The sequence below is a fragment of the Sphingomonas hankookensis genome, from assembly GCF_001619955.1.
GTDB classification, from domain to species: domain Bacteria; phylum Pseudomonadota; class Alphaproteobacteria; order Sphingomonadales; family Sphingomonadaceae; genus Sphingomonas; species Sphingomonas hankookensis_A.
Map to the genome: position 1 here is coordinate 1 of NZ_LQQO01000011.1, position 54723 is coordinate 54723.

At 66.1% G+C, this 54723-nt stretch carries 64 protein-coding genes (1 of these 64 only partly in view); 15 read left to right on the top strand and 49 right to left on the bottom strand.

Translation table 11 applies throughout. The features are described from left to right. Both AVT10_RS07050 and AVT10_RS07055 read right to left on the bottom strand, forming a co-directional pair. The coding region (locus tag AVT10_RS07050) for a CheR family methyltransferase (protein ID WP_443018141.1) at positions 1-2160 on the bottom strand (2160 nt) is incomplete at its 3' end. Between the two features lie 46 nt (positions 2161-2206). Beyond that, positions 2207-2782 carry a PAS domain-containing protein gene (locus AVT10_RS07055; protein WP_232307918.1) on the bottom strand — a complete coding sequence of 192 codons (576 nt, stop codon included), beginning with the start codon at positions 2780-2782 and terminating at the stop codon, positions 2207-2209. Between the two features lie 283 nt (positions 2783-3065). Between AVT10_RS07055 and AVT10_RS07060 the strand changes: the two genes are divergently transcribed. Next, positions 3066-5648 (top strand): PAS domain S-box protein, encoded by a 2583-nt coding sequence (locus AVT10_RS07060; RefSeq protein ID WP_066689745.1) that lies wholly within the window; start codon positions 3066-3068, stop codon positions 5646-5648. On the opposite strand, the gene AVT10_RS07065 is transcribed toward AVT10_RS07060, so the two are convergent. Next, positions 5615-6016, bottom strand: coding sequence for a YbaN family protein (locus AVT10_RS07065; protein WP_066689595.1), 402 nt, complete (start codon positions 6014-6016; stop codon positions 5615-5617). The two genes, AVT10_RS07060 and AVT10_RS07065, sit on opposite strands and share 34 nt — an antisense overlap. A 110-nt stretch (positions 6017-6126) precedes the next feature. Between AVT10_RS07065 and AVT10_RS07070 the strand changes: the two genes are divergently transcribed. After that, positions 6127-6627, top strand: coding sequence for a GNAT family N-acetyltransferase (locus tag AVT10_RS07070; protein WP_066689596.1), 501 nt, complete (start codon positions 6127-6129; stop codon positions 6625-6627). 182 nt (positions 6628-6809) lie between these two features. Here the strand turns inward: AVT10_RS07070 and bla are convergent, their stop codons facing one another. Beyond that, complete coding sequence (bla, locus tag AVT10_RS07075; RefSeq protein WP_066689746.1) at positions 6810-7706, bottom strand: subclass B3 metallo-beta-lactamase; 897 nt, start codon at positions 7704-7706, stop codon at positions 6810-6812. A 105-nt stretch (positions 7707-7811) separates the two neighbouring features. Here bla and gcvA point away from each other — a divergent pair, with 105 nt between their 5' ends. Beyond that, entirely contained in the window at positions 7812-8702 is an 891-nt protein-coding gene (gcvA, locus tag AVT10_RS07080) for a transcriptional regulator GcvA (RefSeq protein WP_066689597.1), read from the top strand. Between the two features lie 298 nt (positions 8703-9000). Continuing rightward, positions 9001-9627, top strand: a complete 627-nt coding sequence (locus AVT10_RS07085) for a cell wall hydrolase (protein WP_232307919.1) — start codon at positions 9001-9003, stop codon at positions 9625-9627. A 236-nt stretch (positions 9628-9863) separates the two neighbouring features. Here the strand turns inward: AVT10_RS07085 and AVT10_RS07090 are convergent, their stop codons facing one another. Genes AVT10_RS07090 through AVT10_RS07105 form a run of 4 tightly spaced genes read right to left on the bottom strand, consistent with a single transcriptional unit; the run spans position 9864 to position 13835 of the window. Next, positions 9864-10211: a hypothetical protein gene (locus AVT10_RS07090; protein WP_066689599.1), complete on the bottom strand. Its 348-nt coding sequence runs from the start codon at positions 10209-10211 to the stop codon at positions 9864-9866. Positions 10212-10224: 13 nt separating this feature from the next. After that, positions 10225-11631 (bottom strand): MBOAT family O-acyltransferase, encoded by a 1407-nt coding sequence (locus tag AVT10_RS07095; RefSeq protein WP_066689600.1) that lies wholly within the window; start codon positions 11629-11631, stop codon positions 10225-10227. Next, positions 11632-12903: a GDSL-type esterase/lipase family protein gene (locus AVT10_RS07100; RefSeq protein ID WP_066689601.1), complete on the bottom strand. Its 1272-nt coding sequence runs from the start codon at positions 12901-12903 to the stop codon at positions 11632-11634. Further along, positions 12903-13835 carry an SGNH/GDSL hydrolase family protein gene (locus tag AVT10_RS07105; protein WP_066689602.1) on the bottom strand — a complete coding sequence of 311 codons (933 nt, stop codon included), beginning with the start codon at positions 13833-13835 and terminating at the stop codon, positions 12903-12905. Before AVT10_RS07105 ends, AVT10_RS07100 begins: the two co-directional genes overlap by 1 nt. 446 nt (positions 13836-14281) lie before the next feature. Here AVT10_RS07105 and AVT10_RS07110 point away from each other — a divergent pair, with 446 nt between their 5' ends. Continuing rightward, on the top strand, positions 14282-14695 hold the full coding sequence (locus AVT10_RS07110; RefSeq protein ID WP_066689603.1) for a TadE/TadG family type IV pilus assembly protein: 414 nt from the start codon (positions 14282-14284) through the stop codon (positions 14693-14695). Positions 14696-14712: 17 nt separating this feature from the next. Next, positions 14713-16338 (top strand): pilus assembly protein TadG-related protein, encoded by a 1626-nt coding sequence (locus tag AVT10_RS07115; RefSeq protein WP_198158516.1) that lies wholly within the window; start codon positions 14713-14715, stop codon positions 16336-16338. 32 nt (positions 16339-16370) lie between these two features. Here the strand turns inward: AVT10_RS07115 and AVT10_RS07120 are convergent, their stop codons facing one another. Further along, a complete protein-coding gene (locus AVT10_RS07120) occupies positions 16371-17225 on the bottom strand; it encodes a PAS domain-containing protein (protein WP_232307929.1) in 855 nt (284 codons plus the stop codon). A gap of 233 nt (positions 17226-17458) precedes the next feature. On the opposite strand from AVT10_RS07120, the gene AVT10_RS07125 reads away from it, so the two are divergent. The 5 genes from AVT10_RS07125 to AVT10_RS07145 all read left to right on the top strand — a co-directional run bounded on the left by AVT10_RS07125 (position 17459) and on the right by AVT10_RS07145 (position 22167). Further along, positions 17459-18691 (top strand): SGNH/GDSL hydrolase family protein, encoded by a 1233-nt coding sequence (locus AVT10_RS07125; RefSeq protein ID WP_066689605.1) that lies wholly within the window; start codon positions 17459-17461, stop codon positions 18689-18691. Positions 18692-18753: 62 nt separating this feature from the next. Next, positions 18754-19446 carry a glutathione binding-like protein gene (locus AVT10_RS07130; protein ID WP_066689606.1) on the top strand — a complete coding sequence of 231 codons (693 nt, stop codon included), beginning with the start codon at positions 18754-18756 and terminating at the stop codon, positions 19444-19446. 117 nt (positions 19447-19563) lie between these two features. Continuing rightward, positions 19564-20013: an EF-hand domain-containing protein gene (locus AVT10_RS07135; RefSeq protein WP_066689607.1), complete on the top strand. Its 450-nt coding sequence runs from the start codon at positions 19564-19566 to the stop codon at positions 20011-20013. A 79-nt stretch (positions 20014-20092) separates the two neighbouring features. After that, positions 20093-20812, top strand: a complete 720-nt coding sequence (locus tag AVT10_RS07140; RefSeq protein WP_066689608.1) for a response regulator — start codon at positions 20093-20095, stop codon at positions 20810-20812. After that, positions 20809-22167 (top strand): sensor histidine kinase, encoded by a 1359-nt coding sequence (locus tag AVT10_RS07145; RefSeq protein ID WP_232307920.1) that lies wholly within the window; start codon positions 20809-20811, stop codon positions 22165-22167. Before AVT10_RS07140 ends, AVT10_RS07145 begins: the two co-directional genes overlap by 4 nt. Positions 22168-22372: 205 nt before the next feature. Here the strand turns inward: AVT10_RS07145 and guaA are convergent, their stop codons facing one another. The 35 genes from guaA to AVT10_RS07320 form a co-directional block, all read right to left on the bottom strand. Continuing rightward, positions 22373-23929, bottom strand: a complete 1557-nt coding sequence (gene guaA / locus AVT10_RS07150) for a glutamine-hydrolyzing GMP synthase (RefSeq protein WP_066689610.1) — start codon at positions 23927-23929, stop codon at positions 22373-22375. Between the two features lie 53 nt (positions 23930-23982). After that, entirely contained in the window at positions 23983-26070 is a 2088-nt protein-coding gene (locus tag AVT10_RS07155; RefSeq protein WP_232307921.1) for a prolyl oligopeptidase family serine peptidase, read from the bottom strand. A 201-nt stretch (positions 26071-26271) separates the two neighbouring features. Further along, complete coding sequence (gene rplQ, locus AVT10_RS07160) at positions 26272-26694, bottom strand: 50S ribosomal protein L17 (protein ID WP_066689612.1); 423 nt, start codon at positions 26692-26694, stop codon at positions 26272-26274. Between the two features lie 230 nt (positions 26695-26924). Continuing rightward, positions 26925-27989, bottom strand: coding sequence for a DNA-directed RNA polymerase subunit alpha (locus tag AVT10_RS07165; RefSeq protein ID WP_066689613.1), 1065 nt, complete (start codon positions 27987-27989; stop codon positions 26925-26927). A 93-nt stretch (positions 27990-28082) separates the two neighbouring features. Next, entirely contained in the window at positions 28083-28472 is a 390-nt protein-coding gene (gene rpsK / locus AVT10_RS07170) for a 30S ribosomal protein S11 (protein ID WP_055763349.1), read from the bottom strand. A gap of 111 nt (positions 28473-28583) precedes the next feature. Beyond that, entirely contained in the window at positions 28584-28952 is a 369-nt protein-coding gene (rpsM, locus tag AVT10_RS07175) for a 30S ribosomal protein S13 (protein WP_066689614.1), read from the bottom strand. A 355-nt stretch (positions 28953-29307) separates the two neighbouring features. After that, entirely contained in the window at positions 29308-29952 is a 645-nt protein-coding gene (locus AVT10_RS07180; protein ID WP_066689615.1) for an adenylate kinase, read from the bottom strand. Between the two features lie 25 nt (positions 29953-29977). Then, positions 29978-31345, bottom strand: coding sequence for a preprotein translocase subunit SecY (secY, locus tag AVT10_RS07185; RefSeq protein ID WP_066689616.1), 1368 nt, complete (start codon positions 31343-31345; stop codon positions 29978-29980). Between the two features lie 236 nt (positions 31346-31581). After that, positions 31582-32112 (bottom strand): 50S ribosomal protein L15, encoded by a 531-nt coding sequence (gene rplO, locus AVT10_RS07190; RefSeq protein WP_066689617.1) that lies wholly within the window; start codon positions 32110-32112, stop codon positions 31582-31584. Positions 32113-32211: 99 nt separating this feature from the next. Then, a complete protein-coding gene (gene rpmD, locus AVT10_RS07195) occupies positions 32212-32388 on the bottom strand; it encodes a 50S ribosomal protein L30 (RefSeq protein WP_055763335.1) in 177 nt (58 codons plus the stop codon). Positions 32389-32394: 6 nt separating this feature from the next. Continuing rightward, complete coding sequence (gene rpsE, locus AVT10_RS07200) at positions 32395-33108, bottom strand: 30S ribosomal protein S5 (RefSeq protein ID WP_066689618.1); 714 nt, start codon at positions 33106-33108, stop codon at positions 32395-32397. A 3-nt stretch (positions 33109-33111) separates the two neighbouring features. Continuing rightward, positions 33112-33468, bottom strand: coding sequence for a 50S ribosomal protein L18 (rplR, locus tag AVT10_RS07205; RefSeq protein ID WP_066689619.1), 357 nt, complete (start codon positions 33466-33468; stop codon positions 33112-33114). After that, complete coding sequence (gene rplF, locus AVT10_RS07210) at positions 33468-34001, bottom strand: 50S ribosomal protein L6 (protein ID WP_066689620.1); 534 nt, start codon at positions 33999-34001, stop codon at positions 33468-33470. Before rplF ends, rplR begins: the two co-directional genes overlap by 1 nt. Continuing rightward, positions 34001-34396, bottom strand: a complete 396-nt coding sequence (gene rpsH / locus AVT10_RS07215; protein WP_033921102.1) for a 30S ribosomal protein S8 — start codon at positions 34394-34396, stop codon at positions 34001-34003. Before rpsH ends, rplF begins: the two co-directional genes overlap by 1 nt. An 11-nt stretch (positions 34397-34407) precedes the next feature. Next, on the bottom strand, positions 34408-34713 hold the full coding sequence (gene rpsN / locus AVT10_RS07220; protein ID WP_055756896.1) for a 30S ribosomal protein S14: 306 nt from the start codon (positions 34711-34713) through the stop codon (positions 34408-34410). A gap of 59 nt (positions 34714-34772) precedes the next feature. After that, the gene (rplE, locus tag AVT10_RS07225) at positions 34773-35357 is read right to left on the bottom strand and encodes a 50S ribosomal protein L5 (RefSeq protein WP_066689621.1); all 585 of its coding nucleotides are present in this window, start codon (positions 35355-35357) and stop codon (positions 34773-34775) included. Then, entirely contained in the window at positions 35350-35664 is a 315-nt protein-coding gene (gene rplX / locus AVT10_RS07230; protein ID WP_066689622.1) for a 50S ribosomal protein L24, read from the bottom strand. Before rplX ends, rplE begins: the two co-directional genes overlap by 8 nt. Continuing rightward, a complete protein-coding gene (gene rplN / locus AVT10_RS07235) occupies positions 35664-36032 on the bottom strand; it encodes a 50S ribosomal protein L14 (RefSeq protein ID WP_055996097.1) in 369 nt (122 codons plus the stop codon). Before rplN ends, rplX begins: the two co-directional genes overlap by 1 nt. A gap of 211 nt (positions 36033-36243) precedes the next feature. Then, positions 36244-36516: a 30S ribosomal protein S17 gene (rpsQ, locus tag AVT10_RS07240; protein WP_055763313.1), complete on the bottom strand. Its 273-nt coding sequence runs from the start codon at positions 36514-36516 to the stop codon at positions 36244-36246. Positions 36517-36527: 11 nt separating this feature from the next. Then, on the bottom strand, positions 36528-36731 hold the full coding sequence (gene rpmC, locus AVT10_RS07245; RefSeq protein WP_066689623.1) for a 50S ribosomal protein L29: 204 nt from the start codon (positions 36729-36731) through the stop codon (positions 36528-36530). A gap of 2 nt (positions 36732-36733) precedes the next feature. After that, complete coding sequence (gene rplP / locus AVT10_RS07250) at positions 36734-37165, bottom strand: 50S ribosomal protein L16 (RefSeq protein WP_055790394.1); 432 nt, start codon at positions 37163-37165, stop codon at positions 36734-36736. Between the two features lie 12 nt (positions 37166-37177). After that, positions 37178-37888 (bottom strand): 30S ribosomal protein S3, encoded by a 711-nt coding sequence (gene rpsC, locus AVT10_RS07255; RefSeq protein ID WP_066689624.1) that lies wholly within the window; start codon positions 37886-37888, stop codon positions 37178-37180. After that, entirely contained in the window at positions 37888-38265 is a 378-nt protein-coding gene (gene rplV / locus AVT10_RS07260; RefSeq protein WP_066689625.1) for a 50S ribosomal protein L22, read from the bottom strand. Before rplV ends, rpsC begins: the two co-directional genes overlap by 1 nt. Next, on the bottom strand, positions 38265-38543 hold the full coding sequence (gene rpsS, locus AVT10_RS07265; protein ID WP_055763302.1) for a 30S ribosomal protein S19: 279 nt from the start codon (positions 38541-38543) through the stop codon (positions 38265-38267). Before rpsS ends, rplV begins: the two co-directional genes overlap by 1 nt. Positions 38544-38546: 3 nt before the next feature. After that, positions 38547-39398, bottom strand: coding sequence for a 50S ribosomal protein L2 (gene rplB / locus AVT10_RS07270; RefSeq protein ID WP_066689626.1), 852 nt, complete (start codon positions 39396-39398; stop codon positions 38547-38549). A gap of 1 nt (position 39399) precedes the next feature. Beyond that, a complete protein-coding gene (locus AVT10_RS07275) occupies positions 39400-39714 on the bottom strand; it encodes a 50S ribosomal protein L23 (RefSeq protein WP_066689627.1) in 315 nt (104 codons plus the stop codon). After that, complete coding sequence (rplD, locus tag AVT10_RS07280; RefSeq protein WP_066689628.1) at positions 39707-40333, bottom strand: 50S ribosomal protein L4; 627 nt, start codon at positions 40331-40333, stop codon at positions 39707-39709. Before rplD ends, AVT10_RS07275 begins: the two co-directional genes overlap by 8 nt. A 2-nt stretch (positions 40334-40335) precedes the next feature. Next, positions 40336-41061, bottom strand: coding sequence for a 50S ribosomal protein L3 (gene rplC / locus AVT10_RS07285; protein WP_066689747.1), 726 nt, complete (start codon positions 41059-41061; stop codon positions 40336-40338). 324 nt (positions 41062-41385) lie between these two features. Then, complete coding sequence (rpsJ, locus tag AVT10_RS07290) at positions 41386-41694, bottom strand: 30S ribosomal protein S10 (RefSeq protein ID WP_033921125.1); 309 nt, start codon at positions 41692-41694, stop codon at positions 41386-41388. A gap of 153 nt (positions 41695-41847) precedes the next feature. Continuing rightward, positions 41848-43041, bottom strand: coding sequence for an elongation factor Tu (gene tuf, locus AVT10_RS07295; protein ID WP_066689629.1), 1194 nt, complete (start codon positions 43039-43041; stop codon positions 41848-41850). A 204-nt stretch (positions 43042-43245) separates the two neighbouring features. Continuing rightward, a complete protein-coding gene (fusA, locus tag AVT10_RS07300) occupies positions 43246-45339 on the bottom strand; it encodes an elongation factor G (RefSeq protein ID WP_066689630.1) in 2094 nt (697 codons plus the stop codon). Positions 45340-45434: 95 nt separating this feature from the next. Beyond that, positions 45435-45905: a 30S ribosomal protein S7 gene (gene rpsG / locus AVT10_RS07305; RefSeq protein ID WP_066689748.1), complete on the bottom strand. Its 471-nt coding sequence runs from the start codon at positions 45903-45905 to the stop codon at positions 45435-45437. 97 nt (positions 45906-46002) lie between these two features. Beyond that, complete coding sequence (gene rpsL, locus AVT10_RS07310; protein ID WP_066689749.1) at positions 46003-46374, bottom strand: 30S ribosomal protein S12; 372 nt, start codon at positions 46372-46374, stop codon at positions 46003-46005. A 287-nt stretch (positions 46375-46661) separates the two neighbouring features. Beyond that, positions 46662-46934: a hypothetical protein gene (locus AVT10_RS07315; protein ID WP_066689631.1), complete on the bottom strand. Its 273-nt coding sequence runs from the start codon at positions 46932-46934 to the stop codon at positions 46662-46664. A gap of 60 nt (positions 46935-46994) precedes the next feature. Next, positions 46995-47429, bottom strand: a complete 435-nt coding sequence (locus tag AVT10_RS07320) for an MAPEG family protein (RefSeq protein ID WP_164523813.1) — start codon at positions 47427-47429, stop codon at positions 46995-46997. A gap of 69 nt (positions 47430-47498) precedes the next feature. Here AVT10_RS07320 and AVT10_RS07325 point away from each other — a divergent pair, with 69 nt between their 5' ends. Together AVT10_RS07325 and AVT10_RS07330 are read left to right on the top strand one after the other, a co-directional pair. After that, positions 47499-47954 carry a GFA family protein gene (locus AVT10_RS07325; RefSeq protein WP_066689633.1) on the top strand — a complete coding sequence of 152 codons (456 nt, stop codon included), beginning with the start codon at positions 47499-47501 and terminating at the stop codon, positions 47952-47954. A gap of 44 nt (positions 47955-47998) precedes the next feature. Next, complete coding sequence (locus AVT10_RS07330; protein ID WP_066689634.1) at positions 47999-48646, top strand: peptidylprolyl isomerase; 648 nt, start codon at positions 47999-48001, stop codon at positions 48644-48646. Between the two features lie 119 nt (positions 48647-48765). On the opposite strand, the gene AVT10_RS07335 is transcribed toward AVT10_RS07330, so the two are convergent. From AVT10_RS07335 to AVT10_RS07355, 5 genes are all read right to left on the bottom strand, one after another. Continuing rightward, complete coding sequence (locus AVT10_RS07335; protein WP_066689635.1) at positions 48766-49392, bottom strand: glutathione S-transferase family protein; 627 nt, start codon at positions 49390-49392, stop codon at positions 48766-48768. A gap of 44 nt (positions 49393-49436) precedes the next feature. Beyond that, a complete protein-coding gene (locus AVT10_RS07340; protein WP_066689636.1) occupies positions 49437-50309 on the bottom strand; it encodes a dienelactone hydrolase family protein in 873 nt (290 codons plus the stop codon). A 111-nt stretch (positions 50310-50420) separates the two neighbouring features. After that, positions 50421-51080 (bottom strand): DUF1013 domain-containing protein, encoded by a 660-nt coding sequence (locus AVT10_RS07345; protein WP_198158527.1) that lies wholly within the window; start codon positions 51078-51080, stop codon positions 50421-50423. A 107-nt stretch (positions 51081-51187) separates the two neighbouring features. Beyond that, the gene (locus AVT10_RS07350; RefSeq protein ID WP_066689638.1) at positions 51188-51454 is read right to left on the bottom strand and encodes a hypothetical protein; all 267 of its coding nucleotides are present in this window, start codon (positions 51452-51454) and stop codon (positions 51188-51190) included. Positions 51455-51529: 75 nt separating this feature from the next. Beyond that, entirely contained in the window at positions 51530-52528 is a 999-nt protein-coding gene (locus AVT10_RS07355; protein ID WP_232307922.1) for an NAD(P)H-quinone oxidoreductase, read from the bottom strand. A gap of 65 nt (positions 52529-52593) precedes the next feature. Between AVT10_RS07355 and AVT10_RS07360 the strand changes: the two genes are divergently transcribed. Then, positions 52594-52791, top strand: coding sequence for a DUF1192 domain-containing protein (locus AVT10_RS07360; protein ID WP_066689639.1), 198 nt, complete (start codon positions 52594-52596; stop codon positions 52789-52791). A 110-nt stretch (positions 52792-52901) separates the two neighbouring features. Continuing rightward, on the top strand, positions 52902-54723 hold the 5' portion of the coding sequence (gene clpA / locus AVT10_RS07365) for an ATP-dependent Clp protease ATP-binding subunit ClpA (protein ID WP_066689640.1). 497 nt of this gene lie beyond the right edge of the window; the window shows 1822 of its 2319 coding nt (coding positions 1-1822); its start codon is at positions 52902-52904; its stop codon lies off the right edge, out of view.

Genomic DNA, 54723 nt, shown 5'->3' on the forward strand with positions numbered 1-54723 from the left:
GTCGATGGACCACTCAGAAGGGGGCAGCTCAAGCACCACGACCGCCAGTTCGGTCGATTCATAGAAATTGCGCAAGTCGGAATTGGCGACGGTCAGCTGGTCGACCTTGCTCTTCAGCTCGTCATTGACCGTCGACAATTCCTCGTTCGTCGATTGAAGCTCCTCGTTCATCGACATCATTTCTTCGTTGGAGCTTTTCAGCTCCTCGTTCGCCGTCTCCAGCTCCTCGATTGCCGAGCGCAGCCGGTGGCGGGTCAGCCGCAGCTCGTCCTCCAGCGATTCCAGATGATCGTCGCTCGGCTCCAGGTCCTGCAACTCGCCCGGATCGGACGGCACGAACGGCCCGGTGTCGCGGAACACGAACAGCAAGGTGCCATCGCCCAGCGGATCGCAGATCACCTCGACCGGCTGCGTGCCGTAATCGGCCTCCACCGACACGTCGCGCGCGATCACCCGGCGGCGTTCGTCGCGCGCCTGGCGCAGCAACGGGCCGATGACGTTGCGCAGGCCGGCGCGCGCCAGGTTGACCGCGCTGCTGCCCCCGGTCCGCGTCACCGGAAATTCGAAATAGCGGCTGAGCTTGCCATAGGCCGAGATGATGCCGCCGTCCTGATCGACGATCAGGCTGGGCGGGGCATAGCGTTCCACCATCCGCCGGGTGGCGAGCGATTCGCTGCCGAGCGACGCCGTGTCGCCGCGGCTGTCGCGTTCGCGCCGCGGCACGGGCTGGCGCTGGCTGCCGGGCAGGTCGATCGGATAATTGGGCGCACCGGGTCCACGTTCGAACAGCCGCGCCTGCTGGTCGACCGGCTCGAACAGATGCTCGAACCGCCCGACGCTTTCCGACGGCCCCAGGAACAGGAAGCCGCCGGGCCGCAGCGCATAATGGAGCAGCGGCACGACCGCCTGTTGCAACCGGTCGTCGAAATAGATCAGCAGGTTGCGACACGACACCAGGTCGATCCGCGAAAAGGGCGGGTCCTTGACCAGGCTGTGGCTGGAAAAGCGGATCATGTCGCGGATCGATGCCGCGATGGTGAAGCGCTCCGCATGCGGCACGGTATAGCGTTCGCGTAAGGCCGGCGGGATGTCGGCCATCGCAGCGGCGGGATAGCTGCCCTCGCGCGCGATCGACAGCATCTGTTCGTCGATATCGGTGGCGAAAATCTGCACCGCCAGCGGCGATCCCGATTTGCGCGCGGCCTCCGCGAACAGCATCGCGATGGTATAGGCTTCCTCGCCGCTCGAACAGCCGGGCACCCACACGCGGATATCCTCGTCCGGCGCGCGGTCCGCCATCAGCGGGTCGATCACCCGCATGCGCAGCGTTTCGAACGCATCGGGGTCGCGGAAGAAACGGGTGACGTTGATCAGCAGGTCGCGGAACAGCGCCTCGCATTCGGCGGCATCGCTGCGGATGCGCGCCAGATAGGCCCGGCCGGTATCGATGCCCAGCACATGCATCCGCCGCTCAACCCGGCGCACCAGCGTCGAGCGCTTGTAGCCCGAAAAATCATGGCCGATGGCGGTGCGCAGTACCCGGCACATCTCGTCGACATGATCGGCGACGACATTCGCTTCCGGTTGCAGCGGTTCGGACCCCCGCCGGCGAAAGAACGCCTGAAGGCAATGGAGGATTTCGCCGGCCGGCTTGACGAAATCGATCAGGCCGGTGCCGACCGCCGACAAGGGCATCCCGTCATAGCGCGCGCTCTCGGGCTGCTGCACGACGCAGACGCCGCCATTTTCCTTGATCGCGCGCAGGCCCGTGGTGCCGTCGGCGCCGGTGCCCGACAGGATGACGCAGGCGGCGTTGGACTGCTGGTCGCCAGCCAGCGACAGGAAGAAATCGTCGATCGGCCGGCGCATGCCGCGGGGTTGCTGGAAATCGGTCAGTTCCAGCACGCCGTCGCGAATGGCAAGGCCACGGCCGGGCGGGATGATATAGACGGTATCGGCCTCGATCCGCTCTCCGCCCGAACTTTGCAGCACGTTCAGCGCGGTGTTGCGGTCGAGCAGCTGCGCCAGCATGCTTTCATGGTTGGGGTCGAGATGCTGGACGATGACGAAGGCGAGGCCGGTCGGCAGGCTGGCCGGGGCGAGCATTTCGCGCAGCGCCTCCAGCCCGCCGGCCGATGCGCCGATCCCGACCACCGGCACCCCGGCCGGGCGGTGCGAACGCGCGTCGACCTTGGCACTCACGACGTCATGCATCGGGGGGGGACTCCAGGCCGGCCAGCATCATCTTCGCCTGTGCCACGATCGCCGCACTGTTGGCGATGGTCAGCAACGTACCCTCCACCACGATCCCAGCATCGCTGGCGATCGGCACCAGCCGGCCGAGCGTGGCGGTCAGCTGCTCGTCATATTCCGCCAGCATTTCGGGCTGCGACCGGCTCACGTCGAACTGCGACGCGAAGATATAGCTGGCCTTGCCGTCGATCGAGCGCAGCCGCGACATGTAGAGCAGGTTGACGAACGGCGTCCCGTCCTTGCGGAAATTGACGATCGGCGTCCGCACATTGGGCTGGGACGGCCGCGTCAGGAATTCGCGCAGCCGGGCGCGCGGTTCGACATTCGCCGCATCGCGCTGCAACAGCCGGCAATTGCGCCCGACCACGTCCTCGGGCTCGTAGCCGGTCAGGCGGCTGAACGCCGGGCTGACCAGCACCAGATGATTGTCACCCTCGGCCGAGGCCAGCGCGAGCGCGACCCGCGACTGTTCAAAATATTCGCGAAGCGCTTTGGGCAGTTCCGACGACACGCACATTCCGATCGACAAGGGAAAAGCTCGATTAGCCGCAAAACTCGTCCGGTAACAGCCCGCCCTCACCTATTGATTGGCGGTGGCATCGAGACGTTTCGCGCGGGCGTATCACAATAGTACATCGTCCATCCGCCACTTGCGCCGAACCGATGGCGCCGAATGGCGCATCGGCGCGTTACATGGGACGGGCAGTTTATTCCCGACGTCGATTGAGCTATCAGGAAAGCCGCGCGTGCGCGAAATTCCGGTGCTCACCGGCATTTCGCGGCCATCGCCATTGCAGGATATGTCGTTTCCAATGTCCGACCTACACTCCGTCGAACCCCGGCCGCTTGACCGCGATCTCGCGTTTCTTGCCGGGGGCGGCGACTGTGCGGGGCTGATCGCTGCGCTCGACTGGAACGCGACGCCGCTGGGGCCGATCGCCCACTGGCCGCAGTCGCTGAAGACCGCGACCGCGATGCTGCTGCGGTCGCCGGTGCCGATCGTGATGCTGTGGGGCGAAGACGGCGTCATGTTGTACAACGACGCCTATTCGGTCTTTGCCGGCGGGCGCCATCCGCAACTGCTGGGATCGAACGTGCGCGAGGGGTGGCCCGAGGTCGCCGACTTCAACGATCATGTGATGCGCGTCGGACTGGCGGGCGGCACGCTCCGCTATCAGGATCAGGAGCTGACGCTCCACCGCCATGGCCGGCCCGAACAGGTCTGGATGGACCTCGACTATTCGCCGGTGCTCGACGAACGCGGCGAGCCGGCCGGCGTCATCTGCATCCTTGCCGAGACGACCGACCGGGTCACCAACACGCGGCGGACGCAGTTCCTGCTGTCGCTGGCCGATGCGCTGCGTCCGCTGACGACGCGCAACGACATCATGGCACTGGCGGCCGAGCGGCTGGGGAAATGGCTGAACGCCAACCGCGCCTTCTATGCCGAAATCAGCAGCGACATGGTGATGCGGATCGATTGCGATTATTGCGACGGGGTGCAGTCGCTCGCCGGTGCGCATTCGCTCGCCTCGTTCGGCTCCGGCCTGCTCGACGCCTATCGCACCGGCGCGCCGGTGGTGGTGCCCGACATCCCCGGCAACATGCAGCTGTGCGAGGCGACGCGTGCCGCGCTCGCCGAGCGGCGGGTCGCGGCGTTCATCGACGTGCTGCTGTTCGACGAGACCGAATGGGTCGGCGTGCTTGCCGTGCAGTCGGCCACCCCGCGCGCCTGGACCCCGGCCGAGGAGAGCCTGGTCCAGGAGGTCGGCGAACGGGTCAAGAACGCGGTCGAGCGCGCGCGGGCCGAAGAAGATCTGCGCCGGCTGAACGAAACGCTCGAGGAACAGGTCGCAACCCGGTCCGCCGAGCGCGACCGGCTGTGGAACCTGTCGCAGGACATGCTGGCGCGCGCCGGCTATGACGGGATGATGTCGGCGGTCAGCCCGGCCTGGTCGCGGGTCCTGGGCTGGAGCGAGGCCGAACTGCTCTCGCGCGGCTATGCGCGCTTCATGCATCCGGAGGACGAGCCGCACACGCTGGCCGCGATCGCGCAGATGGCGGCGACGCATCGCCCCAACCGTTTCGAGAACCGCATCGCGACCAGTACGGGCGAATGGAAGCATGTCGAATGGACCGTCGCGCCGGAAGCGGATGGCCAGAATTTCGTCGCGGTCGGCCGCGACCTGACCGAAGCGAAGGAGCGCGAGGCCGATCTGGAAATTGCGCGCGAGGCGCTGCGTCAGAGCCAGAAGATGGAGGCGATGGGCAGCCTGACCGGCGGCGTCGCACATGACTTCAACAATCTGCTGACCCCGATCATCGGTTCGCTCGACATGCTGGTGCGCAAGAATGTCGGCACCGAACGCGAACGCCGCCTGATCGAGGGCGCGCTGCAATCGGCCGAACGCGCCAAGATGCTGGTCCAGCGACTGCTGGCCTTCGCCCGGCGCCAGCCGCTGCAACCGACCGGCGTCGACGTGGCTCGGGTGATCGACAGCATGACCGGACTGATCGCCTCGACCCTCGGGCCGACCATCGTGGTCGAGGTCAGGCTGGACGAACTGCCCCCGGCCCATGCCGATCTCAACCAGCTGGAAATGGCGCTGCTGAACCTCGCGGTGAACGCGCGCGATGCGATGCCCGAAGGCGGCACGCTGACCATCGCCGCGTCCCGGCGCACGATCCGGCCGGGCGACGTCCCCGGCCTCGCCCGCGGGCACTATGTCCGCCTGAGCGTCGGTGACACCGGTTGCGGCATGGACGAGGCGACCGCCCGCCGCGCGATCGAGCCGTTCTTCTCGACCAAGGGCATCGGCAAGGGCACCGGCCTCGGCCTGTCGATGGTCCACGGCCTGACCGCGCAGCTGGGCGGCGGGCTGACCATCGACAGCGCACCGGGCAAGGGCACCACGCTCAGCCTGTGGCTGCCGGTCAGCTCGGTCGTGCCGAGCGACGAGGAACGCCCCGCCGACCCGCAGCCCGCCCCGACCCGGCTCGGCACCGCGTTGCTGATCGACGACGAGGATCTGGTGCGGATGAGCACCGCGCACATGCTCGCCGACCTTAGCTACAATGTCGTCGAAGCCGCCTCGGCCGAAGAGGCGCTGACCATGCTCGACGCCGGCCTCACCCCGGACGTGCTGATCACCGACCATCTGATGCCGGGCATGAGCGGCGCCGATCTCGCCCGCCGGCTGAAGCGGACCCATCCGACGCTGCCAGTGCTGATCGTGTCGGGCTATGCCGACGAAGACGGGATCGATGCCGATGTTCCCCGGCTGACCAAGCCGTTCCGCAATGCCGAGCTCGAACTGAGCCTCGTCGCGCTGACGACGCCGGCGATCATCGTCGAACCGGCTCAGTCGCTCGGTGCGGGGCGGGTGACGATATAGGCGGCACAACCGCCCATTACCGCCGCGACGAGCACCGCCAGACCGACCCCGGGGCGCGCGCCGAACAGGAACAGCGCATAGCCGATCGCGATGCCGCTACAGGCCATCCCCTTGGCCCGGCGCCCGATCGCCCCGTCGCGCCGCCACGCCACCAGCGTCGGTCCGAAGCGCGGATGGCCGAGCAGCCACGCCTCCAGCCGCGGCGACCCGCGCGCGAAGCATCCCGCCGCCACGATCAGGAAGATCGTCGTCGGCATGACCGGCAGCAGCGCGCCGATGAACCCCAGCGCGACGAACAGCCAGCCGAGCGCGATCCAGCCCCACCGCGACAGGCGGCTGCGAACGGACACGGGCGGGTGCGGCGGCATGACCGCCACCCTATCGCGCTCCGCCCGCCGCCGATACCGGTTTTGCGAGCGCGACGCAGCATCGTCAGCGAAACATTGCGTCTCGCGTCCTCCGCGACGAAGATGCCGGCATGACCGACCTGCTCGTCCGCCTGTACGACCTGCCCGATGTGCAGCACCGTCCACAACTTGCCGAACACGGCGTCAATATCCGCCGGGCAATGTCCGCCGAACGCCATGTCGTACTGGCATGGGTCGCGGAAACGTTCGGTCCGGCTTGGCGGAGCGAGGCGGCGCGCGCCTTCATCCGGCCGGTCACGACGCTGTGGATCGCGGTTCGGGGCGATGCCGTGATCGGTTTCGCGGCCTATGACTGTTCGATGCGCGGCTTTTTCGGTCCGACCGGTGTCGATCCGGCGGCACGCGGATGGGGTGTCGGCGAAGCGTTGCTGTTCGCCACCCTGCACGACATGCGCGCGATGGAATATGGCTATGCGATCATCGGCGGTATCGGGCCGGAAGCCTTTTATCGACGGTGGCTGGACGTGAGCGTCATTCCGGGATCGCAGCATGGCATCTATCGCGGGATGCTCCACTCTCCCGGCGATGCGCCGCCGGACGAGGACGACTGATCCGGGCTGATCCAAACTCGGCGTTGTCCGACCTTGGTGACCTGCGTTCAGCGTCTGCGGCCGCGATTGGCACAGGCGGGTGGAACCGTTCGTGCCGAGTAGGGACTGAGCGTGTCGAAGGCCCATATCGAAGCACTTGGGCCGGCCCTTCGATACGCCGCTTCGACAAGCGCAGCGGCTGTTCACGACGATCGGTTCCGCCGGACAGCATCCCGCTTCACCTTGCGCCGTGCCGCGGCCAGTTCCGCCTCGAACGCCGCACGCTGTTCTGCCACCATGCGCGGCAGCAGGCCGGGATCGACAAAGGCATCCACCCGCCCCGCCCTGCGCCGTGCACCGCGCGCGATCACATCGGCGAACTCGGGATGGCCCGGCAGGACGATGTCCGCACGCATCGTCGCCAGCTTGGCAAAGGTGCGGCGGAAGTCGCCGACGATCCCCGGATAGCCGCGATTGCCGATCAGCTTGTTGCCCGCCACGGTGATGCTGCACGGAAATAGCACCCGGCGCAGCTTGCCTCCGTCGCGCGCGACCATCGACCAGCTGGTGCAGCCCGGCGTATGCCCCGGTGTCAGATGCGCGGTCAGCGCGACCTCGCCCAGCCGCACGACCTCGCCGTCGCCGATCACCCGGTCGACCTGGATCGCAGGATAGCGGGTTGGACGATAGGTCACGTCGCTCTGTCCGGTGCCGTGTTCCAGTGCCCAGCGATCCCCGGCACTCGCCAGAAACCGCGCGCCGGTATCGCGCTTGATCCGGGCGATCGCGCCGACATGATCGTTATGGGCATGGTTGCTGACGATCAGCTTCACCCGGTTCAACGGCACACCGACCCGCCGGATACTACGTTCGATCAGCGCCGCATTCTGTTCCAGCGTCCCGTCCAGCAGGATCGCCCCGTCGCGCGACACGATCAGATAGGCCGACAGCCCCTTGGTCCCGACATAATAGAGATTGTCGGCGATGCGGAACGGTTCGGTCGGCGTCGACCATTCGGGCGGGTCGGCGGCCAGAACGGGACCGGCCGCCACCATCGCCGCCAACGCCAGCCATCCCCGAACGAGCTTATGGTATCGCATTGTGTCCATCCCCTTGCCCATGCTTCGCTACGGGGAATTGACCGCAAATACACGCACCGACAAAGGATCATATCTCGGTTCGATCCTTAGGAAATCTCGGCATCCATGGCGCGTGCACCGGTTCCGCTCAATGCCCTGCGCGCGTTCGAAGCGTCCGCGCGGCATCTGTCGTTCACCCGCGCCGCGGACGAATTGTGCGTGACGCAGGCGGCGGTCAGCCATCAGATCAAGGCGCTGGAGGCGCGGCTGGGCGTCACGCTGTTCCGTCGCTCTAATCGCGGGCTGCTGCTGACCGACGAAGGGATGGCGCTGGCCCCCACGCTGATCGACTCGTTCGGCGCGATCGATCGGCTGTTCGACCGGTTCGATACCGGCGGCGTGGCCGAGGTGCTGACGGTCAGCGCGGTCGGCACCTTCGCGGTCGGCGCGCTGCTCGAACGGTTGCCGGCCTTTCGTGCCGCCTGTCCGGGGATCGACCTGCGGCTGTTGACCAACAACAACCAGGTCGATCTGGTGGCCGAGGGTCTCGACTATGCGATCCGCTTCGGTGACGGCGCATGGCATGGCGTGGCGGCGGACGTGATCTGCCCTGCGCCGCTCACCCCGCTCTGCGCGCCGGTCGTCGCGCGGACGCTGCGCGAACCCGGCGACCTGCTGCGCACGACGCTGCTGCGCTCCTATCGGTCGCAGGACTGGCCGGCATGGTTCGCGGCGGCGGGGCTGGAGGTCGGCGCGCTGCACGGGCCGCTGTTCGATTCCTCGCTGGTGATGGTGCAGGCGGCGATGCTTGGCAACGGCGTCGCGCTGGCCCCCGCGGCCATGTTCCGGCGAGAGTTGGACAGCGGACGCATTGTCCAGCCTTTTGCGATCGAGGCGGCGGTCGACAGCTATTGGCTGACCCGGCTGAAATCACGACCGACCGGGCGTGCGATGCAGCAATTCCGGCGCTGGCTGCTCGATGAATTTGCGCGGGAACGCGGCGACGAATCGAAATAGTCGGACGGCGGGACAACGCTCGGTTCTACGGACGATTCGCGACAATCCGGCGACAGGAACATGGTTTCCGCGCGTTTACGTTCGATTATTTTATCGTTTCGGCCGTGGATTGATCGGACGCCACGAACGGTTCGTCGCCGATGAACGGTGCAAACGTTGACAGTTTGCCGCGCCGGCCCGAAGGACGTCCCGGTTTTCAGCCGGTCCGGCCATCCGCCCTTTCCAAAGAAGCGGAAGTCGCACGGCGAGACGTGGGGGATCCCGACGGCCGCTTCTTTTGTCCGCGTTTCTGCGGCCGATGGCGGGCACCCTCGCGCACAAAAGATGCGTTGGAATGAATAAGCGTTGGTCCGTATTGGTGTTGTGGAGCCTGACGGCGGCAAGCGGCGTAGCGAGCGCCCATGTCGCGATGAACACGGATCCCGAACTCCCGGTCGTACAGCAACCGGCACCGATCGCCCCCGCTTCCACTCCCGTTACCTTTGCCGCCGCGACCCCGGTCGTGCAGCCCCTCCCCACCGAAGCAGCCGACGTCGCCACCGACGACGCTGACGTCGATACCGCCGATCTCGACAAGTCCGAGATCGAATGTGTCGCCAAGGTCGTCGTGCACGAAGCCGGCAACCAGCCGCACAAGGGCCAGCTGGCCGTCGCCCAAGTCATTCGCGCCCGCATGAAGAGCGGCCGCTTCGCCCCCAGCGCGTGCGGCGTCGTCAAGCAGCGCGGCCAGTTCTTCAACGTCGATGCATACAATCCGCCGCGCAACAACGGCCGCTGGAACACCGCCGTCGACATCGCCAAGCGCACGCTGGCCGGCAAGGGCGAAGACGTCGCCCCGGGCGCGCTGTTCTTCCACTCGGCCGGTGCTTCCTTCCCGAAGCGCACCCGCGTCGCGCAGATCGCCGACCACACCTTCTACCGCTGACACGCTCCTGGCATCCGCCAGGACCTCCGCAACGCCCGCGCCGAGCCATGCTCCCGCGGGCGTTGCCGTTGGTGGGTCGACACTCTTCCGCCACCTCCGCAAACCCGTTCGGTTCGAGCAGCTTCGAGCCTGTCGAGAAGCGTCCGTCGAGAACCCTGAGTTTGGGGCAGCCCTTCTCGACTACGGTTCTCGACAGGCTCGAACCTGCGCTCGAAGCAAACGGAAGCGGACGGTAACTACCGCGCGCTCCCATCCTCACCCGGCTGCTCACCCCCGAACCGCGCTGCCTGCGCCGCTTCCCACCGGCTCCGCACCGCAGCCCGCGGCGCATCGAACCCCAGCCGCTCGGTCAACCCCGCCCATGCCGCGATCGGCGCCCGCAACGGCTCGGTATAGGGCGACGGCGGCAGCTCGTCGAACCACGCCGCGATCGCATGCGCGTTGAACAGCGCCAAGAACAGCGTCGCGGTCACGATGATCGTCGACATCCATGCGAAGGGCCGTACGACATCGACCGGATCGGGCGCGACCAGCACCGGCGACCCGACCTCTACGATCTCCCCCTGTTCGGCACCCGTGGTCATCGGCGGCTCCCGCTCAGAACTGGTAATAGATGAACGGCGCGACCCCTTCGGGCCGCATCGCGTCGACGATCAGGATCAGCACGCCCAGCGCCAGCCCGATGATCGGCGCGGCATGGTGGCGGACCCGCACCGCCAGCCCCTGCAGGATGCCGGCCGGCACGGCATGGATGGCAAGGCCCAGCACGACCAGCGCCAGCGACAGCGGCGTGACCAGCGTGTTGCGCCAATCGCCGGCGAACAGCTGCCCCAGATAGGCGAACGCCTCCCCCTCGCCCTGCGCACGGAAGAAGATCCAGCCGAGCACGACGATGTGGAACGTCAGCAGGATACCGGCCCAGCGCGGCGCCGTGGGCAGGCCGGCGGGGCGATGCCGCGCCCAAAACCGCTCGATCGCCAGCCAGCCGCCATGCAGCGCGCCCCAGATCACGAACGCCCAGCTGGCGCCATGCCACAACCCGCCCAGCAGCATCGTCAGGAACAGGTTGATATAGGTCCGCACCGGCCCCTTCCGGCTGCCGCCCAGCGGGATGTAGAGATAGTCGCGCAACCAGCTCGATAGGCTGATATGCCACCGCCGCCAGAAACCCTGCAGCGAGGCGGCGCGGTACGGCTGGTCGAAATTGCGCGGGAAAGTGTAGCCCAGCAGCGCCGCCAGCCCGATCGCCATGTCGGAATAGGCGGAAAAGTCGCAATAGATCTGCACCGCATAGCCATAGGCGCCGATCAGCAGGTCGAAGCTCGACCGGCTGGCCGGATCGAAGAACGCCGGATCGACCAGCGCGCCGGCCAGCTGCGACGCGATCACCGCCTTCTTGAACAGCCCCCACAGGATCAGCAGCAGCGCGGCGGCAACGACCCCACGATCGATCGTCGGCACGCGACGGAACTGCGGCAGCAGGTCCGCGCCGCGCACGATCGGCCCCGCCACCAGATGCGGGAAGAACGACATCAGCAGCGTCAGGTCGAGCAGGTTCGCCGCCGGGATGCGCCGCCGATGGACATCGACCAGATAGGAGATCGCCTGAAAGGTGAAGAACGACACCCCGACCGGCAACACCACCTGCAACAGCGGCAGGTCGCGCGCAAAGCCGAGCGGAGTCAGCAGCGCGCTCAACTGTTCGAGGAAGAAGCCGGCATATTTGAAATAGCCGAGCACCCCCAGATTGGCGACGACCCCGACCGTCACCAGCGCGCGGCCGGTTCGGTCGTCGTCGCTGCGCACGATCGCCTGCGCCAGCGCCCAGTTGACGAAGGCCGATACGAACAGCAGCGCGACGAACCGCGCATCCCATGCGCCGTAGAAGAACCAGCTGGCCAGCAGCAGCGCGATCTTGCGCCATTCGTTCGACCGCCCCAGCGACCACGTCACGCAATAGACGACGAGGAAGAACAGCCCGAAGCTGAGCGTGGGAAACAGCATTTAGCGAACCGGTGCAGAAGGAGCGGTGGTCGACCAGCCCGAGGATGGCGCGGCGCCGACGATCCGGGTCATCGCCGCGTCGAGATCGGCCTGCAACAGTCGCGCAATCTCCGCCCCGCCGCGGCTGGTGAAATGGACGTGGTCGCCCCGCATCAACGGGGTCGCCCCCTGCGTCCAGCCATCGGCGACACAGCGCCCGCCCATGCGCTGCGCCCAGTCCCAATAGGCGATGCCGAACGCCCGGGCCTGTCGCCGCTGGACCGCCTGCACCGATGCGAGCGCCGCGGTCGGCCGCCATCCGCCACCGTCCGCGCATGGCGCACTGGTGCCGCTCTCGCCGCTTTGCAGCCCCGGCTGCTTGGTCGCCGAATCGGGCGCGCCGATCAGCAGCATCGGCACATCGGGCGCCAGCCGCCGCAACCGCGTCAGGTCGGCACGCAGCGTCGCTTCGTAGGCGCTGGCCGAAAAACCGGGGCGGAACGCCTCGTTGGTGCCATAGGCGACAACGATCAGGTCGGGGCGATAGGCGGCCAGCTCGGTCGCGACCACCCGGTCGTCGGTCCGCCCGAAATGCAGGAACTGCGCGCCGACCGTGCCGAGGTTCGACAGGATCACCCCGCCGCCCATGCGCCGTTCGGTGCTCCATGACGTAATCGTCACCGGCCCGCCGATGACCGTCGCCGACGCGATCGTCGCCTCGCCATTGCCGTCGAGCGTGCGACAGCGACTGCCCGCCTGCGCCCCGTCGAGCGACCATGCCACCACCGCCGCGCCCAGGCTCAGTTGCAGCGACCCCTGTCCCGGCCCGCTCAGCGCGCAGACGGTCAGCCGGTCGAAATTGCGGCCGTTATCGGCGCTCAGCGTCACCGTCGCGCCGGGTTGCTCGCTGGTCAGGCTGTAACCGCTCAGCCCCAGCCGGATATTGCTGTTCGCGGAATAGGCCGCGCCGAAGATGCCGTTGACGCTCCATCCGATCGACTGGCCGGCGGTGATGTCGCGGGTCAGATAGCCGGCATAGGGGCGACCGGGCGGCAACACGCCGCGCCCCGCCCGGCCGAAACGCGTCTGCAATGCCGTCCGCCAGCTGCCGGTGATCTGGTCGCCGGCGGTATGGCTGTCGCCGATCTGGAGGATGCGGACCGGCTCGGGCGCTTCCTTCGCGCTGGCCAGCTTTTCAAGGAACGGGCGAAGCCGTTCCGCGTCGCACAGCCCGCCGATACAGGCCTGGGCGCTTGCGGCCTGCGCCAGCGCTAGGGCGAACAGCGCCGACATCAGCGCGCATTCCCGGTCGGCGTCGGCGTCGGCGTCGGCAGCGGCCGCCCCGCCTCACGCCGGGCACGCTCGGCATAGCGCCGCAGGTCGTCCGCCACCTTGGCGGTCAGCCGCTGATAACCGACCCCGATCATGTGCAGCCCGTCGCCGGTCCGCATCAGCACCGGCTTGCCAGTCTTCAGGTCGGGTAGATAGGCATTGTACTTGCCCTCCGCGTCCAGCGTCAGCGGACGGGAGTCGAGGAACGGCACGCCCAGCCGGCGCATATGCTCCTCGTAAAATGCGTCCATCGCCTGCATGTCGGCATCCAGCTGCGGATCGCGCATCACCGGCAGCCCGACCCAATAGACGACCGCCCCGGTCGAGCGCAGCGCCTTTACGTAGCTGTCGATGCGGTCGCCGATCACCTGTTTCCAACCATCGCTCATCAACGGGTGGAGATGGCCGTCGGCGAACACCGCCTGATTGTCGTTGGCGCCGAAGCTGATCACGACGGCATCGACGGGTTGGGCAGCGAGTTGTTCGCGGGCGCGCTTTTCGAGGTCGATCACGCGGTAGCGGGTAAAGCCGGTCGCCTCCTTGGCGAATTTCAGCACCTCGAAGCCGTCGTCCTTGGGCAGCTGCCGATAGAGCGCGTCCCAGATGCCGTTGCCGAAGCTGTCGCCGAACACGCCGACGCGTAGCACCCCGTCGCGCTTCACCCGGTTGATGACTTGGCGGTCGATCGGCCCGTCGACGGTGCGCGCGGCGATGGCGGGCGCGGCCGGCGTCGCCGGCGCGGCATCGGTCCCGGTCGAGGATGCGCCGGGCGCCACCAGCGGAGTCGGCGACGCGACCGGCGCGGGCGTTTCCGGCAGCGCGATCCGGCCGTCGCCCGCAAAGGACAGGCCGACCACGAACCCGGCGATCAGGCCCAGGACCAGGACCGCCATCCGGTCCCCCAGCCACCACAGCCTGGATTCCGTCGCTCGATTGGCAGCAGTCACGTACCTATACCCGTTCACATCTGGGGTGGCCCGCGGACGCGCGGGCGGATCACGCTTGCGGGTAACTGTTCGCGCGGTGCGGGGCAAGACGTCGGCCATATGGCGTGCGCCACGCCGTCGCACCGGCATGACGGACCGCGCCGGACGCCCGACGGCGACGGCGGCACCAGGCGCCCGAAGGGTTCGCAAATTGCGAGATAACGCAGTCGGTTACGGGAAACCGTCCGGTCACCGCACCGCCCTATCCTGTCGATCGGGAGGAGTGCAGCATGGTCGTATCGATCGGCTTCCGCGTATCGGACTACAGCGCAACGACGGCCGCCGGCCCCGTTCGAACGGGCGGGAGCGGCAACGGCGCCATCCCCCTGCGATCGTTACGTAAATTGCGCAGGATGCGTCCGCTCCGGCGCGTCGCGGCCGACCGGCGCGGTGCCGCGCTCATCGAACTGGCCCTGGCGCTGCCGGTCCTCATGGTCTTCCTGTTCGGCATTATCAGCGGCGGCAGCTGGCTGGCGATGTCGCATGTCGTGCAGGAAAGCGCGAACGAAGGCGCGCGTGCGGCGCTCGCCGGGATCACGCCGGCCGAGCGCGTGACGTTGGGGACCGGCGCCGCGCTGCAAACCCTGTCGCGCAGCTACGGCATCCGCAGCACCGACGTGTCCGTCCGCATCGACGATGACGGCCGGCTGCTGACCGTCCGCGTCGCCTATGACGGATCGGCCAACCCGTTGCTCAAGCTGCCGATCATGCCCGCCGCGACGACCATGATCCAGCGACAGGCCAGCGTCGTGCTGGCAGGATTCTGACGATGGTCGTCCGGGCTATGCGGCGCCTGGTCAAGGCGCGGGAGGGCAATGTCGCGCTGATGCTGGCCGGCGGGCTGACGATGCTGACCGGCACGGCGGTGCTGGGCGTGGATACCGCCAGCCTGTATCTGGAAAAGCGCCGGTTGCAGGGCGCGGCCGATGCCGCCGCGCTGGCGGCCGCCGGCGACCTGTCCAACGGCACGGCACGGGCACAGGCGGCGGTATCGCTGTCGCCCGACAACGGCACGCGGCTGACGGTGATGACCCCCGGCCGCTTTACCCGCGACGAACGGCTGGCGGTCGATGCCCGGTTCCTCGCCAACGGCACGCCGGGCAATGCGGCGCAGGTCGCACTGGAAAGCCGCATCCAACCGGTCTTCGCCCGCGTGTTCGGCTATCGCGACGTCACCATCGAAGCCCGCGCCACCGCCGCGCGCATCGACCTCGCCGCATTTTCGCTCGGGACACGGCTGGCATCGGTGCAGGGCGGCCTGCCCGGCGCGCTGCTGTCGCAACTGGCGGGCAGCGAATTGTCGCTGTCGGTCATGGATTACAATGCGCTGGTGTCGGGACAGGTCGATCTGCTCAAGACCGCCGAGCTGCTGCGAACCACCGGCGGCGTGCGCGCCGACACATTCAACGACGTGCTGGCGACCGATATCGCCCTGCCGAAACTAGTGACGGCGATGGCCGGGTCGACGACCAGCAGCGCCGCGGCCCAGCTATTGCGTTCCATCGCGGGCAAATTGCCCAATCGCACGGTCCGCCTCGACAAGATCGTCGACCTCGGCGCGCTGGGCAGCCGCAACGTCGCCGATCCGCTGCGACCGGTCGAAACCGATGCTTATGCATTCCTGCGCGAAGTCCTGCAGATTTCGGGCGGCTCGCGACAGGTGCAGAGCGATATCGACCTCGGCATTCCGGGCATCGGCCAGACGCGGGTGTTCCTCCAGATCGGCGAGCGGGCGGCGAACAGCCGCTGGTTGTCGGTCGGCGAAGCGGGACAGGCGGTCGTGCGCAGCGCGCAGACCCGGCTGTGGATCGACATCGCGCTGGTGAACGCCCCGCTCAGCCTCGGGTCGGTGCGCGTGCCGATCTATGTCGAACTGGCCGAGGCGGAGGCGCGGCTGGCGCAGATCACCTGTCGCGGCGGCCCGGCGAACGCCACCGCCGCGCTGGACGTCACGCCGTCGCTCGGACGCGTCGCGATCGCCGATCTCGATCCCGCCGCATTGCCGAATTTCCAGCAGGCGGTGGCGCTGCGCCCCGCGCGGATGGTCACGCTGCCGCTGGTGTCCTTGACCGGTCTGGCGAATGTGCAGCTCGGCGGCACACAGGCGCAGCGGGTCAATTTCTCGACGGCCGAGATCAACGACCATGTCGTCAAATCGGTCTCGACCAACGACATCGCCGCCGGCGTCGCCAGCAGCCTGCTGCGCACCATCGACATCCGCGCCAATGTGCTGGGGCTGGGCGTGTCGGCCGGCCTGTTGACCAGCACGCTCGGCAATACGTTGAGCGCGGTCGCGCCCGCGCTGGACCTGGTGGTGGGGCAGGTGACCGCGCTGGCCGGGGTGCATGTCGGCCAGGCGGACGTACGGATCGACGGCGTGCGCTGCGGCACGCCGGTGCTGGTCGGCTGATCCTATCGCCGGGTCAGCAGGACGATCGCGCCTTAATTGCCATAGACGCCGCGCAGTTCCGCGATGGTCACCCGCACCGCGACTGTCGCGCCGTCGTTCGACAACAGCACGCTGTCGATGGTGCGCGCGCCCTCGCCGCTCAATACCTTGTCCAGCGCCTCGCGGAACGCGACGCGGTGGGCGACGGGGACCAGGTCGGCGATGGCGACATGGTGCAGCCGCTCTTCGGACAGGTGCACCATCTCGCAAAAGGTCGGCTCCGCCCGGTCGATATGGCCGCGCGTGTTGAGGCAGACATACCCGATCCCGTCATGTACCCCGATCGCCTCGCGCAGCGACTGACGCACATCGGCCAGCCGGTGCCGCTTCATGTCCTCGGTGATGTCGTGGAACAGGATGGTGACATGGCGGGCAAAGGGATGGATATCGACCCGCACCCAGCTGTCGGGGCGAAACAGCGACGGAATTTCCGCCGATGCCGGTTCGCGGCTGGCGACCGATCGCCGGACATAGGTTTCGACCAGCGACCCGTGCAGCGTCGGTACCGCCTTGAAAACATGGTGCCCGACCAGTTCGTTTTCCTCCCGGTCCAGCTGGGCATGCGCGACATGGTTCGCGGCCAGGATGCGCATGTCGTAATCGATCAGCAGCACCCCGACCGTCAGGCAGTTGGCGAAATCCTGCAGGCTGGGCGGCGCGATCGGCGCATCGCCGTCACCTTCGTTGTCGCGCAGCGCGTTATAGTGGCGAACCGTCGTCAGCACATGGGTCGCACGGCCATGATGCGTGACGAAGATCGCTTCGTCATCCTGCATCTGGCGCAACTGACCGAAGCGGCGGGCGAAGTCGGCAGACGATACCGTCGGCTGATCGGCCTCGTTTCGCATGATCACTTCGCCGCCCGTTCCTGGCATACGCTGTCCTCCCGGTTGTCCGTTAACCCTGCCACTTCCTTCAGACCGCCATCAACGCGGCCTTTGCGCAAACCCATCAATATAAATGGATTTATAGTGGATGAGTTTCCAAAGAAACAACCGGAACCATCGCAAGGGCGAATTTATACACTTGGCCAATTAGTGCATTTGAAACATCTAATCACGCAAACAACGGAGCAACATCTATGCGTATACTTTCGACCGTAGGCTTTGTTCTGTTGTATTGTGGCATCGCATCGGCAAATCGTTCTCCTCCGCCGACCTGGGTCGCGACCTGGACCACCTCCCCGATCCGCTCGAACCCCGAACACGCACTACCTTCGCCAACTTCCGGCAACACGACCGTCCGCCAGGTCGTTCGACTGACGCTCGGCGGAGCGGCGCTGCGCGTGCGCTTCACCAACCGGTTCGGCACGACCCCGCTGCGGATCGCCGGCGCGCATGTCGCGGTCGCATCGGGCCCCGCCGCCGCCGGGATCCAGGCGGGCACCGACCGCGCGCTCCGTTTCGGTGGCCGCCCGGACGTCGAGGTTCCCGCCGGCGCGGATTTCTGGTCCGATCCGGTGCCATTTGCCGCCAAGCCCTTGTCCGACCTCGCGATTACCACCCACTTCGCCGCCCTGCCCGACCAGCAGACCGGTCATCCCGGCGCCCGGACGCGTAGCTGGATTGCCGGCGGGGATCGGCTGGCCGACACCGCCTTCGCCGATGCCAGACCGGTCGAACGCTGGTTCCAGATCGCCGCCGTCGAGGTGACCGCCGCCCCTCCGGCGCGGGCGATCGTCGCGCTCGGCGATTCGATCACCGATGGCTATGGCGTGACCGACGGGCGGCATCTGCGCTGGACCGACGATCTCGCCCGCCGCCTGTCCGCCGCCCCGCGCACGCGTCGGATCGCGGTGCTGAACCAAGGCATCGGCGGCAACTGCCTGCTGGCGGAATGCAGCGGCCCCAATGCCTTGGCGCGCTTTGACAGCGACGTGGCAAGCCAGCCCGGCGCGCGCTATGTCATCGTCCTCGAAGGGATCAACGACCTGGGCCGGCTAGGCCGCGAACGGCCGGTCTCGCCGGAGGAGCGCCAGTCTCGAGTGCAGCAGATGATCGCCGGATATGCCCAGATCGTCGCGCGGGCACGGGCGCTCAGGCTGACCGTCATCGGCGGCACGATCACGCCGTTTGTCGGCAACGACTATTACCACCCCGACGCCGCCGCCGAAGCCGCACGGCAGGCGATCAACGCCTGGATCCGCACCCCCGGCCATTTCGACGCAGTGATTGATTTCGACCGGATAGTACGCGACCCGGCGCGACCCGACCGCCTGCTGCCCGCCTATGACTCGGGCGACCACCTGCATCCCTCGATAGCGGGCTATCGGGCGATGGCGGATGCAGTTCCGCTCACCCTGTTCGCTCGCTGACGCCTTGGTTTGCGCGGGGAAGCACACCATCTGCCGCGCCTACCCCGTATCGGAGCCGTTCCATGATCGACCTGCACTACTGGCCCACGCCCAATGGCCACAAGATCACGCTGTTCCTCGAAGAAGCCGGCCTGCCCTACACCATCCACCCGGTCGATATCGGCAAGGGCGAGCAGTTCCGCCCCGAATTCCTCGCCATCGCACCGAACAACCGGATGCCCGCGATCGTCGACCATGAACCGCTGGGCGGCGGCGATCCGCTGTCGATCTTCGAATCCGGTGCGATCCTGCTCTATCTGGCGGAAAAGACCGGCCGCTTCCTGCCCGCCGACACCGCCGGACGCTATGACGCGATCCAGTGGCTGATGTGGCAGATGGGCGGCCTCGGTCCGATGGCCGGGCAGAATCATCATTTCAACATCTATGCGCCGGAGAAGATTCCCTACGCGCAGGACCGCTATATCCGCGAGACCGCGCGGCTGTACGGCGTGCTCGACAAGCGACTGGCCGACCGCGACTTCATCGCCGGCGACTATTCAATCGCCGATATGGCGGCCTATCCCTGGATCGTCCCGCACGAGGCGCAGGGACAGAAGCTGGAAGACTTCCCGAATTTGAAGCGCTGGTTCGACGCCATCGCCGCCCGCCCCGCGACGGCCGCGGCCTATGCCAAGGGCAAGGCGATCAGCGACGGTAGCAAGCCGATGACCGACGAACAGCGTCGCAACCTGTTCGGGACGCCGCCTAAAAACTGAGCCTTGCGACAAACTGCGACAAAGCCGCGGTTTGTCGACAAAGGCTGGCGACAATTACCGGCGACAAGCGGCGCATTCTCCACCGGGGGTGCGCCCCTTGTTCAAAGGTACAGTCCCATGCGTTCGTTGATTGCCGCTGCCTCGCTCGCCGGTATCGCCCTGCCCGCGATCGTCACCGCCCAGACGCCACCGCCCACGCCCCGTCCGATGGCCGACGGCGTCCTGACCCGCGAGGGAGCGCTTGCCCGCGCCGACCGCCGGTTCGACGCGCTCGACACCGACCGCGACGGCACGATCAGCGCCGCCGAGCGCGCAGCGATGCCGCAGCGCCCGCGCGGGACCGTCGATGGCACGACGCCGATGCCCGGCCGGTCTATGGGCGACCGCATGCTGGAACGCGCCGATGTCGACAAGAACGGCGTCGTCACCCGCGAGGAATTCCGCGCGGTCGCGGCGCGTGCCTTCGATCGGCAGGATGCCAACCATGACGGCCGCGTCGATGCCGCCGAACGCAAGCAATGGCGCGACCAGCGCATGGCACACCGCGGCGGTCAGCCGGCCGAGTAACCCCTGACCGGACGGCGCGGTCGCGTACCGCGCCGTCCGGCATTTCCCTTATGTCGATGGGCCGCGTAGCATGTCCGACATGGCCGATATTCCTCATTTACTGCTGGTCGACGACGAACGATCGATCCGCGAACCGCTTGCCCAATATCTGACGAAGCAGGGTTTCCGCGTCACCCAGGCGGGCGATGCGGAGGGTGCGCGGGCGCGGCTGAACGCCTATGCCATCGACCTCGCTATCCTCGACATCATGATGCCGGGCGAGGACGGGCTGTCGCTGTGCCGCCATATCCGCGAGACAAGCGAGACGCCGGTCATCCTGCTGACCGCGCGCGCGGAAGAAACCGACCGGATCGTCGGGCTGGAAATGGGCGCCGACGATTATGTCGTGAAGCCCTTTTCCCCGCGCGAACTGGCGGCACGGGTGAAGGTCGTGCTGCGGCGGACGGCTGGCGGCGCGGTCAGGCAACACGCGCCGGAGGCCGGGTCGTTCGCCTTCGCCGGATGGGTGCTCAAGACCGGTGAACGCGCGCTGGTCGATCGTGAGGGCGTGTCGGTGCCGCTGTCGACCGGGGAATATAACCTGCTGCATGCTTTGGTCACCCGCCCGCGCCAGGTGCTGACCCGCGACCAGTTGCTCGACCTGACCCAGGGGCGCGAGGCGGCGGCGTTCGATCGCGCGATCGACAATCAGGTCAGCCGGTTGCGCAAGAAGATCGAGACCGACGTCCGCAACCCGGAGATCATCAAGACGGTATGGGGCGGCGGTTATACGCTGGCGACCGAGGTGACGCGCCTGTGAAGCGGCTGTTGCCGACCAGCCTGCCCGGACAGATCGCGTTGCTGGTCGCGGTGGCGTTGTTCGTCGCGCAGGCGCTGAACTTCGGGCTGTTGCTGCGCGAACGCCGTGCCTTTCGCTTCGCCGAAATCACCCTTCCCGCCGTCACCCGGCTGATCGACGCCGCCGAACGCCGGATCGCGCCGCGGCCGGGACAGGCGAACGCAACCCCGCGCGATCGGATGCGTGGGGTGCGGCTGGTCACGGATCGCGTGCCGGCGATGCGCGGCGAGCCGGAGCGAGACGTCGAAGCGGCGATCAGGTCGGGCTTTGCCGAAGCCGGCATCCGGGTCGGCACCATCGCGGCCAATATCCGCCCGATCGACGAAGCCGAAGTCCGGGCGCGGGGTATCACTGGCCCTCGCGCCGACCGGTTGCGGCGGATGGGCGCGGTGCTGGATGCCGCGGTCGAGCTGCCGGGGCGCGGCTGGCTGGTCTCGCATACGCCGTGGCCGATGGCCGAGCGCGGGCTGTTGTGGCAGCTGCTGGCGCAGACCTTCATCCTCTACGTCATCGTGCTGCTGCCGGTATTGTGGATCGGGCGGCGTATCGCCAAGCCGCTCAGGCGACTGGCGGGGGCGGCACGCGCCTTTCATCCCGCCCGCCCGCTGCCGGCAATTGAGCCTTCCGGGCCGCAGGACGTACGGCTGCTGATCTCCGCCTTCACCGATCTGGGGCGGCGGGTGAATGCGATGGTCGACGAAAAGGACCGGATGCTGGGTGCGATCGGCCATGACCTGCGGACACCGCTGGCGGCACTCCGGGTGCGAGTCGAATCGGTCGAGGACGATACCGACCGGGCGCGAATGGTCGAGACGATCGACGAGATGAACGCGACGCTGGACGACATCCTCTCGCTGGCGCGGCTGGGGCGGCCGAGTGAGGCGGCGACCGATGTCGACGTCGCGGCGCTGGTCGACGCGGTGGTCGACGACTTCCGCGACCTCGGCCATGATGTCGACTTCGTGGAGGCGGCACGGGTGCCCCTGCACCTGCGGCCCAATCTGATGCGGCGGGCGGTGCGCAACCTGATCGAGAATGCGATCAAATATGCCGGCGCTGTCGAGGTTCGGGTGGCAACGAGCGCGCAGGCCGTGGCGATTATCGTCGCGGACCGTGGCCCCGGCATTCCGGCGGACCGGATGGCGGAGGTGTTCGATCCCTTCACCCGTCTGGAAACGTCGCGCAATCGCGATACCGGCGGGATCGGGCTGGGATTGGCGCTGGCCCGGGCGATCGTACGCGATGCGGGGGGTGAGGTCGCGCTGACGAACCGCGAGGGCGGCGGGCTGAACGCGACGATCCGGTTGCCGCGCTAGGGTCGCCGACTGCGTCAGCCCGACGTCCGCCCAACCCGTCACCCCGGGCTTGACCCGGGGTCCCGCTTCTTTTGCTACCGTCGAAAGAAAGCGGGACCCTGGGTCACGCCCGGGGTGACGGACTAAACGAAGCGCTCAGCACCACCCCGCTGGCGCGGGGCGAATGACAAGGACTCAAATCGCCCCCGGGCGATTTGAGTCCTTGTCATTCCCACTCGATCGTGCCCGGCGGCTTGCTCGTATAGTCGTAGGTGACGCGATTGATGCCCTTCACCTCGTTGATGATCCGGGTCGCCACGCGCGGCAGGAAGTCGCCCGGGAACTGGAATGCCTGCGCCGTCATGCCATCGGTCGAGGTGACCGCGCGGAGGGCAAGGACGTTGTCGTAGGTGCGGCCATCGCCCATCACGCCGACGCTGCGCACTGGCAGCAATACGGCAAATGCCTGCCAGATCGCGTCGTACAGCCCGGCGGTGCGGATTTCCTCGAGGTAGATCGCGTCCGCCTTGCGCAGGATGCCGCAGCGCTCGCGGGTCACCTCGCCCGGAATACGGATGGCGAGGCCGGGTCCGGGGAACGGGTGGCGCCCGACGAACACGTCCGGCAGCCCCAGTTCGCGACCCAGCGCCCGAACCTCGTCCTTGAACAGTTCGCGCAACGGTTCGACCAGCGCCATGTTCATGCGTTCCGGTAGGCCACCGACATTATGATGGCTCTTGATCGTCACCGACGGTCCACCGGTGAAGCTGACGCTTTCGATCACGTCGGGGTAGAGCGTACCCTGCGCGAGGAACTGCGCTCCGCCCAGCTTCTTCGCCTCGGCCTCGAACACATCGATGAAGGTCTTGCCGATGAACTTGCGCTTGGCCTCCGGATCGGTGACGCCGGCGAGGCCGTCCATGAACAGGTCCTGCGCGTCCACATGGACCAGCGGGATATTGTAGTGGCCGCGGAACAGGCTGACGACCTGCTCCGCCTCGCCCGCGCGCAGGATGCCGCCATCGACGAACACGCAGGTCAGCTGGTCGCCGATCGCTTCGTGAATCAGCAGCGCGGCGACCGACGAGTCGACCCCGCCCGACAGACCGCAAATGACCTTGCCGTCGCCGACCTGCTGACGGATCTCCGCAATCTTGGCATCGCGGAATTCGGCCATCGTCCAGTCACCGGCAAGACCGCAGACGTGGCGGGCGAAATTGGCGATCAGCTTGCCGCCATCGGGGGTATGCACGACCTCCGGATGGAACTGCGCACCGTAATAGCGGCGCTCGTCATCGGCGACGATGGCATAGGGCGCGCCGGGGCTGGTCGCGACCGCGCGGAAGCCGGGGGCGAGTTCGGTGACCTTGTCGCCATGGCTCATCCACACCTGATGCCGTTCGGTCCTTTGCCACAGGCCGTCGAACATCGCGCAGTCGTCGCCGACCTCGATATAGGCCTCGCCGAACTCGCCCGAATTGCCCTTCTCGACCTTGCCGCCCAGCTGCGCGGTCATCACCTGCTGGCCGTAGCAGATGCCGAACACCGGGACGCCGGAGTCGAAGATCGCCTGCGGTGCGCGCGGGGAACCGTCGTCGCACACCGATGCGGGGCCACCCGACAGGATCACGCCCTTGGGCTTCATCCGTTCGAACGCGGCCTCCGCCGACTGGAACGGGGCGATTTCGGAATAGACTCCGGCCTCGCGCACGCGACGCGCGATCAGCTGCGTCACTTGGCTGCCGAAATCGACGATCAGGATGGAATCGGGGGTCTCGTTCATGCCCCCCGATAGCAGAGCGCCGCGCGGGTGCCAGCCCCGCGCGGCGTCATTTGTCAGTTGACCGGCTTGACCGCCAGCCCGGTCCATTTGGCGATGAACGCCCATAGATCGGCGGTTTCCTCGATCACCTTGTCGGTCGGCTTGCCCGAGCCGTGGCCCGCGCGCGTTTCGATGCGGACCAGATGCGGCTTCGGCCCGATGTCCTTCGACTGGAGCATCGCGGTGTATTTGAACGTATGCCCCGGCACCACGCGATCGTCGGTGTCGGCCGTCGTCGCCAGGATCGCCGGATAGGTCACGCCGGCCTTCACATTGTGATAGGGCGAATAGGTCAGCAGGTTGCGGAAATCCGCCTCCTTGGCCGGCACGCCGTAATCGTCGACCCAGTAGCGCCCGGCGGTGAACCGGTCGAAGCGCAACATGTCCATGACACCCACCGCCGGCAGCGCGGCGGCGAACAGGTCGGGACGCTGGTTGACGACCGCACCGACCAGCAGGCCGCCGTTCGACCCGCCCTGGATCGCCAGTTGGCCCTTGCCGGTCACGCCCTGCGCGATCAGGTCTTCGCCCGCGGCGATGAAGTCGTCGAACACATTCTGCTTGTTCAGCAGCTTGCCGCCGTCATGCCATTCCTTGCCATATTCGCTGCCGCCGCGAATGTTCGCGACCGCCAGCACGCCGCCCTGTTCGAGCCACGCGATGCGGCCCGGCGAGAAGCCCGGCAGGATCGGCACGTTGAACCCGCCATAGGCGTAGAGCAGGGTCGGCGCGGGCTTGGTCACGTCCTTGCGCTTGACGATGAACATCGGGACCTTCGTCCCGTCCTTCGACGTGTAGAAGCGCTGGCGGACGTCGTACTGCGCCGGGTCGAATGCGACCTTCGGCGTGGCCCAGGGGGTCACCTGTCGCGTGGCGACATCGTAGCGATAGATGGTGGTCGGGGTCGCGAAGCTGGAGAAGGCGAAGAAGCCCTCATTATTGTCCAGTTCGCCGCCGACGCCGCCGACCGTGCCGATGCCCGGCAGTTCGATCGTACCGTCGGGCTTGCCGTCGAGGGTGAAGCGCTTCACCTCGGTCTTCGCATCGACCAGATACGCCGCCATGATCCGGCCGCCGACCAGCGACGCGCCGTTCAGCACCGCCTTGTCCTCGGCCACCAGTTCCTTTGGCTGCGGGTTGGCCGCTGCCATGTCGAGCGTGACGATGCGCAGCCGCGGCGCGCCCTGTGTCGTCGTCAGGTACAGCGTGCTGTCCTTCGACCCCACCGTGTTCCAGTCGACATTGTCGGTGTTGACGATGGTGCGTGGGCGGTCGTTCGGCTTGGTCAGGTCGAGGACCGTGATCTCGGTATGATCGCCCGGACCACTGGTCGAGATGACGAGCCAACGGCCGTCATCGGTGATCCCGGGATAGAAGGTGAAGCGCGGCTGGTCGGGCCGTTCGTAGATCAGCCGGTCGGCGCTCTGCGGCGTGCCGAGCCTGTGGAAATAGACCTTGGCGTTCAGGTTCTGGCTCTGGAACTCCTGCCCCTTTTCCGGGGTCGGGAAGCGGGCATAGTAGAAGCCCGACCCGTCCTTCACCCACGATGCCGACAGGCCGTACTTCACCCAGTCGATCTGGTCGTCCAGCACCTTTCCGGTGTCGACGTCCAGCACGCGCAGCTTGCGCCAGTCGCTGCCGCCGTCCTGGATCGAATAGAGCAGCCGCTTGCCGTCCTTGGACGGTGCCCATTCGGCAAGCGCCGTCGCACCATCCTTCGACCAGCCATTGGGGTCGATCAGCACCCGCCCCTGCCCATTCAGGCTGTCGCGGACGTACAGCACCGACTGGTTCTGCAACCCCGAATTGCGGCTGTAGAAATAGCGGCCGCCCTCGCGGTTCGGCACGCCGAAGCGTTCATAGTCGAACAGCTTCGTCAGCCGCTGCTTGAAGATGTCACGGCCGGGCAGCGTGGCCAGATACGCGTCGGTGACCTTGTTCTCCGCCGCGACCCAGGCCGCGACCTGCGGGTCGTTGCGGACGTCGTTCTCCAGCCAGCGATAGGGATCGGCGACCTTCACGCCGAACTGCTCGTCGACCTGGTCGACCGTGCGGGTCTGCGGATAGGCGATGGTCTGGGCTAGGGCAGTCGTGCTGGTCATCAGGCACGCGATCGCGACAAGGGCATGGCGGTACATCGTTGCTCCACGGGACGAGCCGGAAGGTATCCGGCGTTACCAGCAGGATACGCGAGCGGCGCGCCCGTGCAACCCCGCGGAGACAATGTTACCCACCGCAACGAAAAAAGGCGGCCGTACCGCAGTACGACCGCCCTTCCCCGTGTCACTCGAACGAAAGGCCGATCAGGCGGCTTCGTCGAAATCCTCTTCGCTCAGGACCGGACCCGAATCCTGGCCCTTCGCCGACACGTCGCGGTCGACGAATTCGATGATCGCCATCGGCGAGGCGTCCGACGCGCGGATGCCGGCCTTGATGATGCGGGTGTAACCGCCGTTGCGATCGGCATAGCGGGTCGCCAGCACGTCGAACAGCTTGGTCAGCTGCGCATCGTCCAGCAGACGAGCGTGGGCGAGACGACGGTTCGACAGGCCGCCCTTCTTCGCCAGCGTGATGAGCTTTTCGACATAGGGACGCAGTTCCTTCGCCTTGGCGACGGTCGTCGTGATCTGCTCATGCTTGATGAGCGCGGCCGACATGTTGCGGAACAGCGCAATGCGGTGTGCCGAGGTACGCTGCAGCTTACGGCCGCCGACGCGATGACGCATGGGTATTTCCTTCGTTCGTTAAGGGGCCGTGTCACGGAATCCCCAGAGCTGGTGGCTGTTTAGAGGCTGCCACCGGTTCGCCTGTTCGCGGCAAAGTTCACTAAGTTCACACTTGCCGCCATTTCAAAACTGGCCCGACACGGGCGAAGCCCGTGTTGTCGGACGGCCTGAAAGGCCGCCGGCCGGGCTGGTTTTGTCTCCGGGGCAGGCTTGCCTGCCCCGGTGCAAAATCAGCCCATAATCTCCTGTTCGAGCTTCTTCGCCATTTCTTCGATGTTCTCGGGCGGCCATCCGGGGATGTCCATGCCGAGGCGAAGACCCATCGACGACAGCACTTCCTTGATTTCGTTCAGCGACTTGCGACCGAAATTCGGGGTGCGCAGCATCTCGGCTTCGGTCTTCTGGACCAGGTCGCCGATGTAGATGATGTTGTCATTCTTGAGGCAATTGGCCGAACGAACCGACAGTTCCAGCTCGTCGACCTTCTTGAGCAGGTAACGGTTGATCTGCGCGGTGTCGCCCTGGCCTTCGCTCTGCGGCGCTGCGACCTGCGTGCCGGTTGCGGCGGCGCGGGGCAGCGTCGAATCGTCGAAGTGGACGAACAGCGCGAGCTGGTCCTGAAGGATGCGACCGGCATAGGCCAGTGCGTCCTCAGGAGTGACGGTGCCGTCGGTTTCGATCGTCAGCGTCAGCTTGTCGTAATCGAGTTCCTGCCCGACGCGGGTGTTCTCGACCTTATAGCTGACCTGGCGGACCGGCGAATACAGCGCGTCGACCGGGATCAGGCCGATCGGCGCATCGGCCGGACGGTTGCCGGCAGCCGGCACATAGCCCTTACCGACATCGGCGGTCAGTTCCATGTTGAGCGTCGCACCATCGTCGAGATGGCACAATACCAGATCGGGGTTCATCACCTCGATATCGCCGGTGACGGCGATGTCGCCGGCCTTCACTTCGGCCGGACCGGTGACGGACAACTGGAGACGCTTCGGGCCTTCGCCCTGCATCTTCAGTGCGATCTGCTTCACGTTCAGCACCATGTCCGTCACGTCCTCGCGGACGCCGGCAAGGCTGGAAAATTCGTGAAGGACGTTCTCGATCTTGATCGAGGTGACGGCGGCGCCCTGCAGCGACGACAGCAGCACGCGACGCAGCGCGTTGCCGAGCGTCAGGCCGAACCCACGCTCCAGCGGCTCGGCCACGAAGGTCGAACGGCGCTTGGGATCGCCGCCCGGCTTCTTCTCGAGGCCGCTCGGCTTCTTGAGTTCCTGCCAGTTCTTAGCGTTGACGGACACGGGCTTCCCCTAGCTTGGCGGCGCGGAAAGGACGGGTCCGCGCCATGAAAGAACGGCCCCGCCGGACGAACCCGGCGGGGCGGCAGGCACGGATCAGACGCGACGACGCTTCGACGGGCGCACGCCGTTGTGCGGGATCGAGGTCACGTCACGGATCGACGTGATCTGGAAACCGACGGCCTGGAGCGCACGAAGCGCCGATTCACGACCCGAACCCGGGCCCTTCACTTCGACTTCGAGCGTGCGCACGCCGTGGTCGGCAGCCTTGCGGCCGGCGTCTTCAGCAGCGACCTGAGCGGCGTACGGGGTCGACTTGCGCGAGCCCTTGAAACCCATCATGCCGGCCGACGACCAGCTGATCGCATTGCCCTGCGCATCGGTGATGGTGATCATGGTGTTGTTGAAGCTGGCGTTCACATGCGCGACGCCGGCGGTGATGTTCTTGCGCTCGCGACGGCGAAGGCGCTGCGGTTCACGTGCCATTATTGGAAATCCTGACCTGAGTATCTTGCGTGGTGCGGAGATCGGGAGGCGGTCGGCCTCTTACCTCTCTCCGACGGAGAAGAAGTTAGAAACAGTCCCCCGGACTGTTTCTTACTTCTTCTTACCCGCGATCGGCTTCGCCTTGCCCTTGCGGGTGCGCGCATTGGTGTGCGTGCGCTGGCCGCGGACCGGCAGGCCCTTGCGGTGGCGCAGGCCACGATAGCAGGCGAGGTCCATCAGACGCTTGATGTTCATCGCGGTCTGGCGACGCAGGTCACCTTCCACGGTGTGGTTCGCGTCGATCGCTTCACGGATCTGGAGGACTTCCTGGTCGCTCAGGTCCTGCACGCGGCGCTCGGCGGCGATGCCCAGCTGCTCGGTGAGTTCCTTGGCCTTGGCCGGACCGATGCCGTGAATGTACTGCAGCGCGATGACGACGCGCTTGTTGGTCGGGATATTAACACCCGCGATACGTGCCATGAACTAAATTCTCCCAGCTCCACGAGGCGCCGCATGGCAGCGGCCCCTCATCTCGTAGCGTTGCAACCCGTCACGCGCGATCGCGGCGAACGCGCGGAAGCGCCGCCGTAAACCGGTTTGTCGGGGTGGATCGCTGATACGGACCGATTCCCACCCTGTCAACCGGTGGACGGAACCAAATTCGGGATGGGGCGTGAGGTGCGCAGGTAGCGCATCCGCAACTCAGCCTCCCCGAACACGTCATCCCAGCGCAGGCTGGGGTCTCCGAGGAGCGGGCGCTGCGCGCTCCAACGGGGAGACCCCAGCCTGCGCTGGGGTGACGGTTGCGGCTGGCGGACCGAAGCCCGCCCTGCCCTTACGTGTCGAGGATCACCGCGATCTGTCCGGTCACGTCGTCCATGTCGGCCATGCCGTCGACGCGGTGAACCAGGCCGCGCGCTTCGTAGAGCGGCAGGATCGGCGCGGTCTTAGCGCGATATTCGACCATGCGGGTACGCACGGTTTCCTCGTTGTCGTCGGGACGCCGCTTGAACTCGGTCGCGCCGCACGCGTCGCACACCCCGGCAACCGCGGGTTGCTTGAACGTGTCATGATAGCCCGCACCGCAATTGGCGCAGGTAAAACGGCCGACGATGCGCTCGACCAGCGCATCCTCGTCGACCACCAGCTCGATCACATGGGTCAGCTGACGTCCGCGATGTTCGAGCAGCAGGTCGAGCGCGTCGGCCTGCGCCGCGGTGCGCGGATAGCCGTCGAAGATCGCGCCGCGATCGCCCAGCTGGTCAAGCCGCTCGCCGATCAGCGCCGACACGATCGCATCGGACACCAGTTCGCCGGCATCCATCACCGCCTTGGCTTGCAGGCCGACCGGGCTGCCCGCCTTCACCGCCGCGCGCAGCATGTCGCCGGTCGACAGCTGCACCATGCCGCGCGCCGCTTCGAGCCGCGCGGCCTGGGTGCCCTTGCCCGCGCCCGGCGGTCCGAGAAGGATGATGTCCATAGCTGCCCCCTTAGTCCTGTTACGCTCAGCCGCGCAGGCGTCCGCCCTTCAGCTTGGCCTTCTTGATGAGGTCGCCATACTGGTGCGCCAGCAGGTGCGACTGGATCTGCGTCACCGTGTCCATTGTCACGTTCACGACGATGAGCAGGCTGGTGCCGCCGAGATAGAAGGGAATCGACAGCGCCGATACCAGATATTCGGGCAGCAGGCAGATGATGACCAGATAGGCCGCACCGATGACCGTGATGCGGGTCAGCACATAGTCGAAATAATTCTCGGTATTCTTGCCCGGGCGGATGCCGGGGATGAACCCGCCATAGCGCTTGAGGTTATCGGCGGTCTCTTCGGGATTGAAGACGATCGCAGTGTAGAAGAACGAGAAGAACACGATGCCCGCGCCGTACAGCAGCATGTAGAGCGGCTGGCCATGCGCCAGATACTGGTTGAGGGTGATGATGAAGTCGCCCCAGCGGCTCTCGCCCGCCGTCGCCTGTCCGGCGAACTGGGTGATGGTCACCGGCATCAGCAGCAGCGACGACGCGAAGATTGGCGGGATCACACCGGCGGTGTTGATCTTGAGCGGCAGGTGACTGCGATCCGCCTGCACCCCGCGCGCCGTCTGACGCTTCGGGTACTGGATCAGGATGCGGCGCTGCGCGCGCTCCATGAAGCAGATGAACAGGACGAGGCCGGCGACCGCGACGATGATGCCGATCAGAGTCAGCGGGTTCATCGTGCCCGACCGGCTGCCTTCGAACAACTGGAGCAAAGTCGTCGGCAGATGTGCGACGATGCCGGCCATGATGATGAGCGAGATGCCGTTGCCGATGCCGCGGCTGGTGATCTGCTCACCCAGCCACATCAGGAACATGGTGCCGCCGATCAGCGAGATGACCGCCGCGATGCGGAAGGTCATGCCCGGCTCGATCACCGCCTGCGCGCCGGCCGAAGCGCCGAACGCCTCCAGCCCGACCGCGATGGTGTAGCCCTGGATCGCGGTCAGCGCGACCGTGCCGTAGCGGGTGTACTGGTTGAGCTTCTTGCGGCCCGATTCGCCTTCCTTCTTGATGGCGGCGAGCTGCGGGCTGAGCGACGTCGCGAGCTGCACGACGATCGATGCGGTGATATAGGGCATGACGCCCAGCGCGACGACCGACATGCGCGTCAGCGCACCGCCCGAAAAAGTATTGAAGAAGTCGAGAACGCCGCCCTGCGTCTGGTTCGCGAGCAGGCCGAGCTGCGTCGGGTCGATCCCCGGCAGCGGCACATAGCTCAGCATGCGGAACACGATCAGTGCCCCAAGCGTAAACCACAGGCGCTTCTTGAGTTCGGTCGCCTGACCGAATTTCGACAGATTGAGATTGGTCGCAAGACCGTCTGAGGCGGCTGCCATGGATATGTCCCGAATGATGCTGGCGGGCCATCAGCCCACCCCCCGGGCGACCATATAGGGGTTGCTGCCGGGATGTCTAAGGGGACGATACACGCCCCCCTAGGAAACCGTTCGGTTCGAGCAGCTTCGAGCGCAGTCGAGAAGCGTCCGTCGAGAACGGTCCGCTAAGCGGTACCCCGTTCTCGATATGCGCTCTCGACAGGCTCGATCGCTACTCGAACCCAACGGGAGCAGGCTTACGCGTGCGCAGCCTTCTTGGCGGCGAGCGTCTTGCCCTTCTTGGCAGCGGCCTTTTCGTGCGCGGGCACGACTTCGATGACCGACACCGAACCACCCGCCTTCTCAACCGCTTCGATCGCCGACTTCGACGCACCGGCAACGGTGAAGGTCAGCTTTGCGGTCAGTTCGCCCTTGCCGAGCAGACGGACGCCGTCCTTGCCGCCACGGGCCAGGTTCGCGGCCTTGAGCGCAGCGTGGTCGAGTGCCGCACCGGCTTCGATCTTGCCGGCGTCGACCGCCTTCTGGATCGCGCCGAGGTTCACTTCGGCGTAATCCTTGGCGAAGATGTTGTTGAAGCCGCGCTTCGGGATCCGCATGTGGAGCGGCATCTGGCCGCCTTCGAAGCCGTTGATCGAGACGCCTTCGCGGCTCTTCTGGCCCTTCTGGCCACGGCCGGCGGTCTTGCCCTTGCCCGAGCCGATGCCCCGGCCGACGCGCATCCGGCTCTTGCGGGCGCCGTCGTTGTCGCGGATTTCGTTGAGTTTCATGTGTGCACTCGCTTTCGCTATGTTCGCGCTAAAGAAATGAGGAAGGGGGCCGCATAGCCCCCTTCCCCGCATTTGTCACCGGTAAAGGTGGAAGGCGTATCAGCCTTCGACCGACACCATGTGCTGCACCTTGCGGATCATGCCACGCACCTCGGGGGTGTCGGCCAGTTCCACGGTCTTGTGCATCTTGTTGAGGCCGAGACCGATCAGCGTCGCGCGCTGATCCTTGGTCCGGCGGATCGGCGACCCGGTCTGGGTGATCTTCACGGTTGCCATCGCTCGTTACTCCACGATCGCCGCGGCGTCAGCCTCGGCGGTCTGCGATCCACCACGACCCAGCAGGTCGGCGATCTTCTTGCCGCGACGCTGGGCCACCGCCTTCGGCGACGACTGGTCGTTCAGCGCCTCGAAGGTCGCACGGATCATGTTGTACGGGTTCGACGTACCGACCGACTTGGTCACCACGTCGGCGACACCCAGCGATTCGAAGATCGCGCGCATCGGACCACCGGCGATGATGCCAGTACCCTGCGGCGCCGAACGCACCGTCACGCGACCGGCACCGAAGTGGCCGTTGCCGTCGTGATGCAGCGTACGACCGTCCTTCAGCGGAACGCGGACCATCGCCTTCTTGGCAGCGGCGGTCGCCTTCGAAATGGCTTCCGGCACTTCGCGCGCCTTGCCATGCCCGAAACCGACGCGGCCCTTGCCGTCGCCGACGACGACGAGCGCTGCGAAACCGAAGCGCTTGCCGCCCTTCACGGTCTTCGACACGCGGTTGATGTGGACGAGCTTTTCGATCAGCTCCTCGCCACCATCCTCTGCGCCGCGACGATCGTCGCGGCGGCCACGGCCGCCGTCACGGCCACCGCGACCACGGTCGCCGCCGCCCTGGCCACCACGACCACGGCCGCCACGCGGACCACGGCCCTGCGGCTGTTCGCCACCGGTCGCCTCAACGGCGGGTGCTTCGGCCTGATTGTTTTCGTCAGCCATGTCTTAGAACTCCAATCCGGCTTCGCGGGCGGCCTCGGCCAGCGCCTTGACGCGGCCGTGGAACAGGAAGCCGCCACGGTCGAATACGACCTGCGTCACGCCCGCGGCCTTCGCCGCTTCCGCAACGCGGGTGCCGACGCCCTTGGCGGCATCGATGTTCGCGCCGGAGGTGCCACGCACGTCCTTTTCCAGGGTCGATGCCGAAGCAACGGTACGACCCGCTGCATCGTCGATGACCTGGGCGTAGATGTGCTTGCCCGAACGATGGATCGACAGCCGCGCACGGCCGCCCGAACGCGCACGAAGCGCGGTGCGATTGCGCCGACGGCGCTTCTCGAAGAGGGAGAGACCCTTGGTCATTACTTCTTCTTCCCTTCCTTGCGGAAGATGAACTCGCCGTCGTACTTGATGCCCTTGCCCTTGTACGGCTCGGGCTTACGCCAACGACGGATCTCGGCAGCGATCTGACCGACCTTCTGCTTGTCGATCCCGCTGATTTCGATCGTGGTCTGATCGGGCGTCTTGATCTCGATGCCTTCCGGCACGTCGATGTTGACGTCGTGGCTGTAGCCGAGCTGCAGCTTCAGATTCTTGCCCTGCGCAGCCGCACGATAGCCGACGCCGGTGATCAGCAGCTTCTTGGTGAAGCCGGTGGTCACGCCGGTGATCAGGTTCTGCACGAGCGTGCGCTGCATGCCCCAGAACGCGCGAGCGCGCTTGGTGTCATTCGCCGGCTGCACCGAGATGCTGTCGCCTTCGACGGCATAGCTGATGTCGTCGGCCAGCGGCAGCGTCAGCGTGCCCTTCGGACCCTTCACGCTCAGCTCGCGCCCTGCGATGTTGGCGGTCACGCCGGCCGGAACCGGGACTGCCTTCTTACCGATGCGGCTCATCAGAAGACCTCCGCGAGGACTTCGCCACCGACATTCTGTTCGCGCGCTTCGGCGTCGGACAGAACGCCGCGCGGCGTCGAGACGATAGTGATGCCGAGGCCATTGCGCACCTTCGGCAGTTCCTGCGAACCCGAATAGACGCGGCGACCGGGCTTCGAAACGCGCGCGACGTGCTTGATCGCCGGCTGGCCTTCGAAATACTTCAGCTCGATGCGGATGCCGGCCGCGGGGCCCATCTGCTCTTCGCTGTAGCCACGGATATAGCCCTCACGCTGCAGCACGTCGAGGACACGGGCCCGCAACTTGCTGGCAGGCGTCAGGACGGAGTCCTTGCGCGCGCGCTGGCCGTTGCGGATGCGGGTGAGCATGTCACCCAGGGGATCGGTCAATGCCATTGCTGTGTTCCTTACCAGCTCGACTTCGTGACGCCGGGGATCAGGCCCTTGTTGGCCAGTTCACGCAGCATGACGCGGGCGAGACGGAACTTGCGATAATAGCCACGGGGACGACCCGTCAGCTCGCAACGGTTGCGGATGCGGGTCGGATTCCCGTTGCGGGGAATCTCGGCCATCTTCAGCCGCGCGATCAGACGCTCGGTTTCGTCGAGCGACTGGTCGGCTGCGATCGCCTTCAGCTTCGCATATTTGGGTGCGAACTTCTTGACGAGCGCGCGACGGCGCTCGTTCTTGTTCACGGAACTCAGTTTCGCCATGGACTTAAGCTCTCTTCGTTAAAGCGAACGGCCGCCCCCGTGGCCGGGGGCGGACCGGATTAGGCCGCCTTCTTTTCCTCGGCTTCCGCTTCCTGCGGGAAGGGGAAACCGAACAGACGCAGAAGCTCGCGAGCTTCGTCGTCGGTCTTGGCGGTGGTGGTCACGATCACATCCATGCCGCGCACCTTGTCGATGCGGTCATAGTTGATTTCGGGGAACACGATCTGTTCCTTGATGCCGCAGGCATAGTTGCCACGGCCGTCGAACGACTTCGGGTTCAGGCCACGAAAGTCGCGGACGCGGGGGAGCGCGATGGTGATGAAGCGATCGAGGAATTCGTACATCCGCTCACGGCGCAGCGTGACCTTGCAGCCGATCGCCATGCCTTCACGCAGCTTGAACTGCGCAATCGACTTCTTCGCCTTGGTGACGACAGGCTTCTGGCCCGCGATCAGCTCCATTTCGGAGCTGGCCTGCTCGACCTTCTTCTTGTCCTGCGTCGCCTCGCCCACGCCCATGTTCAGGACGATCTTTTCGATCCGGGGCACTTCGAGCGCGTTCTTGTAACCGAACTTCTCGGTCATCGCCTTCACGATGCGATCGTCATAGATCGACTTCATGCGCGGCGTGTACTTATCAGCCATTGATGACCTCCCCGCCCTTCACGGCGACCCGGACCTTCTTGCCGTCACGCACTTCGAAACGAACGCGGGTCGGCTTGCCGTCGACGACGTGCGCGACCTTGCTGACGTGCAGCGGCGCTTCCGAGCGCACCAGACCGCCCTGCGGGTCGGCCTGGTTCGGCTTCTTGTGGCGAACGGCGATGTTGACGCCGGAAACGACGACCTTGCCATCCTTCGGCATCGACTGGGTGACCTGGCCGGTCTTGCCCTTGTCCTTGCCCGACAGGACGATCACGGTGTCGCCCTTCTTGATCTTCGCAGCAGCCATTACAGCACCTCAGGGGCGAGCGAGATGATCTTCATGAAGCCCTTCGAGCGCAGCTCGCGGACCACCGGGCCAAAGATACGGGTGCCGATCGGCTCCTCGTTCTTGTTGACCAGCACCGCGGCGTTGCCGTCGAAGCGGATCACCGAACCGTCGGTGCGACGGATGTCCTTGGCGGTGCGAACGATGACGGCGCGGTGCACGTCACCCTTCTTCACGCGGCCGCGCGGAGCGGCTTCCTTGATGCTGACGACGATGACGTCGCCGACACCGGCCGTGCGGCGCTTCGAGCCGCCCAGCACCTTGATGCACTGCACCCGCTTCGCGCCGCTGTTGTCAGCGACGTCGAGGTTGGATTGCATCTGAATCATGGATGCGATTCCTTGTCCATGGGGCCGATTCCGACCGGACCCCGCCTGCTAAAAATGAACCCCCGGCTGCGGGATACCGCGCCGGGGGGAGCGGCCCATTAACCGCCCCATAGCGAAAAGGCAAGCCTTCCCGCGAATGTTCGTCACATCCGGGTCCGACCCCGGAATTGCTTGGGGTGGCAACGCCGAAGCGCCCCACCCCTGCAAAGGCTTACGCCTCGGCTGCGACTTCCGCCGGCGTCGCGTGGGTGTTCACCCGCTCGATCACCTTCCAGGTCTTCAGCTTCGAGATCGGCGCGGTCTCTTCGATGCGCACGGTCTCGCCTTCGCGATACTCATTGCCCTCGTCATGGGCATGGTACTTCTTCGAACGGCGGATGATCTTGCCGTAGAGGGGGTGCTTCACCTTCCGCTCTACCTTGACCACCACCGTCTTGTCGGTCTTGTCCGAGACGATCATCCCGGTCAGCACGCGCTTCGGCATGTCTCTCGTCCTTACTTGTCGGACGAGCGCGAACGCTCGCCCTGCAGCGTCTTGATCCGCGCGATGTCGCGACGGACTTCCTTCACGCGGGTCGGCTTTTCCAGCTGGCTGGTCGCCGCCTGGAAGCGGAGGTTGAACGCCTCACGCTTCAGGCTCGACAGTTCCTCGACCAGCTGGTCGTCGCTCTTGGCGCGAAGATCGGTTGCCTTCGTCATTTTCAACCCTCCAGGTGCGAGGTGTCGCCCAGACGGGCAACGACCTTGACCGCGATCGGCAGCTTCATCGCGGCGCGCGAGAACGCCTCCGCGGCGAGCGGGCCGGGCACGCCGTCCAGTTCGAACAGGATCCGACCCGGCTTGACGCGGGCGACCCAGAATTCGGGCGAGCCCTTGCCCGAGCCCATGCGGACTTCGGCCGGCTTCGACGACACCGGCAGATCCGGGAAGATCCGGATCCACAAGCGGCCCTGGCGCTTGATGTGACGCGTGATCGCGCGGCGGGCCGCTTCGATCTGGCGGGCGGTGATCCGCTCCGGCTCCATCGCCTTCAGGCCGTACGACCCGAAGTTCAGCGACGTACCGCCCTTGGCATCGCCATGGATGCGGCCCTTGAAGGCCTTGCGGAACTTGGTGCGCTTTGGTTGCAGCATCTCAAATTATCCTTAGCGGCGGTGATCGTCGCGCGCGGGGCGCACGCCGGAGGTCTGGGCCTCCATCATCAGCCGGTCCTGCGCCATCGGGTCGTGGCCGAGGATCTCACCCTTGAAGATCCAGACCTTGACGCCGCAGACGCCATACGCGGTGTGCGCTTCGGCCTCGGCATAGTCGAGGTTCGCGCGCAGCGTGTGCAGCGGAACGCGACCTTCGCGATAGCCTTCCGAACGGGCGATTTCCGCACCGCCCAGACGACCGCCGCAAGCGACGCGGATGCCGTCGGCACCCAGGCGCATCGCCGACTGCACCGCACGCTTCATGGCGCGGCGGAAGGCGATACGACGCTCGAGCTGGTCGGCAATGCCCAGCGCGACGAGCTTCGCGTCGATTTCCGGCTTGCGGATTTCAACGATGTTCAGCGACACGTCCGAGCCCGTCATCGTGCCCAGCTTCTTGCGAAGCTTTTCGATGTCGGTGCCCTTCTTGCCGATGATCACGCCCGGACGGGCTGCGAAGATCGAGATGCGGCACAGCTTGGCCGGACGCTCGATGACCACCTTGGAGATCGCGGCCTGCGGCAGCGTCTTCATGATGTACTGGCGGATCTTCAGATCCTCCAGCAGCAGACGGCCATAGTCGGCGCCTTCGGCATACCAACGGCTGTCCCAGGTGCGGTTGATCTGCAGACGCAGACCGATGGGATTGGACTTGTGACCCATTACGCTTCCTCCACCTCGGACACGACGATGCGCACGCGGCTGAACGGCTTCAGGATGCGCGTCGACTTGCCGCGACCGCGGGTCGCAAAACGCTTCATCGTGATCGACTTGCCGACCGAGGCTTCCTTGACGACGAGCGCGTCGACGTCGAGGTTGTGGTTGTTTTCCGCGTTCGCGATCGCCGAAGCGAGGCACTTGCGGACGTCGACCGCCATCGCCTTCTTCGAGAAGGCGAGGATGTTCATCGCGTCACCGGCCTTGCGGTTGCGGATGAGCGCGGCGACGAGGTTCAGCTTCTGCGCCGAGCCGCGGACCTGGGTCGCGACCGCCAGAGCTTCCTTGTCACCAACGCGGCGGGGTGCTGCCTGCTTGCTCATCAGCGCTTGCCCTTCTTGTCGGCGGCGTGGCCGGGGAAGAAGCGCGTCGGAGCGAACTCGCCGAGCTTCATGCCCACCATGTCTTCGTTGACCGAAACCGGCACGAACTTGCGGCCGTTATAGACGTTGAACGTCAGGCCGACGAACTGCGGGAGAATGGTCGAGCGGCGCGACCAGGTCTTGATCGGGCCGGCACGGGTGCCGGCGTCCTGCGCCACTTCTGCCTTCTTCAGCAGGTTGAGGTCCACGAACGGACCCTTCCATACGGAACGAGCCATCGCTTAGCCCTTCTTCTTCGCGTGACGGCTACGGATGATCATCTTGTCCGTCGCCTTGTTGTGCCGCGTGCGCGCGCCCTTGGTCGGCTTGCCCCACGGGGTGACCGGGTGACGGCCGCCCGAGGTCCGGCCTTCACCACCGCCGTGCGGGTGGTCGACCGGGTTCTTGGCGACGCCGCGGGTAAGCGGACGATGGCCGAGCCAGCGGTTGCGACCGGCTTTGCCCAGGTTCTGGTTCTGGTTGTCGGGGTTCGACACCGCACCGATCGTCGCCATGCAGGCGGCGTGGATGTAGCGCTGTTCACCCGAGTTCAGACGAACGATGACCATGCCCTTGTCGCGGCCGACGACCTGCACGTACGTGCCGGCCGAACGAGCGATCTGACCGCCCTTGCCCGGCTTCATCTCGATGTTGTGGACGATCGTGCCGACCGGCACCTGGCCCAGTTCCATCGCGTTGCCCGGCTTCACGTCGGTCTTCTTGCCCGCGATCACCTTGTCGCCGACGTTCAGACGCTGCGGCGCGATGATGTAGGCGACGCGGTCCTTGCCCGCTTCGTCCGCACCATAGTTGATCAGCGCGATGAAGGCGGTGCGGTTGGGATCATATTCGATCCGCTCCACGGTGCCCTCGACGTCCCACAGGCGACGCTTGAAGTCGATGATGCGGTAGCGCTGCTTGTGACCGCCGGCGATGCCGCGCGAGGTCACATGGCCCTTGTTGTTGCGACCGCCGGTCTTGGTCTTGCCTTCGGTCAACGACTTGACCGGACGGCCCTTGTACAGCGCCGAACGGTCGATCAGGACCAGGCCACGCTGCGACGGCGTGGTCGGATTATATTGCTTGAGTGCCATGTTACTTGGCCCCCTCGGTAATGTCGATCGACTGGCCTTCGGCCAGCGTCACGATCGCCTTCTTGAAGTCCGAGCGAGTGTAGGGCGCGCCCTTCCACTTCTTGGTCTTGCCCTTGGTCACGATCGTGTTCACGCCGGTGACGGTGACGTTGAACAGCGCTTCGACCGCTGCCTTGATCTCCGGCTTCGACGCCTTGTTCGCGACCTTGAAGACGACCGCGTTATGCTCGGAGAGCATCGTCGCCTTTTCGGTGATGTGCGGCGCGAGCACCACGTCATAGTGACGGATGTCGATCGCCTGCTGCTGCTTAGCCATTGAAGCGGGCCTCCAGCTTTTCGACGGCGGCGCGGGTCAGTACCAGCGTGTCGTGCTTCAGGATGTCATAGACGTTGGCGCCACCGGCCGGCAGGACATTGACCTGACGGAGGTTGCGCGCGGCCAGCGCGAAGGTGGTTTCCACGGCGTCGCCGTCGATGACCAGCGCGGTCTTGCCGAAGCCCAGCTTCGACAGGTTGCCGGTCAGCGCCTTGGTCTTGCCGTCCTCGACGGTCAGGCCGTCCAGGACCACCAGCGAACCCGCCTTGGCATGGCTCGACAGCGCCATCTTCAGACCCAGTGCACGAACCTTCTTGTTCAGGCCCGGGTTGAAGTCGCGGACGCGGGCACCGTGCGCCTTACCACCGCCGATGAACACCGGCGCGCGACGATCGCCGTGACGGGCGACACCGCCGCCCTTCTGGCGACCCAGCTTCTTGCCCGAACGCGCGACATCGGCGCGCTCGCGGGTGCCGCGGGCGGTGCCGCGACGCTTTTCGAGCTGCCAGGTCACGACCCGGTGCAGGATGTCCGCACGCGGATCGAGGCCGAACACCTCGTCGTTCAGCTCGATATCGCCGCTTTCGACGGCGTCGAGGGTCTGTACCTTGACCTTCATGATCAGCCCTCCTGGCCGTCGGTCGCTGCCGGTGCGGCCGCGTCGTTGCTGTTGGCGCTCTTCAGGCCCGCGGGATACGGCGCGTCGGCATGGCGCGCGACCTTCACCGCGTCCTTGACCGTCAGCCAGCTACCCTTGTGGCCGGGGACCGAACCCTTGATGAAGATCAGCCCGCGTTCGACGTCGGTCGATACGACCTGCAGATTCTGCTGCGTGCGGTTACGGTCGCCCATGTGGCCGGCCATCTTCTTGTTCTTGAAGACCTTGCCCGGATCCTGACGCTGACCGGTCGAACCGTGCGAACGGTGCGATACCGACACGCCGTGCGTGGCGCGCAGACCACCGAAGCCCCAACGCTTCATGGCGCCCGCAAAGCCCTTGCCCTGCGTACGGCCCGAAACGTCGACCAGCTGGCCGGCGACATAGTGATCGGCACCGATGGTGGCACCGACATCCAGCAGCGCATCGTCCGCCACGCGGAACTCGACCACGCGCGCCTTCGGGGTCACTTCGGCCTTGCCGAAATGGCCACGTTGCGGCTTGGCGACGTTCTTCGCCTTGGCGGTGCCGGCGCCGAGCTGCACCGCGACGTAACCGTCACGATCCTTCTCACGACGGGCGACGACCTGCACGTCCTCCAGCTGCAGGACGGTGACGGGCACGTGGCGCCCATCGTCCTGGAACAACCGGGTCATTCCCATTTTCTTCGCGATCACGCCAGTGCGCATGACCCACTCCTCCAACAGAGGCTCGTCTTGACGACGAGCTTGCCTAACGAAAAAGGCCCCGGTGCGCGGTCACCCGCCTCCGAAGCCCCAGCCCTTGCGATCTGCACGCCCCCGCCAGGGCCAGACATCGCCGATATTCCCCCACCGAAGGGCTGCATCGACGATAGCGGGGACGCGGACAACGGCACTTCGTCCGCAGACTTCGTGCCGTTCGGTATCCCTATGGTTGCTTTCCCGGCTTCGACCGCCTTTGTTCAGAACGAACCGGCGGGAAGCGAAAGCGCGACGCAGGGCGGAATCACCCTACGTCGCGGCAAGCGGCTATTACGCCAGCTTGATCTCTACGTCCACCCCTGCCGCGAGGTCGAGCTTCATGAGCGCGTCGACGGTCTGCGGGGTCGGCTGCACGATGTCGAGCAGACGCTTGTAGGTCCGGGTCTCGAACTGCTCGCGCGACTTCTTGTCGATGTGCGGGCCGCGGTTGACCGTGAACTTGTCGATGTGCGTGGGCAGCGGAATCGGTCCACGGATCAGGGCGCCGGTGCGACGGGCGGTGTCGGCGATGTCGCCGGCAGCCTGGTCGAGCACGCGATGGTCGAACGCCTTCAGGCGAATACGGATATTGTTGTCCATGGTCCTACCGATGCGAAAGAGCGGGCCGTTGGGACGGCTCTTGATTAACAACGAATGGCTTAGTGAGCACCCCAGCTACAAGCGAGGCGCCCTCATAAAATAGCAAATGGCGGCCCCCGTCTCCGGGGACCGCCACCTGTTCGAGTCGCTATATTACTTGTCGATGCCGCTGACAACCCCTGCGCCGACGGTACGACCGCCTTCACGGATGGTGAAGCGCTGGCCGACGTCCATGGCGATCGGAGCGATCAGCTTCACGCCCAGCGCGACTTCGTCGCCCGGCATGACCATTTCGGTGCCTTCCGGCAGTTCGATGGTGCCGGTCACGTCGGTCGTGCGGAAGTAGAACTGCGGACGATAGTTGGCGAAGAACGGCGTGTGACGGCCACCTTCGTCCTTCGACAGCACGTACACCGACGACTGGAAGTCGGTGTGCGGCGTGATCGAGCCCGGCTTCGCCAGAACCTGACCACGCTCCACTTCGTCACGGGCGACGCCGCGGATCAGCGCGCCGATGTTGTCGCCGGCCTGGCCCTGATCGAGCAGCTTGCGGAACATTTCGACGCCGGTCACGACGGTCTTGCGGACCGATTCGTGGATGCCGACGATTTCGACTTCTTCGCCGACCTTCACAACGCCGGTTTCGACGCGGCCGGTGACCACGGTGCCGCGACCCGAGATCGAGAACACGTCTTCGATCGGCATCATGAACGGCTTGTCCAGCGGACGTTCCGGCTGCGGGATCGACTCGTCGACGGCCTTCATCAGCTCGAGGATCGCGTCCTGGCCGAGCTTCTGGTCCGAACCCGACAGGGCGCAGGTGGCCGAGCCACGGATGATCGGAATGTTGTCGCCGTCGAATTCACGCTTCGACAGCTCTTCGCGGATTTCCATTTCGACGAGTTCGAGGATTTCCTCGTCGTCGACCAGGTCGACCTTGTTCAGGAAGACGACCATGGTGGGAACGCCGACCTGCTTGGCGAGCAGGATGTGCTCCTTGGTCTGCGGCATCGGGCCGTCGGTGGCCGACACGACCAGGATCGCGCCGTCCATCTGCGCCGCGCCGGTGATCATGTTCTTCACATAGTCGGCGTGACCCGGGCAGTCGACGTGCGCATAGTGGCGGTTGGCGGTCTCATACTCGACGTGCGCGGTCGAGATGGTGATGCCGCGCTCGCGCTCTTCCGGAGCCTTGTCGATGTTGGCGAAGTCGACGGCGACGCCGCCCATCGTGTCCGCCAGCACCTTGGTGATCGCGGCCGTCAGCGAGGTCTTGCCGTGGTCGACGTGGCCGATGGTGCCGATGTTCAGGTGCGGCTTGTTCCGCTCGAATTTTGCCTTTGCCATTTTCCTACCTTCTGATTCGAATTCGGTGCCGCATCAGGGGCCACGCGAACGCGGCCCTTTAGCGGGTGTTGTTTCGTAATGCCAGCCCCCGAACCGGGGAGAGGACGACGAAGTAAATTCGCCGTCGGTCGGAGCGGTCGTGGGACCGCTCCGCCGGCCGGCCTTTCGGCGTCTCGGAGCTAAGCTGGCTTAGCCCCGTGCGCCTCAGGCCATCTTCGCCTTGACCTCATCCGCGACGTTCTGCGGCACTTCGTCATAGTGCGAGAACTGCATCGAGTATTGCGCGCGGCCCTGCGTGAACGAGCGGAGCTGGTTCACATAGCCGAACATGTTGGCGAGCGGGACCATCGCTTCGACGGTCTGCGCGTTGCCGCGGCTGTCGGTGCCCTGGATCTGGCCACGACGGCTGTTCATGTCGCCGATGACGTCGCCCAGATAGTCTTCCGGGGTCACGACCTCGACCTTCATGATCGGCTCGAGCAGCTTGATGCCGGCCTTCTGCGCCGCTTCGCGCATCGCGCCGCGGGCGCAGATTTCGAACGCCAGCGCCGACGAGTCGACGTCGTGGTACTTGCCGTCGATCAGGTGCACTTCGAAGTCGATGATCGGGAAGCCGATCAGCGAACCGGTCTGTGCCGTCTCGCGCATGCCCTTTTCCACCGACGGGATATATTCGCGCGGGATGTTGCCGCCCTTGATCTCGTCGAAGAACTGGTAGCCCGAACCACGCTCGCCGGGAACGACCTTGACCTTCACTTCGCCGAACTGGCCCGAACCACCCGACTGCTTCTTGTGGGTGTAGGTCAGCTCGACCGGCTTGGCGAGATATTCGCGATACGCCACCTGCGGCGCACCGACATTCGCTTCCACCTTGAATTCGCGCTTCATGCGATCGACGAGGATTTCGAGGTGAAGTTCACCCATGCCCTTGATGATCGTCTGGCCCGATTCATGGTCGGTCGACACACGGAACGAGGGGTCCTCGGCAGCCAGGCGGTTGAGCGCGATGCCCATCTTTTCCTGGTCCGCCTTGGTCTTCGGCTCCACCGACAGCTCGATCACGGGTTCCGGGAACTCCATGCGTTCCAGGATGATCGGGTTGGCCGGATCGCACAGCGTATCGCCGGTCGTCGTTTCCTTCAGGCCCGCGATGGCGACGATGTCGCCCGCACGCGCCTCGTCGATGTCCTCACGCGAGTTCGCGTGCATGAGGAGCATACGGCCGATCTTTTCCTTCTTGTCCTTCACCGAGTTCAGGTACGAACCCTTGGTGAGGGTGCCCGAATAGATGCGGGCGAAGGTCAGCGAGCCGACGAACGGATCGTTCATGATCTTGAACGCCAGCAGCGACAGCGGCGCGGTGTCCGACGCCGGACGCGAATCCGGGGTCTCGCCGTCGAGCTTCACGCCCTGCACGTCCGGAATGTCCAGCGGCGACGGCAGATAGTCGACGACCGCGTCAAGCAGCGGCTGCACGCCCTTGTTCTTGAACGCCGAACCGCACACGATCGGCACGAAGTTCATCGCCAGCGTCCCCTTGCGGATCAGCTTCTTGAGGTCGGCGACCGACGGCTCGTTGCCTTCGAGATAGGCTTCCATCAGGTCGTCGTCCTGCTCGACGGCCATTTCGATCAGGTCGCTGCGATACTTCGCAGCCTTTTCCTTCATGTCTTCCGGAATGTCCTGATATTCGAACTTCGCGCCCAGCGACTCTTCGAGCCAGATGATCGCGCGGTTCTCGACCAGGTCGACCAGGCCCTTGAAGCCGCCTTCGATACCGATCGGGAGATACAGGACCGCCGGACGCGCACCCAGACGCTCGATGATCGAATCGACGCAGAAATAGAAGTCGGCGCCGGTGCGGTCGAGCTTGTTGACGAAGCACATGCGCGGCACGCCGTACTTGTCGGCCTGACGCCACACGGTTTCCGACTGCGGCTCGACGCCGGCAACGCCGTCGAAACAGGCGACCGCACCGTCGAGCACGCGCAGCGAACGCTCGACTTCGATGGTGAAGTCGACGTGGCCGGGGGTGTCGATGATGTTGATCAGGTGCTCTTCACCCTTGCCCTCTTCCGCACGCCACTTGCAGGTGGTTGCCGCCGAGGTGATGGTGATGCCGCGTTCCTGCTCCTGCTCCATCCAGTCCATGGTGGCGGTGCCTTCGTGCACTTCGCCGATCTTGTAGGACTTGCCGGTGTAGTAAAGAATACGCTCGGTGGTGGTCGTCTTGCCGGCGTCGATGTGCGCCATGATGCCGATGTTACGATACCGTTCGAGCGGATGGCTGCGGGCCATGATCGTGCTTCCTTAGCAATGTGGGGAGCGAGGCATGACGCCCGCTCCCCACGATATAGGCGGTTAGTTCAGCGGTGAAAAGCCACCGCCTTTGCTTACCAGCGGTAGTGCGAGAAGGCGCGGTTCGCTTCCGCCATGCGGTGCGTGTCTTCGCGCTTCTTGACGGCGTTGCCGCGGTTGTTGGCAGCGTCCATCAGCTCACCCGACAGGCGCGCCGACATGGTGTTCTCGCTGCGGTTGCGGGCCGAGGCGATCAGCCAGCGGATGGCGAGTGCCTGGGCGCGTTCGAAGCGGACTTCGACCGGGACCTGGTAGGTCGCACCACCGACGCGGCGCGAACGCACTTCGATGTTCGGCTTCACGTTGTTCAGCGCATCGTGGAACACGCCCAGCGGATCGCGCTTCGCACGGGCTTCGACGGTTTCGAATGCCGAATAGACGATGCCTTCGGCGACGGACTTCTTGCCGTCCAGCATCACCGAATTCATGAACTTGGTCAGAACCTCATCCCCGTATACGGGATCAGGCAGGATTTCCCGCTTTTCGGGACGACGACGACGAGCCATCAGATATTCCTTCAATCTTCAGCCGGTTCCCGAACCTGTCGGGGGCTTACTGGGGGTAGATGGACCTCAGGCCGCGCAGAAGCTGCGCGGCACGGGATCACTTCGGACGCTTGGCGCCGTACTTCGAACGCGACTGGCGGCGATCCTTGACACCCTGCGTATCGAGCACGCCGCGCAGGACGTGGTAGCGAACGCCGGGAAGATCGCGCACACGACCGCCGCGGATCAGCACGACCGAGTGCTCCTGGAGGTTGTGGCCTTCACCCGGAATGTAGCTGATGACTTCGCGGCTGTTGGTCAGGCGGACCTTGGCCACCTTGCGCAGCGCCGAGTTCGGCTTCTTCGGGGTCGTCGTGTAGACGCGGGTGCAGACACCGCGCTTCTGCGGGTTCTGGTCCATCGCAGGGACCTTCGACTTGGCCTTCTGCGGTTCGCGGCCCTTGCGGACCAGCTGGTTGATCGTCGGCATGAAGCCCTTCACCTTATCTTGCGGTTACTTTGCCGGAGCCGTTCCTGTCAGAAATGCGCAAAGGCCACGTGGGCGCAAACCCTCGGGGCCGATGTCTCCAGCAATGTTCAGCTCTTTGAACCCACATGCAGGCCAGTGACGGCTACGACGCCGACCCAGCGGGACGCGCGGCCTATACCGATCCGCCCCCGCGCGGTCAATGGTGCTGGGCGGACACCCGAATGCCAAACGGACGGCAAGGCCCCTGCCCTGCCGTCCGCCGTCACAGCATTCCGATCGCCGGGCGATCAGTTCATGCTGTTGCCCATCGTCGCGTTCATCGCGTCGGGCGTGTTGCCCATCATCGCGTCGCCGGCGGTCGTGACCGAATTGGCTTCGGTCTCCATCGGATTGATCGCGATCATCTCGTTGCCGACCTCGCCGTCGTTGCGGAAGGCGGCATTGGCATAGACGTCGTTCGACACGACGTTCGCATCGTTGGTCGTCACGATTTCCTGTCCGCCGCACGCGCCGAGCAGCGCGACGAGTGGCAGGGCGGCAGCGGCGGCGAAACGGGTCATCGGTTTGTCTCCAGCGGTTCGGCGGTCCAACGTCGCGCGGTGCCGTCGCGTTCCGGTCCGTCAGCGCGCCGAGAAGCCGGTATCGATCGCAAAGCCGACCCACATCGCCGCCAGCACCGCATGCGACGCGACGAAGAACAGGAAGCGCGGCCGCACCCGGCCGTCGATATGCGCGATGCTGTGCCCGGCGCGCAGCGCGACATAGACCCAGGCGAGCGAAACCTGCGCCAGCGTCGCGAGCCCCGTGATCAGCAGCAGCGGGACCAGCGCGAAATAGAGGACCGGCATCTCGAACAGGTTGGCGAGATTGGCGGCGGGCCGTTCGACCGGGCGGAAATAGGCGCGACTCGCCTCGCTGTCGACTAAGTCGGTCGCGCGGGGCCGCTGCCGCCGCATATGGCCGAAGCGCGCCTGTACCAGCGTCAGGCTGACCAGAAAGATCAGCGCGACGAGCGCGAAGCTCGGCCACAGGATCGCCCGCGTCATCATCGTCATCACCCCCATTTGCCCGGCCCGCCGCACAACCTATACCGATGCGACCTGTTGCGCCAACGGAGCGATGCGATGCCCCCTGCCCTGCCGATCGACGGGAGCTGCCGCTGTGGCCGGGTGCACCTCCACATCGATGCCGCGCCGATGATGACGATGGCGTGCCATTGCCGCGGATGCCAGCGCATGTCCGGCAGCGCCTTCTCGTTGACGCTCGCGGTGCCGAGCGCCGCGCTGACCGTCACCGGCGATACCGTCATCGGCGGGCTGCATGGCGAACAGGTCCGCCACCATCATTGCGACCATTGCAAGGGCTGGCTGTTCACCCGCATCGAACCCGATCCCGGCTTCACCAATGTTCGTGTCGGCGTACTCGACCGGCCGGAAGCGTTCGCGCCGTTCATCGACACCTGCGTTGCCGAGGCGCTGCCCTGGGCGACGACGCCCGCGCGCCACCGCTATCCGGGCTTTCCGCCGCCCGAGGCGTTCGGCCCGCTGCTGGCGGAATATGCCGCGATGCGGACGGACTGACGCGGCGCTTCCGCCCGGCGGCGAGCGGCGATAGAAGCCGCTCCATGCGTATCCTGTTCGCCCTGTTGCTGATGGCGCTCGCGCCCGCCGCCCACGCCCAGTCCGCCACCCGCGCCGCGCCGGGCTATGTCCGGGTGAAGATCGACACCAATGTCGGGTCGATCATCGTCGCGCTGGACGTCAAACGCGCGCCGGCGACGTCGAAGAACTTCCTCGCCTATGTCGATGACGGTCGGTTCGACGATACCGACTTCTACCGTTCGGCGCGGCGCAAGGCCGATCCGAAGCTGGGCTTCATCCAGGGTGGCATCCGCACCGATGCCCGCCGCATCCTGCCGCCCTTTCCGCACGAACGGACCGACCGCACCGGCGTGAAACATGTCGACGGCGCGATCTCGATGGCGCGGCGCCCCGAGGCCAATTCGGCGGGCGGCAATTTCGTGCTGCTGGTCGGCGCGATGCCCAGCATGGACGCGAAGGACGACTTCGCCGGCTATGCCGCGTTCGGCCGGGTCGTCGGCGGCATGGACGTGGTCAAGCGCATCCTCGCCAGGCCGACCGGCGGCGGATCGGACGCGATGAAGGGGCAGATGATCCTCGACCCCATCCGCATCCTGCGCGCCCGGCGACTGGACGGAAAGCCGCAGCCGACCGGCCAGCCGAAGGTGTGGCTGATCGGCGTGCGGCGGTAGTTGGACCGACGCCCGTTGCAAATCGTCGCCCCAGCGAAGGCTGGGGCCTCCCGCGGCGAGGCGCGCGCGCCTTTACCGGGAGATTCCAGCCTTCGCTGGAATGACGTACTGGTCGATACTCACCCCGCCGCCTGCATCTCCGCCATCGCCGCATCGTCCAGCTCGCTCGCCCGGACATGCGCCGGACGGTCGGCCAGCCGGGCGGCATAGGCCAGGAACGCATCGCGCTTCGGCAGCGTACCGAACTGCGTCCCCCACATCACCTGCGACCCGACATAGACATCGGCGGCGGTGAAGCGGTCGCCCGCGATATAGGGGTGCGCCGACACCGCCGCCTCCAGCACGTCGACCACCCGGTCGTAATCGCCATAGCCGACCATCCGCTGCTGATCGTCGGTTGGCACGACGCCCAGCGAGCGGTTGGTGACCGCCTGCTCGACCGGCCCCGCCGCGAAGAACAGCCAGCGATAATAATCGGCATGTTCGCCCGCGACCGGTGCAAGACCGGCGTCGGGAAAGGCATCGGCAAGATAGGCGCAGATCGCGGCACATTCGGTGACGACATGACCGTCATGGACGATCGCCGGCACCTTCCCCATCGGGTTGATTGCCAGATAGGCGTCGGCCTTCATCGTCCCGCCATAGCCGAGCATCTCGACATCATAGTCCGCGCCAACCTCCTCCACCATCCAGCGCGCGATCCGCCCGCGCGACATCGGGTTGGTGTACAGCGTCAGTCCGGCCATGGGGCATCTCCTCCAAATCATTGGAACGAAGGTGGAACATCTACCTATTTGGCGTCAAGCTCGTGACGCAGAAAGGCGATGGTCCGATCCCAGGCCAGTTTCGCCGCAGCAGCATCGTAGCGCATCGCAGAGGTGTCGTTGTTGAACGCATGGTCGACCCCGGGATAGACATGCGTCGTCGCGGTCTTGCCGGCCTTGCGCAGCGCCTCGCCCCACGGGATCGCCGTCGCATTCACCCGCGCATCCTTCTCCGCCAGCTGCAGCATCATCGCCGCGCGCACCTTCGGCGCTTCGGCCGGATCGGGGGCCGGCCCGTAATAGCTGACTCCGGCCGACAGCAGCGGATCGGCCACCGCCAGCCGGTTGACGAACGCCCCGCCCCAGCAAAATCCGACCGCGCCGGTCTTCAGTCCCCGGCGCTCACCCCGCGCCTTGGCGAGATACGCCCTCGCCTGCGCGAGCGCGACGTCATAATCGATCGTGCCGATCATCGCGCGGGCCTTGTCCTCGTCGGCTGGCGTGCCGCCCTGCGGCGCGAGCAGATCGGGGGCAATCACCCGGAAGCCGGCCAGCGCGACCCGTCGCGCGACATCCTCGATATGGGCGTTGAGCCCGCGATTTTCGTGGATGACCAGCACCAGCGGCAGCTTGCCGCCGCCCTTGGGCGCTGCGAAATAGGCGGTGGCGGGATGCCCCGCCTCGGTCCCGCTCGCCTTCGCGACATCGAGCCGGCCGTCACTCGCCGCGACCTGCTGCGCGGCGGCGGGCGACGCGGCGATGCCGGCGATCAGCGCCTCGGCGGCGGCCGCCGATCCGGCGAGTGCGACCATCTGCGCCATGAAGGTGCGGCGGTCGTGATGCTCATGGGTGAAGGCGTCGTACAGCGCGATGGCGCGGGCGTTCAGGTCGTCGGACATGGGCATGGCACTCCGCTTCGGAAGGGTGCAGCCTAAGCCATTGCCGCCGATACGCAAACGGCCCGGCCATCGCGGGATGGCTGGGCCGGCAATGCCTTCGGGTGAAGCGTATCAGCGCTTGAACGGGTCGAAGAAGCTCGACGGCTCGGCCGATTCGCCGCGCTCGGCCAGTTCGGCGTCGCGCGCCGCCTGGGTCCGCTCGTTGCGCAGCTGTTCGATCAGCGCCTCGCGGTCCCCTTCCAGCCGTGTGTCGGTCGGTGCCTCGATGCCGGCGGCCTTCGCCGCCTTGCCGACCAGCGCGTCGAGCTCGCGCTGCGAACACAGGCCCAGCGTCACCGGGTCCTTCGGCGTGATGTTGGCGATGTTCCAATGCGTCCGGTCGCGGATCGCGGCGATGGTGGTGCGGGTCGTGCCGATCAGCTTGCCGATCGCGCCGTCGCTGATTTCCGGGTGGTTGCGGATGATCCAGGCGATGCCGTCCGGCTTGTCCTGCCGCTTGCTGACCGGGGTGTAGCGCGGCCCCTTGGTCCGGCGGACCTGCTCGGGACCCTTCTGCATCACCAGGCGGTAATCGGGGTTCTTCTGCCCCTTCTCGATCTCTTCCATCGTCAGTTCGTGCGCGCGCACCGGGTCGCGACCGGTCAGCTTGGTCGCGGCGGTGTCGTCGGCGATCGCCTGCACCTCGAGGACGTGCAGGCCGCAGAAATCGGCAATCTGCGGAAAGGACAAGGCGGTATTGTCGACCAGCCAGGAAGCGGTCGCGTGCGGCATCAGCGGCTGGGCCACGACGGGTCTCCGAAATAGAAAGGGCCGCCCAAACCGGGCGGCCACGTTGGGTCCGATGTAGTCCGGGCAGCCGAACTAGGCAAGACCGCCGTTCAGCGGGGGCACAGGTCGTACAACCGGACCCGCTGGGCACGCGTCATCCGGTCGCGCAGTTGCCATAGCTGCGCGCAATCCGCCTCGTGCTTCCTCTGGGCGGCACTCTTGGGCGGAACACCCCGCCGCAACCGCGCGGCGTCCCGCTCGGCGTGGCCGCGCATGGTGGCAGACAGCAACTGTCCCTGTGCGGTCACGACCGGGTCCATCTGTGCCGCCGCCGGAACTGCGCTCGCCATCGCAACCAGGCCGAGGATCGTTCGCATCACCACTCTCCCAAAGGAATGGCGATCGACTACCGCGGCCGACCCCGGCCCGCAGCAGCACCGCGTCGGACCGGTCTATTCTAGGGTCAGCACGATCTTCCCGACATGATCGCCCGCTTCCATCCGGCGATGCGCATCGGCGGCTTGTTCCAGCGGGAAAGTCCGGTCCATGACCGGGCGCAGCCGCCCTTCGGCGACGTGCGGCCACACCGTGCGCGACAATTCGTCGGCGACCATTTCCTTGAACGCCGCATCGCGCGGGCGCAGCGTCGATCCGGTCAGCGTCAGGCGGCGGCGCATGATATCCCATAGCGGCACCGTGGCGCTCGCCCCGCCCTGCACCGCGATCGAGACGTGGCGACCATCCTCGGCCAGGCACTTGATGTTGCGCGGCACATAGTCGCCGCCGACCATGTCGAGCACGACGCTGACGCCCTTCCCGCCGGTGATCTCCGCCACCCGCTCGACGAAATCCTCGGTGCGGTAGTTGATCGCATGTGCCGCCCCCAGATCGCGGGCGGCCTTCGCCTTCGCATCGCTGCCAACGGTGACGATGACGGTCAGCCCGAACAGCTTGCCGAGCAGGATCGCCATGGTGCCGATGCCGCTGGTGCCGCCATGGACCAGCACGCTGTCGCCCTCCGCCGCGTAGCCGCGCTCGAACAAGTTGGTCCACACGGTGAACAAGGTTTCGGGCAGCGCCGCCGCCTCGACCATCGACAGCCCGTCGGGCACCGGCAGGCACTGCCCGGCCGGCACCGCGACATACTCGGCATAGCCGCCGCCCGCGAGCAGCGCACAGACCGGCTGCCCCACCAGATGCGCGTCACCCTCGTCGCCGACCGCGACGACATGGCCTGCGACCTCCAGCCCGGGGATGCTCGGCGCGCCGGGCGGCGGGGCATAGCCGCCGGTGCGTTGCAGGACGTCGGGGCGATTGACGCCGGCCGCGGCCACCCGGATAAGCACCTCGCCGGGACCCGGCCGCGGGGTCGGGCGATCGACGACGACCAGCACCTCCGGACCTCCGGCTTCCGTCGGATCGATCGCACGCATCGCCGCTGGTACGTCCATAACGCTCATCCCCCTGTCTCCGGCGTTATTGACATCGCCAGCCGTAGGGTCAACGCTGCATCGTGATGGAACCCGACGAAAATGTTAACCATGTTCGTGGCAACCTGCTGGCCATGGTGCTCGCCGAGGATCTGGACCCGCTGTCGGTCGACGAACTGACGAAGCGTATCGCCGCGCTGGAGCGCGAGATCGAGCGATGCCGCGCGCGGATCGAGCGAGCCAATAGCCACCGTGCCAGCGCCGACGCGCTGTTCCGGTCATGAGATGTTCCGCCCCGCTTGATGCCGGGCGGCGGCATACCGACATTGGGGGAGACCCGGGATACCGGGACGCAGGGCCGGCGCGTTCTCGCCGGCCGACCGGAGTGAACTGAATGCCATCCTTCGCATCCGCACTGGAATCCACGCTGCACAAGGCGCTCGAGGCCGCATCCTCGCGCCGGCACGAATATGCGACGCTCGAACACCTCCTGTTCGCGCTGACCGACGATGTCGATGCGGCCAAGGTGATGACCGGCTGCGGCGTCGACCTCGACGAACTGCGCGCGACCGTCGCCCATTATCTCGACACCGAACTCGACACGTTCAAACTCGACGCCGCGACCGACCCCTCGCCGACCAGCAGCTTCCAGCGCGTCGTGCAGCGCGCGATCCTGCACGTGCAGTCGTCGGGCCGTGACGAAGTGACTGGTGCCAATGTGCTGGTCGCGATGTTCAGCGAGCGCGAGACCTATGCCGTCTATTTCCTGCAACAGCAGGATATGAGCCGCCTCGATGCCGTCAGCTTCATCAGCCACGGCGTCGGCAAGGGCGGATCGACCGCCACCGAAACCCCCGCGCCCAAGGGTGCCGAGGAAAAGGAAAGCCCCAAGGCTGCCGATAAGGGCAAGAACGAGAGCGCGCTCAAGCAGTTCTGCGTCGACCTGAACGAGAAGGCGAAGACCGGCAAGGTCGACCCGCTGATCGGCCGGTCGGCCGAGGTCGACCGCACCGTGCAGATTCTCTGCCGCCGTTCGAAGAACAACCCGCTCTATGTGGGCGACCCCGGCGTCGGCAAGACCGCCATCGCCGAAGGCCTCGCGCGCAAGATCGTCGAGGGCGACGTGCCCGAAGTGCTGCTGCCTGCGGTGATCTATTCGCTCGACATGGGCGCGCTGCTCGCCGGCACCCGCTATCGCGGCGATTTCGAGGAACGGCTGAAGCAGGTCGTGACCGAGCTGGAAAAACTGCCCCACGCGGTCCTCTTCATCGACGAAATTCACACCGTCATCGGCGCCGGCGCGACCAGCGGCGGGGCGATGGACGCGTCGAACCTGTTGAAGCCCGCGCTGTCGGGCGGACAGATTCGCTGTATCGGCTCGACGACCTACAAGGAGTTCCGCAACCACTTCGAAAAGGATCGCGCGCTGCTGCGCCGGTTCCAGAAGATCGACGTGAACGAACCCTCGGTCGAGGATACGATCAAGATCCTGACCGGCCTGCGCACGGCGTTCGAGGAGCATCACAAGGTCAAGTACACCCCCGATTCGATCAAGTCGGCGGTGGAATTGTCGGCGCGCTACATCAACGACCGCAAGCTGCCCGACAAGGCGATCGATGTGATCGACGAGGTCGGCGCGATGCAGATGCTGGTGCCGGCGCCCAAGCGGAAGAAGACGATCACCGCCAAGGAGATCGAGGCGGTCATCGCGACGATGGCCCGCATCCCGCCAAAGACCGTGTCGACCGACGATACCCGCGTGCTCGCCAATCTCGAACTCGACCTCAAGCGGGTGGTGTTCGGGCAGGACGACGCGATCAAGGCGCTGTCCTCGGCGATCAAGCTGTCGCGCGCCGGCCTGCGTGACCCCGACAAGCCGATCGGCAACTATCTCTTCACCGGCCCCACCGGCGTCGGCAAGACCGAGGTCGCGCGTCAGCTGTCGGAGATCATGGGCATTCCGCTCCAGCGCTTCGACATGTCCGAATATATGGAGCGCCATTCGGTCAGCCGGCTGATCGGTGCCCCTCCGGGCTATGTCGGCTATGACCAGGGCGGCCTGCTGACCGACGCGATCGACCAGCAGCCGCATTGCGTGCTGCTGCTCGACGAGATCGAGAAGGCGCATCCCGACCTGTTTAACATCCTGTTGCAGGTGATGGACAACGGCAAGCTGACCGACCACCACGGCAAGACCGTCGATTTCCGCAACGTCA

Excerpts from the sequence above, each read along its gene's own strand:
- rpsL (WP_066689749.1), bottom strand. The coding sequence starts at position 46,374 with ATGCCGACGATCAACCAGCTGGTCCGCAAGGGCCGCGAACCGCAGAAG.
- rplE (WP_066689621.1), bottom strand. The coding sequence starts at position 35,357 with ATGGCTGATAAGTACACGCCGCGCATGAAGTCGATCTATGACGATCGC.
- AVT10_RS07095 (WP_066689600.1), bottom strand. The coding sequence starts at position 11,631 with ATGCTGTTTCCCACGCTCAGCTTCGGGCTGTTCTTCCTCGTCGTCTAT.
- rpsN (WP_055756896.1), bottom strand. The coding sequence starts at position 34,713 with ATGGCGAAACTGAGTTCCGTGAACAAGAACGAGCGCCGTCGCGCGCTC.
- guaA (WP_066689610.1), bottom strand. The coding sequence starts at position 23,929 with ATGAACGAGACCCCCGATTCCATCCTGATCGTCGATTTCGGCAGCCAA.
- AVT10_RS07315 (WP_066689631.1), bottom strand. The coding sequence starts at position 46,934 with ATGACCCGTTTCGCCGCCGCTGCCGCCCTGCCACTCGTCGCGCTGCTC.
- rplB (WP_066689626.1), bottom strand. The coding sequence starts at position 39,398 with ATGGCACTCAAGCAATATAATCCGACCACGCCGTCGCAGCGTGGCCTG.
- AVT10_RS07180 (WP_066689615.1), bottom strand. The coding sequence starts at position 29,952 with ATGGACATCATCCTTCTCGGACCGCCGGGCGCGGGCAAGGGCACCCAG.
- AVT10_RS07130 (WP_066689606.1), top strand. The coding sequence starts at position 18,754 with ATGATCGACCTGCACTACTGGCCCACGCCCAATGGCCACAAGATCACG.
- AVT10_RS07115 (WP_198158516.1), top strand. The coding sequence starts at position 14,713 with ATGCGGCGCCTGGTCAAGGCGCGGGAGGGCAATGTCGCGCTGATGCTG.
- AVT10_RS07350 (WP_066689638.1), bottom strand. The coding sequence starts at position 51,454 with ATGCGAACGATCCTCGGCCTGGTTGCGATGGCGAGCGCAGTTCCGGCG.
- AVT10_RS07065 (WP_066689595.1), bottom strand. The coding sequence starts at position 6,016 with ATGCCGCCGCACCCGCCCGTGTCCGTTCGCAGCCGCCTGTCGCGGTGG.
- AVT10_RS07110 (WP_066689603.1), top strand. The coding sequence starts at position 14,282 with ATGCGTCCGCTCCGGCGCGTCGCGGCCGACCGGCGCGGTGCCGCGCTC.
- AVT10_RS07275 (WP_066689627.1), bottom strand. The coding sequence starts at position 39,714 with ATGGCTAAGCAGCAGCAGGCGATCGACATCCGTCACTATGACGTGGTG.
- rplQ (WP_066689612.1), bottom strand. The coding sequence starts at position 26,694 with ATGCGTCATCGCGTCGGCGGCCGTAAGCTGCAGCGTACCTCGGCACAC.
- AVT10_RS07330 (WP_066689634.1), top strand. The coding sequence starts at position 47,999 with ATGCGTATCCTGTTCGCCCTGTTGCTGATGGCGCTCGCGCCCGCCGCC.
- AVT10_RS07125 (WP_066689605.1), top strand. The coding sequence starts at position 17,459 with ATGCGTATACTTTCGACCGTAGGCTTTGTTCTGTTGTATTGTGGCATC.
- AVT10_RS07135 (WP_066689607.1), top strand. The coding sequence starts at position 19,564 with ATGCGTTCGTTGATTGCCGCTGCCTCGCTCGCCGGTATCGCCCTGCCC.
- AVT10_RS07335 (WP_066689635.1), bottom strand. The coding sequence starts at position 49,392 with ATGGCCGGACTGACGCTGTACACCAACCCGATGTCGCGCGGGCGGATC.
- rplF (WP_066689620.1), bottom strand. The coding sequence starts at position 34,001 with ATGAGCCGCATCGGTAAGAAGGCAGTCCCGGTTCCGGCCGGCGTGACC.
- bla (WP_066689746.1), bottom strand. The coding sequence starts at position 7,706 with ATGCGATACCATAAGCTCGTTCGGGGATGGCTGGCGTTGGCGGCGATG.
- AVT10_RS07070 (WP_066689596.1), top strand. The coding sequence starts at position 6,127 with ATGACCGACCTGCTCGTCCGCCTGTACGACCTGCCCGATGTGCAGCAC.
- AVT10_RS07325 (WP_066689633.1), top strand. The coding sequence starts at position 47,499 with ATGCCCCCTGCCCTGCCGATCGACGGGAGCTGCCGCTGTGGCCGGGTG.
- rplR (WP_066689619.1), bottom strand. The coding sequence starts at position 33,468 with ATGACCAAGGGTCTCTCCCTCTTCGAGAAGCGCCGTCGGCGCAATCGC.
- rplP (WP_055790394.1), bottom strand. The coding sequence starts at position 37,165 with ATGCTGCAACCAAAGCGCACCAAGTTCCGCAAGGCCTTCAAGGGCCGC.
- rplN (WP_055996097.1), bottom strand. The coding sequence starts at position 36,032 with ATGATTCAGATGCAATCCAACCTCGACGTCGCTGACAACAGCGGCGCG.
- AVT10_RS07100 (WP_066689601.1), bottom strand. The coding sequence starts at position 12,903 with ATGTCGGCGCTGTTCGCCCTAGCGCTGGCGCAGGCCGCAAGCGCCCAG.
- gcvA (WP_066689597.1), top strand. The coding sequence starts at position 7,812 with ATGGCGCGTGCACCGGTTCCGCTCAATGCCCTGCGCGCGTTCGAAGCG.
- rpsH (WP_033921102.1), bottom strand. The coding sequence starts at position 34,396 with ATGGCATTGACCGATCCCCTGGGTGACATGCTCACCCGCATCCGCAAC.
- AVT10_RS07355 (WP_232307922.1), bottom strand. The coding sequence starts at position 52,528 with ATGGACGTACCAGCGGCGATGCGTGCGATCGATCCGACGGAAGCCGGA.
- rpmC (WP_066689623.1), bottom strand. The coding sequence starts at position 36,731 with ATGACGAAGGCAACCGATCTTCGCGCCAAGAGCGACGACCAGCTGGTC.
- rpsE (WP_066689618.1), bottom strand. The coding sequence starts at position 33,108 with ATGGCTGACGAAAACAATCAGGCCGAAGCACCCGCCGTTGAGGCGACC.
- AVT10_RS07360 (WP_066689639.1), top strand. The coding sequence starts at position 52,594 with ATGGAACCCGACGAAAATGTTAACCATGTTCGTGGCAACCTGCTGGCC.
- rpsG (WP_066689748.1), bottom strand. The coding sequence starts at position 45,905 with ATGGCTCGTCGTCGTCGTCCCGAAAAGCGGGAAATCCTGCCTGATCCC.
- AVT10_RS07105 (WP_066689602.1), bottom strand. The coding sequence starts at position 13,835 with ATGGCGGTCCTGGTCCTGGGCCTGATCGCCGGGTTCGTGGTCGGCCTG.
- AVT10_RS07345 (WP_198158527.1), bottom strand. The coding sequence starts at position 51,080 with ATGCCGCACGCGACCGCTTCCTGGCTGGTCGACAATACCGCCTTGTCC.
- AVT10_RS07060 (WP_066689745.1), top strand. The coding sequence starts at position 3,066 with ATGTCCGACCTACACTCCGTCGAACCCCGGCCGCTTGACCGCGATCTC.
- AVT10_RS07090 (WP_066689599.1), bottom strand. The coding sequence starts at position 10,211 with ATGACCACGGGTGCCGAACAGGGGGAGATCGTAGAGGTCGGGTCGCCG.
- AVT10_RS07155 (WP_232307921.1), bottom strand. The coding sequence starts at position 26,070 with ATGACCAGCACGACTGCCCTAGCCCAGACCATCGCCTATCCGCAGACC.
- rpsM (WP_066689614.1), bottom strand. The coding sequence starts at position 28,952 with ATGGCACGTATCGCGGGTGTTAATATCCCGACCAACAAGCGCGTCGTC.
- rplC (WP_066689747.1), bottom strand. The coding sequence starts at position 41,061 with ATGCGCACTGGCGTGATCGCGAAGAAAATGGGAATGACCCGGTTGTTC.
- rplD (WP_066689628.1), bottom strand. The coding sequence starts at position 40,333 with ATGAAGGTCAAGGTACAGACCCTCGACGCCGTCGAAAGCGGCGATATC.
- rpsC (WP_066689624.1), bottom strand. The coding sequence starts at position 37,888 with ATGGGTCACAAGTCCAATCCCATCGGTCTGCGTCTGCAGATCAACCGC.
- AVT10_RS07340 (WP_066689636.1), bottom strand. The coding sequence starts at position 50,309 with ATGTCCGACGACCTGAACGCCCGCGCCATCGCGCTGTACGACGCCTTC.
- secY (WP_066689616.1), bottom strand. The coding sequence starts at position 31,345 with ATGGCAGCCGCCTCAGACGGTCTTGCGACCAATCTCAATCTGTCGAAA.
- rpsQ (WP_055763313.1), bottom strand. The coding sequence starts at position 36,516 with ATGCCGAAGCGCGTGCTGACCGGGATGATCGTCTCGGACAAGACCGAC.
- rpsJ (WP_033921125.1), bottom strand. The coding sequence starts at position 41,694 with ATGGACAACAATATCCGTATTCGCCTGAAGGCGTTCGACCATCGCGTG.
- rplX (WP_066689622.1), bottom strand. The coding sequence starts at position 35,664 with ATGGCTGCTGCGAAGATCAAGAAGGGCGACACCGTGATCGTCCTGTCG.
- rpsK (WP_055763349.1), bottom strand. The coding sequence starts at position 28,472 with ATGGCACGTGAACCGCAGCGCCTTCGCCGTCGCGAGCGCAAGAACATC.
- tuf (WP_066689629.1), bottom strand. The coding sequence starts at position 43,041 with ATGGCAAAGGCAAAATTCGAGCGGAACAAGCCGCACCTGAACATCGGC.
- rpmD (WP_055763335.1), bottom strand. The coding sequence starts at position 32,388 with ATGGCAACCGTGAAGATCACCCAGACCGGGTCGCCGATCCGCCGGACC.
- rpsS (WP_055763302.1), bottom strand. The coding sequence starts at position 38,543 with ATGGCTCGTTCCGTATGGAAGGGTCCGTTCGTGGACCTCAACCTGCTG.
- rplO (WP_066689617.1), bottom strand. The coding sequence starts at position 32,112 with ATGAAACTCAACGAAATCCGCGACAACGACGGCGCCCGCAAGAGCCGG.
- AVT10_RS07140 (WP_066689608.1), top strand. The coding sequence starts at position 20,093 with ATGGCCGATATTCCTCATTTACTGCTGGTCGACGACGAACGATCGATC.
- AVT10_RS07320 (WP_164523813.1), bottom strand. The coding sequence starts at position 47,429 with ATGACGATGATGACGCGGGCGATCCTGTGGCCGAGCTTCGCGCTCGTC.
- AVT10_RS07120 (WP_232307929.1), bottom strand. The coding sequence starts at position 17,225 with ATGCGAAACGAGGCCGATCAGCCGACGGTATCGTCTGCCGACTTCGCC.
- rplV (WP_066689625.1), bottom strand. The coding sequence starts at position 38,265 with ATGAGCAAGCAGGCAGCACCCCGCCGCGTTGGTGACAAGGAAGCTCTG.
- fusA (WP_066689630.1), bottom strand. The coding sequence starts at position 45,339 with ATGGCCCGCAGCCATCCGCTCGAACGGTATCGTAACATCGGCATCATG.
- AVT10_RS07085 (WP_232307919.1), top strand. The coding sequence starts at position 9,001 with ATGGCGGGCACCCTCGCGCACAAAAGATGCGTTGGAATGAATAAGCGT.